The organism is Caulobacter sp. GW821-FHT10F06 (assembly GCF_058809215.1).
On record NZ_JBXASK010000007.1, the window covers coordinates 55,934 to 111,214 of the forward strand.

The 55,281-nt window shown below is 68.4% G+C and carries 56 protein-coding genes and 2 tRNA genes (2 of these 58 only partly in view); 37 read left to right on the top strand and 21 right to left on the bottom strand.

All coding sequences use genetic code 11. The features are described 5' to 3' along the window. On the bottom strand, positions 1-69 hold the start of the coding sequence (locus tag AC1RUS_RS16275) for a DUF1491 family protein (RefSeq protein ID WP_492917631.1). The gene continues 261 nt to the left of window position 1, outside the view; 69 of the gene's 330 nt are visible here — the first part of the coding sequence; it begins with the start codon at positions 67-69; its stop codon lies beyond the left edge, outside the window. A gap of 71 nt (positions 70-140) precedes the next feature. On the opposite strand from AC1RUS_RS16275, the gene AC1RUS_RS16280 reads away from it, so the two are divergent. Beyond that, positions 141-1,025: a hypothetical protein gene (locus AC1RUS_RS16280; protein WP_492917632.1), complete on the top strand. Its 885-nt coding sequence runs from the start codon at positions 141-143 to the stop codon at positions 1,023-1,025. A gap of 9 nt (positions 1,026-1,034) precedes the next feature. On the opposite strand, the gene AC1RUS_RS16285 is transcribed toward AC1RUS_RS16280, so the two are convergent. After that, the gene (locus AC1RUS_RS16285; protein ID WP_492917633.1) at positions 1,035-2,531 is read right to left on the bottom strand and encodes an alpha/beta hydrolase; all 1,497 of its coding nucleotides are present in this window, start codon (positions 2,529-2,531) and stop codon (positions 1,035-1,037) included. Between the two features lie 77 nt (positions 2,532-2,608). On the opposite strand from AC1RUS_RS16285, the gene AC1RUS_RS16290 reads away from it, so the two are divergent. Beyond that, on the top strand, positions 2,609-4,045 hold the full coding sequence (locus tag AC1RUS_RS16290; protein WP_492917634.1) for a LytR/AlgR family response regulator transcription factor: 1,437 nt from the start codon (positions 2,609-2,611) through the stop codon (positions 4,043-4,045). Here the strand turns inward: AC1RUS_RS16290 and AC1RUS_RS16295 are convergent. Beyond that, positions 4,042-5,811: a sensor histidine kinase gene (locus AC1RUS_RS16295; RefSeq protein WP_492917635.1), complete on the bottom strand. Its 1,770-nt coding sequence runs from the start codon at positions 5,809-5,811 to the stop codon at positions 4,042-4,044. The two genes, AC1RUS_RS16290 and AC1RUS_RS16295, sit on opposite strands and share 4 nt — an antisense overlap. Positions 5,812-6,014: 203 nt before the next feature. On the opposite strand from AC1RUS_RS16295, the gene AC1RUS_RS16300 reads away from it, so the two are divergent. Both AC1RUS_RS16300 and AC1RUS_RS16305 read left to right on the top strand, forming a co-directional pair. Then, positions 6,015-6,800, top strand: a complete 786-nt coding sequence (locus AC1RUS_RS16300) for a sensor histidine kinase (RefSeq protein ID WP_492917636.1) — start codon at positions 6,015-6,017, stop codon at positions 6,798-6,800. Positions 6,801-6,840: 40 nt separating this feature from the next. Then, positions 6,841-7,272: a SufE family protein gene (locus tag AC1RUS_RS16305; protein WP_492917637.1), complete on the top strand. Its 432-nt coding sequence runs from the start codon at positions 6,841-6,843 to the stop codon at positions 7,270-7,272. Between the two features lie 138 nt (positions 7,273-7,410). Here AC1RUS_RS16305 and AC1RUS_RS16310 read toward each other — a convergent pair whose 3' ends face one another. Next, complete coding sequence (locus AC1RUS_RS16310) at positions 7,411-7,572, bottom strand: hypothetical protein (RefSeq protein ID WP_492917638.1); 162 nt, start codon at positions 7,570-7,572, stop codon at positions 7,411-7,413. Positions 7,573-7,650: 78 nt separating this feature from the next. On the opposite strand from AC1RUS_RS16310, the gene trhO reads away from it, so the two are divergent. The 3 genes from trhO to AC1RUS_RS16325 all read left to right on the top strand — a co-directional run bounded on the left by trhO (position 7,651) and on the right by AC1RUS_RS16325 (position 9,505). Beyond that, positions 7,651-8,616, top strand: coding sequence for an oxygen-dependent tRNA uridine(34) hydroxylase TrhO (gene trhO / locus AC1RUS_RS16315; RefSeq protein WP_492917639.1), 966 nt, complete (start codon positions 7,651-7,653; stop codon positions 8,614-8,616). 66 nt (positions 8,617-8,682) lie between these two features. Continuing rightward, on the top strand, positions 8,683-8,997 hold the full coding sequence (locus tag AC1RUS_RS16320; RefSeq protein WP_492917640.1) for a hypothetical protein: 315 nt from the start codon (positions 8,683-8,685) through the stop codon (positions 8,995-8,997). A 55-nt stretch (positions 8,998-9,052) separates the two neighbouring features. Continuing rightward, complete coding sequence (locus tag AC1RUS_RS16325; RefSeq protein ID WP_492917641.1) at positions 9,053-9,505, top strand: PA2169 family four-helix-bundle protein; 453 nt, start codon at positions 9,053-9,055, stop codon at positions 9,503-9,505. A 150-nt stretch (positions 9,506-9,655) separates the two neighbouring features. Here AC1RUS_RS16325 and AC1RUS_RS16330 read toward each other — a convergent pair whose 3' ends face one another. The 7 genes from AC1RUS_RS16330 to AC1RUS_RS16360 form a co-directional block, all read right to left on the bottom strand. Further along, complete coding sequence (locus AC1RUS_RS16330; protein ID WP_492917642.1) at positions 9,656-10,390, bottom strand: DUF6456 domain-containing protein; 735 nt, start codon at positions 10,388-10,390, stop codon at positions 9,656-9,658. Then, complete coding sequence (locus tag AC1RUS_RS16335) at positions 10,387-10,758, bottom strand: helix-turn-helix domain-containing protein (protein ID WP_492917643.1); 372 nt, start codon at positions 10,756-10,758, stop codon at positions 10,387-10,389. Before AC1RUS_RS16335 ends, AC1RUS_RS16330 begins: the two co-directional genes overlap by 4 nt. Positions 10,759-10,881: 123 nt before the next feature. Then, entirely contained in the window at positions 10,882-11,748 is an 867-nt protein-coding gene (locus tag AC1RUS_RS16340; protein ID WP_492917644.1) for a hypothetical protein, read from the bottom strand. 86 nt (positions 11,749-11,834) lie between these two features. Continuing rightward, complete coding sequence (locus AC1RUS_RS16345) at positions 11,835-12,764, bottom strand: sugar kinase (protein ID WP_492917645.1); 930 nt, start codon at positions 12,762-12,764, stop codon at positions 11,835-11,837. Between the two features lie 190 nt (positions 12,765-12,954). Beyond that, positions 12,955-14,718 (bottom strand): DUF885 domain-containing protein, encoded by a 1,764-nt coding sequence (locus tag AC1RUS_RS16350; RefSeq protein WP_492917646.1) that lies wholly within the window; start codon positions 14,716-14,718, stop codon positions 12,955-12,957. A gap of 120 nt (positions 14,719-14,838) precedes the next feature. After that, a tRNA-Gly gene (locus AC1RUS_RS16355) sits at positions 14,839-14,913 on the bottom strand. 46 nt (positions 14,914-14,959) lie between these two features. After that, positions 14,960-15,034 (bottom strand) — tRNA-Gly (locus AC1RUS_RS16360). 149 nt (positions 15,035-15,183) lie between these two features. Between AC1RUS_RS16360 and AC1RUS_RS16365 the strand changes: the two genes are divergently transcribed. After that, positions 15,184-16,044, top strand: a complete 861-nt coding sequence (locus tag AC1RUS_RS16365; protein WP_492917647.1) for an SDR family oxidoreductase — start codon at positions 15,184-15,186, stop codon at positions 16,042-16,044. Positions 16,045-16,172: 128 nt separating this feature from the next. Here the strand turns inward: AC1RUS_RS16365 and AC1RUS_RS16370 are convergent, their stop codons facing one another. Further along, positions 16,173-17,042, bottom strand: coding sequence for an alpha/beta fold hydrolase (locus AC1RUS_RS16370; RefSeq protein ID WP_492917648.1), 870 nt, complete (start codon positions 17,040-17,042; stop codon positions 16,173-16,175). Positions 17,043-17,096: 54 nt separating this feature from the next. Between AC1RUS_RS16370 and AC1RUS_RS16375 the strand changes: the two genes are divergently transcribed. From AC1RUS_RS16375 to AC1RUS_RS16385, 3 genes are all read left to right on the top strand, one after another. Continuing rightward, on the top strand, positions 17,097-18,278 hold the full coding sequence (locus AC1RUS_RS16375; RefSeq protein WP_492917649.1) for a glycosyltransferase family 4 protein: 1,182 nt from the start codon (positions 17,097-17,099) through the stop codon (positions 18,276-18,278). Continuing rightward, positions 18,275-19,246 carry a glycosyltransferase family 9 protein gene (locus tag AC1RUS_RS16380; RefSeq protein ID WP_492917650.1) on the top strand — a complete coding sequence of 324 codons (972 nt, stop codon included), beginning with the start codon at positions 18,275-18,277 and terminating at the stop codon, positions 19,244-19,246. Before AC1RUS_RS16375 ends, AC1RUS_RS16380 begins: the two co-directional genes overlap by 4 nt. A 115-nt stretch (positions 19,247-19,361) precedes the next feature. Then, positions 19,362-19,751, top strand: a complete 390-nt coding sequence (locus AC1RUS_RS16385) for a GIY-YIG nuclease family protein (RefSeq protein WP_492917651.1) — start codon at positions 19,362-19,364, stop codon at positions 19,749-19,751. Between the two features lie 2 nt (positions 19,752-19,753). On the opposite strand, the gene AC1RUS_RS16390 is transcribed toward AC1RUS_RS16385, so the two are convergent. Further along, a complete protein-coding gene (locus AC1RUS_RS16390; protein ID WP_492917652.1) occupies positions 19,754-20,353 on the bottom strand; it encodes a YitT family protein in 600 nt (199 codons plus the stop codon). Between the two features lie 224 nt (positions 20,354-20,577). Between AC1RUS_RS16390 and infC the strand changes: the two genes are divergently transcribed. From infC to AC1RUS_RS16470, 16 genes are all read left to right on the top strand, one after another. After that, complete coding sequence (gene infC / locus AC1RUS_RS16395) at positions 20,578-21,099, top strand: translation initiation factor IF-3 (RefSeq protein ID WP_492917653.1); 522 nt, start codon at positions 20,578-20,580, stop codon at positions 21,097-21,099. Between the two features lie 237 nt (positions 21,100-21,336). After that, a complete protein-coding gene (gene rpmI, locus AC1RUS_RS16400) occupies positions 21,337-21,537 on the top strand; it encodes a 50S ribosomal protein L35 (protein ID WP_007672148.1) in 201 nt (66 codons plus the stop codon). 13 nt (positions 21,538-21,550) lie between these two features. Further along, a complete protein-coding gene (gene rplT / locus AC1RUS_RS16405) occupies positions 21,551-21,910 on the top strand; it encodes a 50S ribosomal protein L20 (protein WP_492917654.1) in 360 nt (119 codons plus the stop codon). A gap of 230 nt (positions 21,911-22,140) precedes the next feature. After that, positions 22,141-23,214, top strand: a complete 1,074-nt coding sequence (pheS, locus tag AC1RUS_RS16410; protein WP_492917655.1) for a phenylalanine--tRNA ligase subunit alpha — start codon at positions 22,141-22,143, stop codon at positions 23,212-23,214. Beyond that, a complete protein-coding gene (locus tag AC1RUS_RS16415; protein ID WP_492917656.1) occupies positions 23,214-23,618 on the top strand; it encodes a hypothetical protein in 405 nt (134 codons plus the stop codon). Before pheS ends, AC1RUS_RS16415 begins: the two co-directional genes overlap by 1 nt. After that, positions 23,615-26,089 (top strand): phenylalanine--tRNA ligase subunit beta, encoded by a 2,475-nt coding sequence (gene pheT, locus AC1RUS_RS16420; protein WP_492917657.1) that lies wholly within the window; start codon positions 23,615-23,617, stop codon positions 26,087-26,089. The genes AC1RUS_RS16415 and pheT overlap by 4 nt, the downstream gene beginning before the upstream one ends. 478 nt (positions 26,090-26,567) lie before the next feature. Then, positions 26,568-26,864, top strand: a complete 297-nt coding sequence (locus tag AC1RUS_RS16425; RefSeq protein WP_492917659.1) for a hypothetical protein — start codon at positions 26,568-26,570, stop codon at positions 26,862-26,864. Further along, positions 26,861-27,124, top strand: a complete 264-nt coding sequence (locus AC1RUS_RS16430; protein WP_492917660.1) for a hypothetical protein — start codon at positions 26,861-26,863, stop codon at positions 27,122-27,124. The genes AC1RUS_RS16425 and AC1RUS_RS16430 overlap by 4 nt, the downstream gene beginning before the upstream one ends. A 66-nt stretch (positions 27,125-27,190) precedes the next feature. After that, positions 27,191-27,787 carry a peptide-methionine (S)-S-oxide reductase MsrA gene (msrA, locus tag AC1RUS_RS16435; protein ID WP_492917661.1) on the top strand — a complete coding sequence of 199 codons (597 nt, stop codon included), beginning with the start codon at positions 27,191-27,193 and terminating at the stop codon, positions 27,785-27,787. Positions 27,788-27,894: 107 nt separating this feature from the next. Continuing rightward, complete coding sequence (locus AC1RUS_RS16440; protein ID WP_492917662.1) at positions 27,895-28,422, top strand: hypothetical protein; 528 nt, start codon at positions 27,895-27,897, stop codon at positions 28,420-28,422. Beyond that, positions 28,397-29,044 carry a hypothetical protein gene (locus AC1RUS_RS16445; RefSeq protein ID WP_492917663.1) on the top strand — a complete coding sequence of 216 codons (648 nt, stop codon included), beginning with the start codon at positions 28,397-28,399 and terminating at the stop codon, positions 29,042-29,044. The genes AC1RUS_RS16440 and AC1RUS_RS16445 overlap by 26 nt, the downstream gene beginning before the upstream one ends. Then, a complete protein-coding gene (locus AC1RUS_RS16450; protein ID WP_492917664.1) occupies positions 29,041-29,454 on the top strand; it encodes a hypothetical protein in 414 nt (137 codons plus the stop codon). Before AC1RUS_RS16445 ends, AC1RUS_RS16450 begins: the two co-directional genes overlap by 4 nt. A gap of 64 nt (positions 29,455-29,518) precedes the next feature. Continuing rightward, the gene (locus AC1RUS_RS16455) at positions 29,519-30,892 is read left to right on the top strand and encodes a DUF4139 domain-containing protein (protein ID WP_492917665.1); all 1,374 of its coding nucleotides are present in this window, start codon (positions 29,519-29,521) and stop codon (positions 30,890-30,892) included. A 71-nt stretch (positions 30,893-30,963) separates the two neighbouring features. Then, entirely contained in the window at positions 30,964-32,571 is a 1,608-nt protein-coding gene (locus tag AC1RUS_RS16460) for a DUF4139 domain-containing protein (protein WP_492917666.1), read from the top strand. A 23-nt stretch (positions 32,572-32,594) separates the two neighbouring features. Next, positions 32,595-33,122, top strand: a complete 528-nt coding sequence (locus AC1RUS_RS16465; protein ID WP_492917667.1) for a TIGR00645 family protein — start codon at positions 32,595-32,597, stop codon at positions 33,120-33,122. Positions 33,123-33,194: 72 nt separating this feature from the next. Next, positions 33,195-34,001: a transglutaminase-like domain-containing protein gene (locus AC1RUS_RS16470; RefSeq protein WP_492917668.1), complete on the top strand. Its 807-nt coding sequence runs from the start codon at positions 33,195-33,197 to the stop codon at positions 33,999-34,001. A 256-nt stretch (positions 34,002-34,257) separates the two neighbouring features. Here AC1RUS_RS16470 and AC1RUS_RS16475 read toward each other — a convergent pair whose 3' ends face one another. After that, the gene (locus tag AC1RUS_RS16475) at positions 34,258-34,875 is read right to left on the bottom strand and encodes a DUF1134 domain-containing protein (RefSeq protein ID WP_492917669.1); all 618 of its coding nucleotides are present in this window, start codon (positions 34,873-34,875) and stop codon (positions 34,258-34,260) included. Between the two features lie 157 nt (positions 34,876-35,032). Between AC1RUS_RS16475 and lepA the strand changes: the two genes are divergently transcribed. Then, a complete protein-coding gene (gene lepA, locus AC1RUS_RS16480; protein WP_492917670.1) occupies positions 35,033-36,841 on the top strand; it encodes a translation elongation factor 4 in 1,809 nt (602 codons plus the stop codon). An 86-nt stretch (positions 36,842-36,927) separates the two neighbouring features. Here the strand turns inward: lepA and AC1RUS_RS16485 are convergent, their stop codons facing one another. Further along, entirely contained in the window at positions 36,928-38,055 is a 1,128-nt protein-coding gene (locus tag AC1RUS_RS16485; protein WP_492917671.1) for a glycosyltransferase family 61 protein, read from the bottom strand. Positions 38,056-38,171: 116 nt separating this feature from the next. Here AC1RUS_RS16485 and AC1RUS_RS16490 point away from each other — a divergent pair, with 116 nt between their 5' ends. After that, positions 38,172-38,459: a hypothetical protein gene (locus AC1RUS_RS16490; protein ID WP_492917672.1), complete on the top strand. Its 288-nt coding sequence runs from the start codon at positions 38,172-38,174 to the stop codon at positions 38,457-38,459. A gap of 286 nt (positions 38,460-38,745) precedes the next feature. Next, entirely contained in the window at positions 38,746-40,341 is a 1,596-nt protein-coding gene (locus AC1RUS_RS16495; RefSeq protein WP_492917673.1) for an amidohydrolase, read from the top strand. Positions 40,342-40,447: 106 nt separating this feature from the next. Here AC1RUS_RS16495 and AC1RUS_RS16500 read toward each other — a convergent pair whose 3' ends face one another. After that, complete coding sequence (locus AC1RUS_RS16500; RefSeq protein ID WP_492917674.1) at positions 40,448-40,960, bottom strand: Lrp/AsnC family transcriptional regulator; 513 nt, start codon at positions 40,958-40,960, stop codon at positions 40,448-40,450. Between the two features lie 457 nt (positions 40,961-41,417). On the opposite strand from AC1RUS_RS16500, the gene AC1RUS_RS16505 reads away from it, so the two are divergent. Continuing rightward, entirely contained in the window at positions 41,418-44,258 is a 2,841-nt protein-coding gene (locus tag AC1RUS_RS16505; RefSeq protein ID WP_492917675.1) for a TonB-dependent receptor plug domain-containing protein, read from the top strand. Positions 44,259-44,647: 389 nt separating this feature from the next. After that, entirely contained in the window at positions 44,648-47,320 is a 2,673-nt protein-coding gene (locus tag AC1RUS_RS16510; RefSeq protein WP_492917676.1) for a TonB-dependent receptor plug domain-containing protein, read from the top strand. Between the two features lie 94 nt (positions 47,321-47,414). On the opposite strand, the gene AC1RUS_RS16515 is transcribed toward AC1RUS_RS16510, so the two are convergent. Then, a complete protein-coding gene (locus tag AC1RUS_RS16515) occupies positions 47,415-48,260 on the bottom strand; it encodes a protein NO VEIN domain-containing protein (RefSeq protein ID WP_492917677.1) in 846 nt (281 codons plus the stop codon). Positions 48,261-48,317: 57 nt separating this feature from the next. Then, positions 48,318-48,881, bottom strand: a complete 564-nt coding sequence (locus AC1RUS_RS16520) for a hypothetical protein (protein ID WP_492917678.1) — start codon at positions 48,879-48,881, stop codon at positions 48,318-48,320. Between the two features lie 93 nt (positions 48,882-48,974). On the opposite strand from AC1RUS_RS16520, the gene AC1RUS_RS16525 reads away from it, so the two are divergent. Together AC1RUS_RS16525 and AC1RUS_RS16530 are read left to right on the top strand one after the other, a co-directional pair. Beyond that, positions 48,975-49,142, top strand: a complete 168-nt coding sequence (locus AC1RUS_RS16525) for a hypothetical protein (RefSeq protein WP_492917679.1) — start codon at positions 48,975-48,977, stop codon at positions 49,140-49,142. A 4-nt stretch (positions 49,143-49,146) separates the two neighbouring features. Then, entirely contained in the window at positions 49,147-49,770 is a 624-nt protein-coding gene (locus AC1RUS_RS16530; RefSeq protein WP_492917680.1) for a glutathione S-transferase family protein, read from the top strand. On the opposite strand, the gene AC1RUS_RS16535 is transcribed toward AC1RUS_RS16530, so the two are convergent. Next, positions 49,767-50,525 carry a class I SAM-dependent methyltransferase gene (locus AC1RUS_RS16535; RefSeq protein WP_492917681.1) on the bottom strand — a complete coding sequence of 253 codons (759 nt, stop codon included), beginning with the start codon at positions 50,523-50,525 and terminating at the stop codon, positions 49,767-49,769. The genes AC1RUS_RS16530 and AC1RUS_RS16535 overlap by 4 nt on opposite strands. A gap of 75 nt (positions 50,526-50,600) precedes the next feature. Then, a complete protein-coding gene (locus tag AC1RUS_RS16540) occupies positions 50,601-51,491 on the bottom strand; it encodes an alpha/beta hydrolase (protein ID WP_492917682.1) in 891 nt (296 codons plus the stop codon). Between the two features lie 284 nt (positions 51,492-51,775). On the opposite strand from AC1RUS_RS16540, the gene AC1RUS_RS16545 reads away from it, so the two are divergent. Beyond that, positions 51,776-53,887: an acylase gene (locus tag AC1RUS_RS16545; protein ID WP_492917683.1), complete on the top strand. Its 2,112-nt coding sequence runs from the start codon at positions 51,776-51,778 to the stop codon at positions 53,885-53,887. 75 nt (positions 53,888-53,962) lie between these two features. Here AC1RUS_RS16545 and AC1RUS_RS16550 read toward each other — a convergent pair whose 3' ends face one another. Beyond that, positions 53,963-54,274, bottom strand: a complete 312-nt coding sequence (locus AC1RUS_RS16550) for a hypothetical protein (protein WP_492917684.1) — start codon at positions 54,272-54,274, stop codon at positions 53,963-53,965. Positions 54,275-54,502: 228 nt separating this feature from the next. On the opposite strand from AC1RUS_RS16550, the gene AC1RUS_RS16555 reads away from it, so the two are divergent. Both AC1RUS_RS16555 and AC1RUS_RS16560 read left to right on the top strand, forming a co-directional pair. Beyond that, the gene (locus tag AC1RUS_RS16555) at positions 54,503-55,096 is read left to right on the top strand and encodes a beta/gamma-crystallin (RefSeq protein WP_492917685.1); all 594 of its coding nucleotides are present in this window, start codon (positions 54,503-54,505) and stop codon (positions 55,094-55,096) included. A gap of 78 nt (positions 55,097-55,174) precedes the next feature. Continuing rightward, positions 55,175-55,281, top strand: partial view of an entericidin A/B family lipoprotein gene (locus AC1RUS_RS16560; RefSeq protein WP_492917686.1) — the 5' portion only. 31 nt of this gene lie beyond the right edge of the window; the window shows 107 of its 138 coding nt (coding positions 1-107); its start codon is at positions 55,175-55,177; the stop codon falls past the right edge of the window.

Genomic DNA, 55,281 nt, shown 5'->3' on the forward strand with positions numbered 1-55,281 from the left:
GGCGAAGGCGCCCGCCAGTTCGGCCCGGCGGATCAGCGCCCCCACCCAGATGTCCGTCGACAGAAGCATGCTAACCGAACCGCAACCCCGGGGCCGTAAGGTGGCCCCTTCAAGTCTCGACCATACGAGAAACGCAGCTGATGACGTACCCCAAAGGTCGCGCGGCGCGATGGATGGGGTTCCTGGTCGGCGCGGCGTCCGTGATGGCGCCGGGCGTCCTGTTCGCCGCCACCGCCGCCGACCAGCTTTACGAGCGCACCCTGATGACGGCGGCCGACAGCCGCTGCCGCCTCTTCGCGCCCGCCATCGGCTCGGCCCTCGACGCCGCCCGCGCCCAGGCGCGCGGCGCGACCCTGCGCTCGGGCGCCACCCAGCAGCAGGTCGAGGCCGTCGAACAGCGCGCGCGGGCCAAGGCCGCCGGCGCGGCCTGCAATTCCAAGGACCTGACCACCGCCGCCGATCGCGTGCGCTCGGCGTTCGACGCCTATAAGAGCCTGCAGCGCATCACCTATCCGGGCGACGTCGCCGCCTGGCAGGCCGAACGGGCCAGCTCGGCGACCATCCCGGTCTGGCGTCTGTCGCAGCCGGCGACCTTCGGCGGCGACCGGTTGATCTTCGGCCTGGCGGGCCGCGCCAACGCCGTCATCGCCACGGCCACCTTCAACAACGGCGAGCGCCCCTACGCCGCCCGCATCCTGGTGCGCGACACCGCGCGCACGCTCGGTCCCTATATCGACACGCGCGGGGGCAAGGCCCTGTCGTCCAAGGTCTCGCCCCGCTCGGCCAGCCTGGTCTTCAACGCCGAGGCCCAGCAGGAAGCGCCGCTGACGCTGCTGCCGCCGGGGGCCAAGACCGGGATGAGCTTCCGCTTCCCCGTCGGCGCGGCCGACGCGATCTCGCTTCTGGACCCGCGCGAGGCGGTGACCATCGAGTTCAGCTTCGCCGGCCGCGGCGGCGCGGACCCGGTTCGCAAGGCCTATGTCGAGGTCGGCGACTTCGCCGCCGGGCGGGCGTTCCTGCGATAGGCCTGGCGATCAGGCCAGCTTGAACGTCGGCGGCGGCAGGCTCAGCCGGGTGTCGGCCACGGCCTCGCCGCGGAAGAACCGCACCAGCAGGCCCTGCACGTCGGGATGAGCCTCGAAGACGTTGTGGCCGGCGTTCTCTACGATCACCCGCGCCTTGCGCCGGAACTGGGCCGCCACCTCGTCCTGCTCGGACATCGGGGTGCGGCCGTCCAGCGTGCCGGCCACCAGCAGGGCGGGATGGTCGATGCGCAGCGGCGCGCGGAAGCCTTCGCCCAAATCGACGCCCGGGACCGTCCCCAGCAGCTGCGGCATCGGGAAGTTCAGCGCCTCGCCCAGCACGGCGGTCCTGGCCTCGCGCCGCACCAGGGCCAATCGCGCGGGTGAGATCCCCGAGGCCAGGTCCATGGCCTCGGGCATGCCGGCGATGCCCAGCGTGCTCGCGAATTCGTTGGCGAAGGGCTTCAGCACCTCCGCCTTGCCGGCGTCGAGCGCCAGATAAAGGCCCGGCAGCAGGGCCAGGGTCTGTGGATTGGCGATCAGCCCGCCCGCCATCAGCTGGATGGCGAAGCCGCCGATCCGCAGCTCGACCAGCGCGCCGTTCAGCGTGGCGGCCAAGGTCACCGGCGCCGCCTCCAACCTGGCGTGGACCCGCCGCATCAGGGCCGGCAGGTCGGGGATCGCCGCGCGGACGGCGGGGTCGGCGGCCAGCAGGCCGTCCACCTGGCGCAGCAGGGCGTCGACCGCCGAGGGCCGCTTCACCGTCTGGTCCTGGCCCTCGAGGCTGGCCAGGGCGACGCGATTGACCCGGTCGCCGTGCCGCCTGAGCACGCTCAGCGCCAGGTGTGAGCCGTAGCTGATGCCCCAGAGGTCGATCTTCTCCGCGCCCAGGCAGCGGCGCAGATCATCGATGTCGTCGGCGTTCTGCTCGGTGTTGTAGCCGGTCATGGCCACGCCGGCCTTGGTCCAGTCGGCCCAGGCGTCCTGGAAGTCCTCGCGGAAATAGGCGGTCAGTCCGGCCTGGGTGAACGCGGGAACCGGGCGCGTCGAGGCCGGCCGCTCGGGGATGTGGTTGGAAAGGCCCGTGCCGCGCTGGTCGAAGGCGATGACGTCGGCGACCTCGCGCAGCGCCATCATCATCGGAAAGCGCGGTCCGGCCAACGCGCGCGTGGCCGTGCCGCCCGGCCCGCCGGCCAGGTAGACGATCGGCGGGCCCGGCCGGGCCGCCGTCGAGGCAAAGCGGACATAGCTCAGCCGGATCTTCCGCGACCTGGGATCGCGGCGGTCCTCAGGCACCTCGAAGAAGCCGCGCTCGGCGTCGGTGTCCTGGCCCTTCCAACCCTTGAAGCGGAAAGGGCCGGCCTGGGCCGGGGACGGAGCCTGGGACGCGACGGCCTGGGCGAAGGCCAGGGTCGGGAGGGCGAGGCCGGCGGCGGCGAGCAGGGCGCGGCGATGAAGCGATGCGTGGGTCATGCCGACAGCTGAGCCGCCGGCGGCGTCGTCCGCCATGCCGGTTCGGTCAATGGCGCCGTTTGATCGGCGAATGGCGGGGCGTCTCGGCGAGCGGCGCCCTATAGGGTGAGGCCATGTGGCGAACCCTGCTCCTTGGCCTGCTTCTGGCCGGCTTCACGACCCTGGCCCGCGCGCAGGAGACGCCGTGGCAGGCCTGCCAGCGCGCGGTCGGACCGGCCGGTCCTGTGTTGAGCGACTGCCGCCCGATCCAGGGCGTCGTCGATCCGCAGGGCCGCGAGCTGTGGATCCGCTCGACGATCGCCGCTCCGAACGACACCCGGCCCCGCGCCCTCTACCTGGCGGGCGTGGCCTCGTCCGAGGCCTGGCTCAACGACCGCCCCCTGGGCGTCAACGGCCGTCCGGGCGCCACGGCGAAGGACGAGATCCCGGGGCGCTACCAGGCGGTCTTTCCGATCCGCGAAAGCGCCTGGCGGCCCGGCGCGAACCTCCTCGTTTTGCGCCTGTCGTCGTTCCACGGCGGCCTGCGCTTCGACGGGCCGATGAGCGCGATGGTCGTCCTGCCCTACCCCTATCCGCAGCGCACCGCGCTGCTGGCCGTCACCTTCGTGGCGGCGGGCGCCCTTCTGGCGGCGGCGTTCGGGTTCGGTGTCATCCACGCCATGCGCCGCACGGGGTCCAGCCTGGTGCTGGCCGCCATGGCCGGGGTCGCGGCCCTGCAGGCCATCGTCGAGAGCCTGCGGCCGCTGTTCGCCTATCCCTATCCGCTGCACGCCTGGCGGATGAGCGCCATCTGGCTGCTGGCGGCCGCCTTCTCGGTCCTGCTGGTCAGCTATGTGGCCGCCCGGTTCATGCCCAGGGCGCGCCCTCTGATGATCGGCCTGGCCCTGGGCGTGATCAGCGCCACCGCCCTGCTGCCGGGCTTCGACCTGAAGACGGTGTGCGCGCTGATCGTCGGGGTGGCGCTGGCCGTCCCGCCGGCCGCGGTCGGCGTGCGCGCCAAGCGGCCGGGCGCGTGGCTGACCCTGGCCTATCTGGCGCTGTTCCTGGCCCTGGCCATCGGCTTCCCCGAATGGCTGGCCGACCTCTCCTACTTCCTGCTCGCCGCCGCCCTGGTGCTGCCGCTGCTGGTGGTCGAGGTGGTCCGGCTGGGCCGCGACGACCGCGGCCGCGAGGCCGCCCTGACCCGCGCCGCCAGTCGGCCCGATCGCCTGACCGTGGCCTCGGCGCGCGGCGTCGAGCTGGTCCCCATCGCCGAGATCCTGGCCGTGGTCGGGGCCGACGACTACGTCGAGCTGCGGCTGGTCGGCGGCCGCAGCCTGCTGCACGCCGCCCGCCTGGACGGCCTGACAACCCAGCTGCCGGAGCGCTTTCAGCGCGTCCATCGGTCGGCGATCGCCAATCTGGACCACGTCCAGCGCCTGGAGCGCGACGGCGACCGCTGGCGGCTGCATCTGAGCGAGGGCGCGCCCCTGCCCGTCAGCCGCTCGCGCCAGCCGGCCTTGCGAGAAGCTCTGGATGTCGCGTCCCTCGTGGAGAAGGCGTCGGCCTAGCGCGGCGCGAAGGCGATGACGTTGTCGCCGAGGCTGGCCGGCGGTTCGGGCTCTTCGGGCTGGGCCGGCGCTTCCGGGGCCGGGGCCGGTTCGACCGGCGGGACCGTCTCGGCCGCCGCCTTCAGCGGGCCCAGCAGCACCGGCAGGCGCACCGACACGCTGGTGCCTGCGCCCAGGCGGCTTTCGATATGCATCTCGCCGCCGTGCAGCTTGGCGAAGGCGCGCACCAGCGACAGGCCCAGGCCCGTGCCCTTGGCGCGCTGGTCGGCGCCTCCGGCCTGCTCGTAGGGACGACCCAGGCGTTCGAGATCCTCGGGGCTGATGCCGACGCCGGTGTCGGCGACGACGATCTCCAGCACGCCGTCATAGCCGTCGGCGGTGACCGTCACCTGGCCGCCGCGCGGGGTGAACTTCAGAGCGTTGGAGATCAGGTTCAGCACGATCTGCTTGAGCGCCCGGCGGTCGGCGTCGACCTCCAGATCGTTCGGCGGCAGCACGCCGCGCAGCTGCACGCCGGCCCCGTCGGCCTGGACGCGCATCAGCCGCATGGCCGCCGTCATCGCCTCGCGGGCGTCGAACACCCCGCGCGACAGCTCGAAGCGCTCGGCCTCGATCTTGGACATGTCCAGCACGTCGTTGATCAGGTCCAGCAGGTGGCCGCCGCTCTCGTGGATCAGCTCGGCGTATTCGCCGTAGCGGTCGGTCAGGGGGCCGAACATCCGCGAGCGCATGATGTCGGAGAAGCCCATGATGGCGTTCAGCGGCGTGCGCAGCTCGTGGCTCATATTGGCCAGGAAGCGGGCGCGGCCGGCGGCCAGGGCCTCGGCGTCGGCGCGGGCGCGGTCCAGCGAGGTCTCGCGGGTGCGCTCGGCGGTGACGTCGCGCAGCACGCCGACCAGCAGGACGGGCGAGACCCGCTGCAGGTCCAGCGCCACGATGCGCTCGATGCCGTGGACGGGATTGAAGGTCAGGCTGACCTGGCCTTCGCGGAAGGCCTGGGTGACGGCGGCGCTGACCCGCGCGCGGTCGTTCGGGGCGGCGGCGGCGCCCAGGCCGCGATTGACGATGTCGACCACCGCGACCCCAGGCGGCGGCGCGCCGCGCACGGCGGTGATCAGGCCCTTCAGCGCAACCGCGACCGTCAGGTGCGGCAGGCCGTCCAGCAGGGTCTCCAGCGACTGGACCTCGGCGCTGTAGCGGACGTCGCGCTCGCCGCTGCGGCGGTTGGCCAGCAACAGGCCCGAGGCCAGGCCAAGGCCCGTGGTCACCAGGGCCAGGAAGCCCAGGATGAAGGCCAGGGCTCCGGTCGGCGCGGTGGGGGCCAGGCCCGAAAGCTGGGTCAGGGCCGCCACGCAGCCGCCGATCAGCGACAGGGCCGCGCCCTCGGCCAGGCGGCGGGACTGGGTCAGGGTCGAGGCTGCGGCCACGGGGGCGAGGCACCAGGCGGCCATGGCGCCCGACACGCCGCCGGTCAGGATGGCGGCGGTCGCCCCGCCGACGGCCCAGAACACCAGCAGCAGCGACTGCACGCGCTCGTCGGCGTTGAAGCGCGACGTCGACAGCGGCAGGGACACCAGGGCCGGCGCGGCACCGGCGATCAGGGCGATCCAGGTCGGCCAGCCGATGGTCTGGGGCAGGAAGGCGGTCGCGCCGGCGCCCAGGCAGATCGCCGCCAGCCATCCCAGACGCCACACGCGCGCGGCCTCGAAGCCTCGCGCCGGTAGCGCGGACCGTCTGAACGGCTCCGGTGGCAGCTGCGGTTCCAAGACCAGGCGACGTCCTTCTGATCCGGCGCCCACGCGCGCCGTCGTCAAACCTTAACGCGGCAGAGCCCGTCTCTCCAGACCGCACAATCAACGAGCGATCATTCGCTGGTGGAGGGCCTGTGGACGGAAACGGAATCGTAAGCGCAATCGGCCAAGGTGCAAGTCGCGCCAATGCGGACAGAACGTCCGGGAGCCATATCGCAATGTCTGAACTCGCGTCCCTGGACGCATTGCCCTCTTTCGACGCATCGGCCGCGCGGCGCGCGGCGGTCCACGCGCGTCGTCGGGCCGCGCTGGACGACCGCAAGCGTTCGTTCCTGCGCATGGTCAGCCATGAACTGCGCACGCCGCTCAACGCGGTCATCGGATTTTCGGAGATCCTGTCGCGCGAACTCTACGGTCCGTTGGGCTCGCCCCAGTACAAGGAATACGCCGGCATCGTCCACGACAGCGGCCTGAAGCTGCTGAAGCTGGTCAACCAGATCGTCGAGATCGCCCGGCTGGAAGGCCATGTCACCGACCTGGACGTCGCGCCCGAGGCGCTGGACGACGCGGTCGACAACACGCTGGAACTGCTGAAGTCCGAGATCGCCCAGCGACAGATCAAGGTCACCGTCCATGACGCCGGCGCCCTGCCCTCGGTGCTGGCCGACAGCCGGGGTCTGCAGACCATGCTGACCAACCTGCTACAGAACGCGATCACCCACTCGCCGGTCGGGGGCGAGATCGTCGTCGTGGCGCGTCCCATCCTGGGCGGCGCGGTCGAGGTGATGATCGCCGACCAGGGTCCCGGGGTCGAACCCGAGGAGCTGCCGCGACTGCTTCGGCCGTTCGAACAGGGCGGATCGACCCTGACCCGCTCCAGCGAGGGGGCCGGTCTTGGCCTGCCGATCGTCGATCTTCTGGCTCGGGCGATGAACGGATCGCTGCGCCTGACCTCGCGCCCTGGCGCGGGCCTCCACGCCCTTGTGACCCTGCCCCAGGCCTGACCGCTTGCCAGCGGTCTGCTGCGCCCCTAAAGGGCGCGCCATGACACGCCCCATCGACGCCGCCCTCGCTGAACTCGCCGACGAGTTCGAACTGCTGGGAGACTGGGAAGAGCGCTATCGCTACGTGATCGAGCTGGGCAACGGCCTCGAGCCGCTCAGCGAGGCCGAGCGGTCCGAAGACAACAAGGTGCGGGGCTGCGCCAGCCAGGTCTGGCTGGTGACCGAGCCGCAGGCCGACGGAACCATCAAGTTCCGCGGCGACAGCGACGCCCACATCGTCAGCGGCCTCATCGCCATCCAGCTGCGGCTCTATTCGGGCCAGCCGGCGGCCGATATCGCCGCGTTCGACGCCAAGGCGGCCATGGAGACTCTGGGCCTGTCGGAGGCCCTGTCCTCACAGCGCTCGAACGGTCTGAAGGCCATGGTCGCCCGCATTCAGCGGGACGCCCAGGCTGTGCTCGACCAGGCCTAGACGGATCACGCAGCGCGGAAGCCTCGTCCTTCGACAAGCTCAGGATGAGGTTTCCGACTGCCGAGGCCTGCGCAATGGTCCTCATCCTGAGCTTGTCGAAGGACGGGGACCACGCACAAAACCGGACGCCGCTAGCGTCTAGAAGAAGCCCGCGCGATTGCCGATGAACAGGATCGCGATGACCACCAGGATCAACTGGATCATCCAGTTGACGGGTGACGGGATCGGCGACCTCTGAACGATGTAGAGGGCGAGTCCGAGAAGGACCAGGGCGATAAGGATGACGATCAGGATGCTCATGCCGGCTTAACCGCCAGCATGGGCGATTGGTTCCGCTAGCGCTTGAGACCCGCGCCGCAAGCGCCTATGGGCTCGCCCGTGACGACCGATGTTCCAGCCTTCCGCGTGGCCGCCCTTTACCGGTTCACGCGCTTCGACGATCCGGCGGCCCTGCAAGGCCCGCTGGCCAAGGCGTGCTGCGCCAACGGCGTGAAGGGCACGCTGCTTCTGGCCCGCGAAGGGGTCAACGGCACCATCGCCGGGACCGACGCGGCCATCGAGACGGTGCTGGACCACATCCGCGCCCTGCCCGGCTGCGCCGACCTCGCGCCCAAGACCGCCTGGGCCGACGTCATGCCCTTCCATCGCATGAAGGTGCGGCTGAAGAAGGAGATCGTCACCCTGGGCCTGCCCGACCTGGACCCCGCGTCGAACGCCGGGACCTATGTCGCGCCGGCCGACTGGAACGCCCTGATCGCCGATCCCGACGTCGTGGTGATCGACACCCGCAACGACTACGAGGTGGCCATCGGCGCCTTCGAGCGGGCGGTCGATCCTCGGACCCGCAGCTTCTCGGCCTTTCCAGACTGGTTTCGCGACTATCGCGCCGGGCTGGAAAGCCAGCGCGGCCCCGACGCCCCGCCGTTGAAAGTGGCCATGTACTGCACCGGCGGCATCCGCTGCGAGAAGTCGACGGCCTTCCTGAAGTCGGAGGGGATCGAGGACGTCTTCCACCTGAAGGGCGGCATCCTTGACTATCTGGAACAGGTGCCGGAGCCGCAGAGCCTGTGGCGCGGCGAATGCTTCGTGTTCGACGAGCGGGTGGCCGTCGGCCATGGCCTGCAGCCCGGGACCCACGCCCTGTGCCGAGGCTGCCGCCGTCCGGTCAGTCCCGAGCAACGCGCATCGCCGCTCTACGAGGAGGGCGTCGCCTGCCCGGCCTGCCACGACCAGCGCGACGCGGCCAGCAGGGCCCGCTACGCCGAGCGCCACAGGCAGGTGGCCCGCGCGCGGGAGCTGGGCATCGCCCACGTGGGGGCGACGATGGAAACCGACGAAGACTGAAGGCGAGCACGGATCGTCCGGCGGTCCGTCGCGTTATCCGAGGCAACCCCACCAAGGAGCCTCCCCATGGTCGCCTACGACTCCGCCTATGGCGCGACGCCGGCCCCCGCCAAGCGTTCGGCCGCCGACAAGCTTTCCAGCCTGCTGGGCCGCAACAAGACCGCCGACGCGGGTCTCGATCCCGTCGCCCCGATCCCGGACTATGCGCTGACGCCCGACGAGCACGGCAAGATCACCCTGGCGGGCCACAAGGTCCCCGTCGCCCTGGCCCTGGTCGGCGCCGCCGTGCTGGGCGCGCTGCTGATCAACAAGCGCACGCGCGGCCCGGTGATCACCGCGGCCACCACCGCCTGGGGCTTCATGGGCAAGAAGGCGCTTTAAGCGCAACTCGCCCGCCTCCGCCGCGTTAGCTGATCCCCTTCAAAGGAGCCTCCCCATGCCCCACACCAACGAAGATCACATCCACCTGGTCAACGGCCTGGTCGAAACCACCATCGACAGCGCCGACGGCTATGCCGAAGCCGCCAAGGACGCCGACAGCGCCGGCTACAAGGACCTGTTCGAGAAGCGCGCCCAGGAGCGCCGCTCGGTCGCTTCGGAACTGCAGGACGAAGTCCGTCGCCTCGGCGGCGATCCCAAGGACGACGGCACCATCCTCGCCGCCGCCCACCGCGTGTTCGTCAATCTCCGCGACAGCCTCTCCAAGGGCGACGAAGCGGTGATCAACGAGGTCGAGTCCGGCGAGGACTTCATCAAGGGCAAGTACGAGAAGGCCCTGGCCGACACCGACGTCGACGCCCAGACCCGCGCCGCGATCGAAAAGGCCTGGACCTCGGTGAAGTCGGGCCACGACCAGATGCGCGACATCAAGAACGCGCTGAAGCACTAGCGTCCGCGCGGTGCGTGGCCCTCGTCCTTCGACAAGCTCAGGATGAGGACCATTCCACCGCCGCCGCAATCGAGACCTCATCCTGAGCCTGTCGAAGGACGAGGGTCTCGTGAACAAGGGCGGGATCGAAAGGTCCCGCCCTTTTCGCGTTCAGGCCATGCGGTAATGCGCCACCAGCCGCTGCAGGGCCAGTTTCAGCACGGTCTTGCCCGCGCGGCGCGGCAGGCCCAGCGAACGCTCGGCGGCCTCCAGCGCGGTGCCGGCCAGGCAGACATGCTCCAGGATCTCACGCAGGCCGGGGCCCGCCGCCTCCAGCGCCTTGGCGATCCGATCCTTGGCCGACCGCGCGCGCTCTGCGGGCTCGAGGCTGGGGCCCCGACCGCCATCGACGCGCGGCGCGCCGTCCCAGCTCATCGTCAGGCGACCGACCGTGCCGGCGCGCTGGAAGTCGTCCCGCAGGCGCTCGCCGGCGGCCGCCTCGACGGGAGTCAGCCAAGGCCGCCCCTTGCCGTCGCGCCGCCGCGCCAGCCAGGCCAGCGGCGACTCGCCGAGGTTGGCCTTGAACACCACCCGGCCGACGCCGGGCTCCTCGATCACCGTCTCGCCGTCGATCACGCCGGGCCGTCCGGGCGGCGGCGGCGCGGCGGCCGGCGACGATACGGAGAGGGTCCAGCCGCCCTGCCGGCGCGGCTTCAGCGTCTGGCTTCGCACCAGGGCCTGGAAGGCGGCTTCGTCGATGACCAGCATAGCGCGGTTGCGTCGGTTGGGTCCGAACCGCACCGCGTAGCCCGTGGCCGCCGCCTCGATCACCGCGCCGGGCCGGGACAGCAGCCGCGCGGCGCGGGCCGCCAGGTGCTCGGCCTCCAGATCGCCGTCGACGCTCATCGCACGACCCCTGCCACCAGTTGCGGCGCCTGGCGCAGGCAGCCTTCCAGCGCGGCGAGATGGGCGTCGAACGTCCGATCCTCGCGCAGGTCCTCGACCTTGTGGCAGGCGTGGCTGCAGGTCGTGCGGTCGCGCCCGAAGGCGAAGGCCACCCGGGCCAACGGCCAGTGGAAGGTGACGTGGGTCAGGTAGATGGCGATCTGCCGGGCCCGGGTGGCGGCGATCGAATTGCGTTTCTTGTCGGCGATGTCGCCGGGCGAGACATCCGTCGCCATCGCGACCAGATGGGTGACGAAGGCGACCGTCAGACGATCGCGGCGCGGCGTGGGCGTGACGGCCCAGACATCCTCGGCGGCTTGAACCAGCATGGCGTCCTCTAATCCGGGCCGTGAACCTCGCGACCCCTGATTTCCAATCTAGGCTTATTTTCTAGATGTGAGGATAACTTTCCTATCGTGACGCTTCAATAGGAATATAAGCCTTTGAAAATCCTACGACCGAATCTGTCCTATCCCCGCGCGAGAACGGGCATATCCGATCTCCAGGGTGCGCATGAGCTCGGCGGATCGGGCCGCCCGCCAGTCCGCGCTGGCCGCCGATCCGAGCTCGCGCGCCTGTCGGCAGGCCAGCAGTGCGACGTCCAGACCCGTGACCGGATTGGCCTCCAGCAGCTCGGCGGGACAGTTGGCGCGGATCGCCTGGACCACTGCGGCGGGCGGCGGCAGGCCGGTCTCCAGCCAGCGCTGCGACAGGGCGAAATCGTCGGCGCGGAAGAGGTCGACGATCTGCTGGCCCTCGCAATGCAGGCGGGCGTAGCCGTGTCTGTCGACGCCGATGATCGGGAACAGCGGGGCCAGCGAGGGGACGGCGTGGTTGGCGTAGAAGGTCGCGCCCCAATAGCGCTCGCCGATGCGGACATAGTGCTCGGCGTCGCGGATGGTCTCGAAGCCGGACAGATCCATCGGCAGAATCTCGACCTTGGGCTTGGTGACGTCGACGGTGTCGTTGGACACGTCGATGTAGAGCCCGCCCATCTTCAGGGCGTTCTGGAAGAAGCGATCGCGCAACGCGCCCCAGATCCGGCCCGCCGAGCCGCCCCGGTCGAGATAGGCCTTGATCGCCCGCTCGCCGGGATGGCTGGGCCGCGCGATCCGCGCGTTCAGCCGCAGCGCCACGTCGCGGGTGATCTCCCGGCAATAGCCGTAGGGATAGGGCTTGCCGTACCGCGCCGGCGCTCCCTGGCCCAGCGCCTGGTCGGTCTCGGCCCGCAGCGACAGGAACAGGTCTTCCAGGATCGGCGTCACGGGCGTCAGGAACCGCGCGGTCAAGGCGGCCTCGAGCCGATTGTTGGCGGCCATACGCTTACTCCAGTCCTCGACGCGCCCACGTCACGACTCGGCGCGAGGCAGCGGCTTAACTAGCCTGGTCGGGCGTCGGATCGCCATCAGGCGTCCAGTCGCAGGTCCTCACCATGGGGAACGATCGCGCCCCGGCACGACACCACGATGGCCGCCAGCCTGTGGGCGCGCGCGACCGCCGTCTCGATCGGCAGGCCGGCCATGCGCGCCGACAGGTAGGCGGCGTTGAAGCTGTCGCCCGCGCCGGTGGTGTCGACGGCCTTCACGCGGCTCGGCGCCGGGGTGGCGGTGCGGCCGTCCGGGCGATGGACGTTGACCGCGTGGCTCTCGTCCCGCGCCACCACCTCCGCGCCGGCGGCGGCCCACTCGGCGGCCAGGTCCTCGGCTTCGCGGCCATACAGGGGACGCGAGTCCTCGCTGCTCAGCGAGATGTAGCGGCAGGACGGCACGACGCCGTCCAGGGCGTTGCGGGCGGCTTCGGCGCTGGGCCACAGGGCGGGCCGGTAGTTGAAGTCCAGCGCCACGGCGACGCCCAGCGAATGGACATAGGCCAGGATGTCCTTCAGCCGCGCCCGGCCGATGTCGCCGATCACCGCCAGGGTGACGCCCGACAGATAGACCAGGTCGCTGGCCTTGGCGGCCTCGATCAACTGGTCGGCGGTGTGTTCGGAGAACAGGTCGCGGATCGGGGCCCGCTCGCGCCAGTAGAAGAACTTCCGCTCGCCGCTGTCGTCCAGCACGATGGCGTAGAGGCCCGGCAGGCGGTTGCTGGCCTCGCGCACCAGGCGGGTGTCCAGGCCCTCGCGGCGCATGGCCGCCAGCACGCCCTCGCTGAAGGGATCGCCGTGGCCCAAGGCCGTGCAGTAGGCCACCGCGTCGCCCAGGCGCGACATGTAGACGGCGGTGTTGAAGGTGTCGCCCGCAAAGCCCATCCGGTAACGCGGCGCGCCGTCGTCCGAATGGCCATCGGGCGACATCTCGACCATGCATTCGCCCAGCACGGTGATCCTGGCCATGACGCTTTCCCCTTCGCGTTGCGCGGCGGTGATAGGCGGTTTTGGTGTGGAGCGCGAGATTTCAAACGCTCGTGAGGACCCCCTCCGGCCCTCCGGGCCACCTCCCCCAAAGGGGGAGGATCTACGCCCAGCAGATGCTCCCCCTTTGGGGGAGCTGTCGCGGAGCGACTGAGGGGGTCCTCAACGGCGCCTACTTCTTCTGCTCAGCAATCCACCCATCGATCCGCTGCTCCAGCACCGCCATCGGCAGCGAGCCCTGCAGCAGCACCGCGTCGTGGAACTTGCGCTCGTCGAACCTGTCGCCCAGCGCCGCCTCGGCGCGGTGGCGCAGCTCCAGGATCTTCAGCTCGCCGACCTTGTAGGCCAGGGCCTGACCCGGCCACGACACGTAGCGGGCCAGCTCGACCTCGATGTTCGTCGACGACAGGGCGGTGTTGTCGGTGAAGCAGGCGCGGGCCTGTTCCAGGCTCCAGTGCTTCCAGTGCATGCCGGTGTCGGCCACCAGCCGGCAGGCGCGCCACATCTCGTAGGAGAGGCGGCCGAACAGTTCATAGGGGTCGCGATAGATCCCCATCTCCTCGCCCAGCCATTCCGAATAGAGGCCCCAGCCCTCGCCGAAGGCGTTGAAATAGAGCCCCTTGCGGAACTCCGGCGCATTGGTCTGCTCCTGGGCCAGCGAGGTCTGGATGTGGTGGCCCGGCGCGCCCTCGTGCAGCACCAGGGCCGGCAGCTCGTAGAGCGCCCGCTGGTCCAGTTCCGAGGTGTTGATCATCAGCCCGCCGGCCCGGCCGGTCTTGGGATCGCCGCCGAAATAGCGGCCGGTCGTGTAGCCCTTCTCGATGCTGGCCGGCACGGGACGCACGCCGTAGGTCAGACGCGGCAGGGTTCCGAAGTGGGCCGGCAGCTGGTCGTCCGAGCGCTTGGCGATCTCGCTGGCCTTCTCCAGCAGTTGCTGGCGGCTGGTGGCGTAGAACTTCGGGTCCTTGCGCAGATAGGCGATGAACTCGGGCAGCGTGCCCTTGAAGCCGGTCTGCTCCATCACGGTCTGCATGCGGGCCCGGATGCGCTTGACCTCGCTCTGACCCAGGTCGTGGATCTGGTCGGGGGTCATGTTCGTGGTCGTGTGTCGACGGACCAGGAAAGAGTAGTAGCGCTGTCCGTCGGGCAGGTCGGCGGCGGCCAGGCTCTTGGCGGCCTTGGGCAGGTATTCGGTCTGCATGAAGGTCACGAAGCCAGCGCGGGCCGGGGCGATCTTCTCGGCCAGGATCTTCTCGCCCTCGGCGATCAGGGCGGTCTTGCGGTCGGCGGGGACGCTGGCCGGCAAAGCGCGCAGCGGGGCCAGCAGCGGTTCCTCGGCCACCGGCGTGGCGGCGGTGCGCCTGGCGCGGTCCAGCACCGACTCGGCGGTCGGCACGGCCTGCACGAAGCCGCCGGCGATCCCGCGACGAGCGTTGGCCAGGTTGGCGGCGTACCAGTCCGGCGTCCTGGCGATCAGGTCCAGCCACTTGCGGGCCTCGGCCTCGTTCTTCAGCCGCATGCCGTTGGCGCGATAGAGCAAGGCGACGTCGAAGCCGCCGTCGCTGCTGAACGGCATGCGCGACTCGTCGAACGACAGGCCCTCGATCCGGTCGTCCAGCGAGTACTTCAGGATCTGGGCGGTCAGGCGCTCGTCGGCGCTCAGGCCTGCGGTGTCGACGGCTTCCAGCAGCTTGCGCGACTCGACCAGCTTGGCCTTGCGGGCGGCGTCGGCCTTGGGACCCACGGTCGGCAGCTTCCAGCGGGCGGCGTCCTGGCCGCCGCCGTCGTCATCGTCGCCGCCGGCGTTGGCGGTCTCGTAGGCCTTCACCGCCTGGGTCAGCTTGTCGCCGGCCGGCGAGGCCAGCGCCGTGCTGGTCATCAAGGCGACGGCCAGCAGGCCGGAAACGGCCCAGCGGGCATGACGACGATCGAACATCTGAACTTCCCCGAAAAATACGCCGGGGAGTTAGATCAGGAATCACGGCGACGCCAAAGCCCGCCCGAACCTGTCAGGCGGCGGAGCCGAAATCTGCTTTTCAGGAGGCTGTCGAGAAATTGGAGCGGGCGAAGAGATTCGAACTCTCGACCCCAACCTTGGCAAGGTTGTGCTCTACCACTGAGCTACGCCCGCATCCGGATTTCTCGGGTCTCGTTCCACCCTCCAAGATGCTGGAGAATGGAGCGGGCGAAGAGATTCGAACTCTCGACCCCAACCTTGGCAAGGTTGTGCTCTACCACTGAGCTACGCCCGCATCGTGGAAGCGAAAGAACCGCCCCGCGACGAGGAGGCGGCTTATGGCAGAGCGATCCGGCCTTGGCAAGCGCCCTTTGAGGGGTTGCCGAGCGCGTTTTTTCGGGGGCTCATTCGGCCCCTCTTTTTCGGGGTGGCGGAGTTTCGATCTTGCGTCTGTTCGTGTTCGGCCTGGGCTATGTCGGCGAAGCTTTCGCCCAGGCCCTGCGGGCTCGCGGCTGGGATATCGCCGCCTCGGCGCGCTCGCCCGAGCAAGCCGAGGCCCTGCGCGCGGCCGGGATCACGCCGGCCGATCCCAACGACAGGGACGCGATGGCGGCCGCCCTGACGGGGGTCAACGCCGTGCTGATCACCTCCCCGCCGGGCGAGGACGGCTGCGCGGCGCTGGAATCGGTGATTCCCGCCCTCGCCCAGGCCCAGGCCTTTCCCGACTGGATCGGCTATCTCTCGACCACCGGCGTCTATGGCGACTTCGAGGGCCGCTGGGTGTTCGAGACCAGCCCGCTAAAGGCCCAGTCGATCGAGGGCGCCCGCCGGGTCGGGGCCGAGCGCGACTGGCGCCAGGTGGGGCGCGGCATGGGCCTGACGGTCGCCACCTTCCGCCTGCCCGGCATCTACGGCCCCGGCCGCAGCGCCCTGGACCGCCTGCGCGCCGGCGAAGGCCGCCGCATCGTCAAGCCGGGCCAGGTGTTCAGCCGCATCCACCTGGACGACATCGTCTCGGGCCTGCTGGCCTCGCTGGACCAGCCCCGGGCGGGCGGAATCTACAATCTGTGCGACGACGAGCCGGCCCCGCCGCAGGACGTCATGGAATACGCCGCCGGCCTGCTGGGCGTTCCGGTCCCGCCGGACCTGCCGTTCAACGCCCTGGGCATGTCGCCCGCCACGCGGCGGTTCTACGCCGAGAACAAGCGCGTCTCGAACGCGCGGGCCAAGGCAGAGCTGGGGTGGCGGCTGAAGTATCCGACATATCGGGAAGGGTTGGCGGCGATCCTAGCGGGCGGGGGCTAGCTCAAACGCCGTGCGTCCTTCGAGGCCCGCTGCGCGGGCGCCTCAGGATGAGGAGTTGTTTGCTGTCTTCCTCATCCTGAGGTGCGCGCTCCTGAGCGCGCCTCGAAGGACGCAGAGCGCTTACCGCCCTACTCCTCGTCCGGGCCGATGTCCGCCGCAGCCCAGGCCGCAGCCGACGCCAGGCTCGAACCCCGCGCCCGCGCCGCCCGCGCCAATCGCCGCGCCACCGGGTCGTCGTCGATCTCGACCAGCGAGCGGGCCTCGACCACCGCCGCGACCAGGCGCTCCAGGTCCTGGGGCCGCGACAGGCGATGGTCGCCGTCCTTGATCAGGGAGAAGACGACGTCGTCGCTCTTGAGGCTGTTGGCCAGCTCCAGGGCGTGGGTCCAGGGCACGTCGGCATCGGCGCCGCCCTGCAGCACTCGCACTGGGACGTCGATCGGCACGTCGCCCTGCAGGATCGACCAGCGCGCGCCGTCTTCCAGCAGGTCGCGGGTGATGGCGTAGCCGCCGTCGTCATAGTCCGAGGGCCGGATCCAGAAGCCGTCCTTGGCGATGGCGGCCTTGGCCTCGTCCGACAGTTCCGGCGCCATCAGCTTCTCGGTGAAGTCCGGGGCCGGGGCGATCAGCACCATGGCCTTGACCCGCTCGGGCCGGGCGATGGCCGCCAGGCACGACAACCAGCCGCCCATCGACGAGCCCACCAGCACCAGCGGCCCCTCGGTCAGCTCGTCGATCACCGCCAGAGCGTCCTCGCGCCAACGGGTGATCGTGCCGTCGCGGAACTGGCCGTCCGACTGGCCGTGGCCGAAATAGTCGAAGCGCAGATAGGCCCCGCCAGTCGCCTGGGCCTGGTCGGCCAGCACCTGGGCCTTGGTCCCGGTCATGTCGGAATGGAACCCGCCCAGCCACACGACGGTTGGCCCTTCTCCGGCCACCCGACGGTAGGCGATGCGATTGCCGTCGGCGCGAGCCAGGAACTCCAGGGATTCGGTCATGGCGCGGCCTTGATCCTTTCGCTAACTAAACCAGTCATCTCAGACGAGAGTCGCGTGCCCGACCTACCCGCCGATTTCACACTGCTGCAGGTAACGCCCGAACTCGAGACGGGCGGCGCTGAACAGACGACGATAGATGTCGCCCACGCTGTCGTGGCGCAAGGTGGCAAGGCGTTGGTCGCCACCAAGGGCGGACGCATGGCCTCGCGGCTCGAGGCCGACGGCGGCCGGCTGGCCCACATGCCGGCCCAGTCGAAGAACCCGCTGGTCATGCTGGGCAACGCCGCGCGGCTGATCGACCTCATCCGGCGCGAGAAGGTCAGCCTGGTCCACGCCCGCTCGCGAGCCCCGGCCTTCAGCGCCCTGTGGGCGGCGCAGGCGACCAAGATCCCGTTCGTGGCCACCTATCACGGCGTCTACAACGCCAAGTCCAACCTCAAGCGCTGGTACAACGCGGTGATGACCAAGGGCGACCTGGTGATCGCCAATTCGGAATACACCCGCCAGCACGTCATCAAGGAGCATGGCGTCGATCCGGCCAAGGTTGTCGCCATCCCCCGCGGCGTCGACCTGTCGCGCTTCGAGCCCGGCCTGGTCAGCGCCGAGCGGGTCGAGGCCCTGCGCAAGGCGTGGGGCGTGGCTGCGGACGAGCGCCGGCTGAAGGTGCTGCTGGCCGGCCGCCTCACCCGCTGGAAGGGCCAGGCCCTGCTGATCGAGGCGATGGCCCGGCTGAAGGGCGCCGGCGATCCGCGCATCCTGCTGCTGCTGGTCGGCGACGACCAGGGCCGCAAGGCCTATCGCGCCGAGCTGGAGGCCCAGATCGCCGCCGCCGGCCTGGAGGACGACGTCCGCATCGTCGGCCATTGCGACGACATGCCGGCCGCCTATCTGGTCGCCGACCTTGCCATTGCGCCCTCACTGGAGCCCGAAGCCTTCGGCCGCACCGCCGTCGAGCCGCAGGTGATGGGCAGGCCGGTGCTGGCCTCCGACCACGGGGCGGCGCGCGAGACCGTGCTGCCCGGCGAAACCGGCTGGCTGGTCGCCCCCGGCGACGCCGAGGCCTGGGCCGAAGCTCTGGTCTTGGCCCGCGACGCGGGAGCCGCGATGCGTCAAACCCTTGGACAAACGGCGCGGGCCCGCGCTCGACGGTTGTATTCGGTGGACGCCATGTGCGAAGCCACACTTGAAGTCTATGCGCGCGTGCTGGAAGCCAGAGTTTTGGAGCGGAGACCTTGAGCAAGGAGATCAAGAAGGTCCTGGTGATCAAGCTGGGAGCCCTTGGCGATTTCGTTCTGGCGCTGGCGGCGATGAAGAAGATCCGTGAGGCCCATCCGAAGGCCAAGATCACGCTGCTCACCACGCCGCCCTTCGAGGCGCTGGCCAAGCTCAGCCCGTACTTCAACAGCGTCGAGACCGATGGCCGTCCCGACGACTTCGGCGACCTGACCCAGATGCTGGGGCGCCTGCGCAAGGCGCGCTACGACCGGGTCTACGACCTGCAGACCAACAGCCGCACCAACTGGTACTTCCAGGCCTTGCGCCCGTTCCCGCCGCAATGGAACGGCATCGCGGCCGGCTGCTCGCTGCCCCAGAAGGGCAAGGCCCGCCTGCACATGCACACCCTGGAGCGCCAGGCCGACCAGCTGAAGGCCGCCGGCATCTGGCCGGACGCCCCGACCGAGCCGGGCAGCGCCCCGCCGCCGGACCTGTCGTGGATCCTGCGCCGCACGAAGGAGCCGCGCCCCGTGGCCGGCGCCGCCGCGCCGCGTCCCTATGTGCTGTTCGTGCCGGGCGGCTCGGCCCATCGGCTCGAGAAGCGCTGGCCGGTCGAGGCCTTCGCCCAGTTGGGCTCGCTGCTGAAGGCCCGGGGCCTGGACATCGTCATCATCGGCGGTCCGCAGGAAAGCGCCATGGCCCGCCAGATCCAGAAGGCCGTGGGCCAGGCCCGCGACCTGACCGGCCGCACCGACTTCGCGCAACTGGCCGTGCTGGGCGCCAAGGCGGCGCTGGTGGTCGGCAACGACACCGGCCCGACTCACCTGCTGGCCGCCTGCGGGGCGCCGACCATCGCCCTGTTCTCGGACGCCTCGAACCCGGACCTCTGCGGCCCGCGCGGCCACGTGGCGGTGATCAAGTCCCCCGACCTGAAGGCCCTGCCCGTCTCGACCGTGGCCAGCGCCGCGATGAGCCTGTTGCCGCATTAGAGTCGCAAGAGCGGCGAGCGCCCTAAAAACCTTGTCATCCCGGGCGAAGCGAAGCGCAGACCCGGGACCGCCCAACCCACTATTCTTTTGCGAGATATGACGACATACTCTCGCTATGCGAGAGTACTCCTACGCCGTCTATCTGATGACCAATACGCGTCGTGGCGTGCTGTACTGCGGCGTCACATCAGATCTGATTTCCCGCGCCATCCAGCATCGTGAGGGTGCGATGGAAGGCTTTACGCGCAAATACGGATGCAAAAACCTCGTCTGGTTCGAGATTCACACAGACATCGAAGAAGCCATCCGTCGCGAAAAGCTCATCAAGCGCTGGCATCGCCCCTGGAAATTTCAGTTGGTCGAGAACCGCAATCCCGAGTGGGTTGATCTCTTGCCAGCCTTGCTCGGCGAAACCGAGTTCCCCTGGTACGAACCTGCCGCCGTTCCGGGGTTTGATGGTCCCGGGTCTTCGCTACGCTTCGCCCGGGATGACAATCTGGTTTAGCTTCAATACCCCGCGTACCGCCCAGGCCGGTGATTGGCGATGATCACCATGCTCAGCGCCACGGCCGACAGGATCGACAGCAGCAGCTTGTCCCAGCGGATCACCGCGAAGGCGGCGATCACCACCAGGCAGTCGGCGATCATCTGCACCTTGCCGGCGCTGATCCCGCGCTTTTCCTGCAGGTAGAGCGCCAGCACCCCCACCCCGCCGACGCTGGAGCGGTGGCGGGCCAAAGCCAGGATGCCCATGCCGATGATCGTGCCGCCGAACACGGCCGCGAAGATCGGATCCACGCCCGTCACCTTCAGCCAGTGGGGCATGCCGAAGGCCAGGCCCGCCAGCAGCAGGTTGGTCGCCAGGGTCTTGCCGGTGAACGCCCAGCCCAGGGCCCGCTGCGCCAGGATGTAGAACGGGATGTTCAGCACCAGGAACACCGTCCCGACCGGCCAGTTGGTCAGGTACGAGATGATCAGGGCCACGCCGGCGACGCCGCCGGTGACCAGGCCGGCGGTCTTCAGAAGGGTCAGGCCCACGGCGATGAAGCTGGAGCCGATCAACAGCGCGTGGACGTCCTCGATCGGGGTGTGGCGATGGGGATTCATGGCGGGGCCGGCGACTATCCGAGAACGAAGAACGAGGTTCCCGCCCGACCGTTTCCCGCCCCTTCGCCGCCTTGGGCCCGAAAGGATCGGCGCCGTAGGCGTGTCTTTGGCTTGCGCCGCTTGATACAGGGCGCCCGGCAGGTCATATATCATTTCCTCGCAGCGCGTCTCCGCGCAGCGCGATTACCTTCAACTGTACCGGAGCCGCCCCTATTCGCCGTCCTATGCAAACGCCGCCCGTCAAAGACGGACCGCGTATCAACGATGAAATCCGTGTCCCGCGCGTCCTGCTGATCGACCAAAACGGCGAGAAGCAAGGCGAGATGCCGACCGCCTCCGCTCTTGAAGCGGCCGAGGAGGCAGGCCTGGACCTGGTGGAAATCGTTCCGAACGCCAATCCTCCCGTCTGCAAGATCTTGGACTACGGAAAGTTCAAGTTCCAGGAGCAGAAGAAGAAGAACGAGGCGCGCAAGCGGCAGAAGGTCGTCGAGCTCAAGGAAATCAAGCTCCGCCCGAACATCGACATCCACGATTACGAGGTGAAGGCCAAGGCCATGCACCGGTTCTTCGAGGAGGGCGACAAGGTCAAGGTGACCCTGCGTTTCCGCGGCCGTGAAATGGCTCACCCGGAACTGGGCATGAAGCTGCTCATCAAGGTCAAGACCGACTTCGAGGAAGTCGCCAAGGTCGAGTACGAGCCACGCATGGAAGGCCGGCAGATGATCATGATCCTGGCGCCGCGCTAAACCGCGCCGTCTGGTTCTTCCGAAAGCGCCCTGGCGGTCTCGCCGGGGCGTTTTTCGTTTTGGGCTCCGATGGGCCGCGCCAGGTCTTCCGGATGCGTCCGCCCGGGACCTAATCGCTTGCCATCCCCGACTCTTTCCCGTAGTAACCCCGCCTTTCCGGAACCGCCTGGCCGATTGGCATGCCATGGCGGTTCGTCATGCTATCTCTAGAGGACGGGGCGAAAGCTCCGACGCGAAATGCCTAAGTTGAAGACGAAATCGGGCGCCAAGAAGCGCTTCAAGATCACGGCCACGGGCCTGCTGAAAGCCGGCGTCGCCGGCAAGCGTCACCGTCTGATCGGCCACAACGGCAAGTACATCCGCCAAAACCGCGGCACGAAGGTCATGAGCGAATCCGACGCCAAGACCATCCGTTCGTACCTGCCCTACGGCCTTTAAGGAGCGCTGACACATGGCTCGCGTCAAACGGGGCGTTACCGCCCACGCCAAGCACAAGAAGGTTCTTGAACAGGCCAAGGGTTTCTACGGCCGCCGCAAGAACACCATCCGCACCGCCAAGGCCGCCGTCGATAAGGCCGGTCAATACGCGTACCGTGACCGCAAGGTGCGCAAGCGCGCCTTCCGCTCGCTGTGGATCCAACGCATCAACGCCGGCGCTCGCACCGAGGGCTTCACCTACTCGCAATTTATCCACGGCCTGGACGTGGCGGGTATCGTGATCGACCGTAAGGTCCTCGCCGATATCGCGGGCGCCGACCCGGTCGCGTTCAAGGCCATTGCTGACAAGGTCCGCACCGCCCTGGCCGCCTAAGGTCTTTTTCGGGTTCGTCCCGATTGCGATCTAGAAAAGCCCTCCGGTGCGAACCGGAGGGCTTTTTGCTGTTCCGAACACACTGTCATCCCGGCCAAGCGCGAAGCGCGCCGAGCCGGGACCGCCGGAAACGCATGAGCTTGCCGTGGTCCCGGGTCTTCGCTGCGCTACGCCCGGGATGACAATCGAAGTTCCAACCCAACCCGAAACCGCCTAGACGGATGCCCGTCATGACAGATCTCAAAACTCTCGAATCCGACGTGCTGGCGCAAGTCGCCGCCGCCTCGGACCTCGCCGCCCTCGACGCCGTGCGGGTCGCCGCTCTTGGCAAGACCGGCTCGATCTCCGGCCTGCTGAAAACCCTGGGCGCGATGAGCCCCGAGGAGCGCAAGGATCGCGGCGCCGCGATCAACGCCCTGCGCGACGTCGCCCAGACCGCCATCGCGCAGAAAAAGGCCGCCCTCGAGGCCGCCGAGCTCGACGCGCGCCTGGCCAGCGAGACCCTGGACCTCTCCCTGCCGGCGCCCTACCGCCGCAAGGGCAGTGTCCACCCGACCATGCAGACCCTGGACGAGATGGTCGCCATCTTCGCCGAGATGGGCTTCGCGGTCGCCGAAGGCCCGGACATCGAAGACGACTTCCACAACTTCACGGCCCTGAACTTCCCGCCCAAGCACCCGGCGCGGGAGATGCACGACACCTTCTTCTTCAATGAGAAGGGGAACGGCGAGAAGATGCTGCTGCGCACCCACACCAGCCCCGTGCAGGTGCGGACCATGGTGTCGCAACAGCCGCCGATCCGCATCATCGCGCCTGGCCGCACCTATCGCGTCGACAACGACGCCACCCACACGCCGGTGTTCCACCAGGTCGAAGGCCTGGTGATCGACAAGGGCATCCACATGGGCCACCTGAAGTGGACCCTGGAAACCTTCCTGGCGCGGTTCTTCGAGACCGACGCGGTGACCACCCAGTTCCGGCCGCACCACTTCCCGTTCACCGAGCCTTCGGCCGAGATGGACGTGCAGTGCGACCGCTCGGGCGGCGAGATCAAGATCGGCCAGGGCACGTCGTGGCTGGAGATCCTGGGCTGCGGGATGGTGCACCCCAACGTGCTGCGCGCCTGCGGCATCGATCCGGACGTCTATCAGGGCTTCGCCTTCGGCATGGGCGTCGATCGCCTGGGCATGCTGAAGTACGGCATGCCCGACCTGCGCGACATGTGGGCCTCCGACAGTCGCTGGCTTTCGCACTATGGGTTCAGCGCCTTCGCCGCGCCGAACGCCGCTTCGGGACTGAGCTGATGACCGACCAGAAGAGCTTCCAACCGGGCGGCCGCCCCGGCCGTATCCCCACCGACGCCTCGGCCAAGGTGTTTGAGAACCTCGACATCTCGCTGTTCGATCTCTATCGCGCCAACTTCTGGAAAGAAGAACAGATCCTCACGGGCCGTACGTTCCGCAACTGCCAGATCGAGGGACCGGGCGTGATGCTGGTGCTGCCGGGCACGACGTTCGACACCACCGATTTTGGCCAGACCGGCGGCGACATCCGCAACCTCGTCCTGCGCCCCGCCGGGCCGCAGAAGGTCATCGGGACCATTCCCGTTCAAGATTGCGCCTTCATCGGCTGCGTGTTCCACGGCGTCGGCTTCACCGGCCCCGAGGCCTTCCTGCAGCAGATCCTGGCGCTGGAAACACCGAAATGAAGTTCACCCTGTCCTGGCTCAAGGACCATCTTGAGACCACCGCCACCGCCCCCGAGATCGTCGCCGCCATGACCATGGCCGGCCTCGAGGTCGAGCACGTCACCGATCCGGCCACCAAGCTGGCCGCCTTTACGGTCGCCAAGATCGTCGAGGCCGTGCAGCACCCCAACGCCGACCGTCTCCGCGTCTGCCAGGTCGACACCGTCGACGGCCGCAAGGAGATCGTCTGCGGCGCGCCGAACGCCCGCGCGGGCCTGACCACCATCTACGCCCCGATCGGCGCCTATGTGCCCGGCCTGGGCGTGACCCTGGTCGAGAAGCCCGTCCGCGGCGTCGTCTCCAACGGCATGCTGTGCTCGGCTGCCGAGCTGGAAGCCGCCAGCGAGAGCGACGGCATCATGGAGCTGCCGGACGACCTGGCCGTCGGAACCCCCGCCGCCACGGCGCTGGGGATGGAAGCCGTCATCGACTTCGAGGTCACCCCCAACCGTCCCGACTGGCTGGGCGTCGCCGGCATCGCCCGCGACCTGGCGGCCGCCGGCGTCGGCAAGCTGAAGGACCTGTCGATCGCGTCCGTGCCCGGGACCTTCCCCTGCCCGATCGCGATCAAGGTCGACGGCGAGGCCTGCCCGGTGTTCGCCGGCCGCCTGATCAAGGGCGTCAAGAACGGCCCGTCGCCCAAGTGGCTGCAGGACCGCCTGCTGGCCATTGGCCTGCGTCCGATCAGCGCCCTGGTGGATATCACCAACCTGATCTCGTACGACCGCGCCCGCCCGCTGCACGTCTATGACGCCGCCAAGCTGGTCGGCTCGACCATCGAGGCCCGGCTGGGCCGCGGCAAGGCCGAGGCCACGCCCGGCGACCAACCCTCGCCGGCCGAGCATCACGACGAGCAGCTGATCGCCCTGGACGGCAAGACCTATGACATCACGCCCGAGATGTGCGTGATCGCCGACGCCGAGGGCAATCGCCCGATCGGCCTGGGCGGCGTCATGGGCGGCGAGAGCACCGGCTGCTCGGACGAGACGGTCGACGTCTTCGTCGAGTGCGCCTGGTTCGAGCCGATCCGCATCGCCCAGACCGGCCGGTCGACCGGCATCGCCAGCGACGCCCAGTACCGCTTCGCTCGCACGGTCGACACCGGCTCGGTGGTCCCAGGCCTGGAACTGGCCACCAAGCTGATCCTCGAGCTCTGCGGCGGCGAGCCGTCGGAGATCGTCGTGGCCGGCGAGGCTCCGGCCGCGCCGGGGCCGTTCCTGTTCGACCCGGCCTATGTCGAGACCCTGTCAGGCCTGTCGATCGCGCCCGAGAAGAGCCTGGACATCCTCAAGGCCCTGGGCTTCTCGATCGCCGCGCCCAAGGACGTGTCGGCGACCACCTTCGCCACCCATGCCGACAGCGAAGTCTGCGTCACCCCGCCGACCTTCCGCCGCGACGTCGAAGGCAAGGCCGACCTGGTCGAGGAAGTCGCCCGCATCGCCGGCTACGGCGCCCTGCCCTCGACGCCCCTGCCCGAGGTCCCCCGCGCCGTCGGCGGTGTCCTGACGCCCAAGCAGGCCCGCGTCCGCGTGGCGCGTCGCGCCCTGGCGGCCGCCGGCTACGCCGAGGCCCTGACCTACAGCTTCACCAACCAGAAGACCGCGGCCCTGTTCGGCGGCGGCGCTCCGGAACTGGTGCTGGCCAATCCGATCGCCTCGGAACTGGACTGCATGCGCCCGTCGCTGCTGCCCAACCTGATCGAGGCCGCCGGCCGCAACGCCCGTCGCGGCTTCCCCGACGTGGCGCTGTTCGAGGTGGGCCCCACCTTCCACGGCGACCGTCCGCAGGACCAGAGCACCATGGTCGCCGGCATCATCGCGCCGAAAGCCCCGCGCGGCTGGGACAAGGCCGCGCAGGACGACGTCTTCACGGTCAAGGCCGACCTGCTGGCCCTGCTGGAAGAGCTGGGCGCGCCGGTCGACAAGCTGCAGACCTCGCAAGGCTCGGCCTCGTCCTGGTGGCACCCGGGCCGTTCGGCGCGCCTGCAGCTGGGCCCCAAGGCGGTGATGGCCGAGTTCGGCGAGATCCACCCGGCCGTGCTGAAGACGCTGGACGTCGCCGGCCCGGTCTATGGCTTCGAGATCACCCTGGAAGCGATCCCCGAGCCGAAGAAGAAGGCCACCAAGGGTCGCCCGGCGTTCTCGCCCTCGACCCTGATGCCGCTGACCCGGGACTTCGCCTTCCTGGTCGAGAAGGCCAAGCCGGCCGGCGACCTGGTCAAGGCCGCCGTCGGCGCCGACAAGGCGCTGATCACGGCCGCCCGGGTGTTCGACGTCTATGAAGGCGCCGGCGTGCCGGACGGCTTCAAGTCGATCGCCTTGGAGGTGGTCGTCCAGCCGCGCGAGGCCACGCTCACCGACGTCGAGATCGAGGCCCTGTCGGCCAAGGTCGTGGCGGCGGCCGAGAAGGCTGGCGGCAAGCTGCGGGGGTAGTTCGAGACTCGCCCCCTCCTGACCGCTTCGCGGTCGTCCTCCCCCATAGGGGGAAGAGCGCCGAAGGCGCGGAGGGGGCAAGTGTTCAAGCTTGAGGCGCCCGCGCCCATCGTTCGAACAAATTGTCCGCCCCCGCGACCGATCGCCTCTTCTGGAGGCAAGGTCTTGCGCGTTGTCCACACCCACGCTACCTGTATCCAGCACGCACGGAGTCACTGCTTCCACATGCTCTCGCAATTCGCCCTCAACATCGCGCTCGTGACCGGCTTTACCGCCGTCGCTGCGATGTCGTGCGCCGCGACCATGATGTGGAACCAGATTAAAACCGTTCCGGTACGGACGGGGCAACGGCGCGCGATATAACCGAAACGCAGCCGACGGATCGCAAGATCTCCAAAAGCCCCGCTTCCGAAAGGAGCGGGGTTTTTTGTTGCGCGTTTCGTCGGTCCTTCACCACCCAACGGGGGACAAGAGACCAATGAGCTACCTGCCTTCACCACCCGCCTTCCACAGCGACGCCGACGGCGTCACCGTTCACCAGCTGCTGCTGGCCGCCGACGACGCCCACAGCGCGCTGGACGCCGTTCGCCAGGGCCTGGCCGACAGCGGCGCCGAACTGTGCAACCTGACCCTCAAGCCCGTGGGCCAGATCGTCGAGGCCAGCTTGCGCGTTCGCCACCTGGGCGACCAGGCCGCCCGCCTCCTCGCCCGCGACCTGGCCGCCTGGCCCGGCGTCAGCTCGGCCAGCGTCGAGCATCAGTGGGTGCGCCCGTGACCGTCCCCAAACCGGACGAGGACAAACGAAGACTGTTTCTCGTCACCGCCGAGGACACGCCGGACGCGCTGATGCGCGTTCTCGGCGTGGCCAGCGTGCAGCAGACCCGCCTGCGCGCCCTGACCGCCGCCCCCGACGGCCAGACCCTGGCCATTCGCATGGAGATCGAGGACCAGGGCGACCAGCGCGCCGAAGCCCTGGCCTCGCGGCTCGCCGCTTGTCCGTCGGTGCGCGGCGTCGGTTTCGGCTGGCGGGCGTAACCAAAGCGCGGTCTCGTACGTATCTGAGATGAGCCCGCCTTCAGGGCCGTCCGAGGATCCCGTTCGATGCGCCGCCTGCTTGCTCTTATCGTCACCGTCGTCACGCTGGCCGGCCTGCCCGCCCTGGCCGCCAAACCCGCCGCCAAGACCGCCACCGCCGTGTTCGCCGGCGGATGCTTCTGGTGCATGGAGCACGACATGCAGGGCGTGCCCGGCGTGATCAAGGTCGAGAGCGGCTACACCGGCGGCCACGTCAACAACCCCAGCTATCGCGACGTCACCAGCGAGACCAGCGGCCACTACGAGTCGGTGCGCGTCACCTACGACACCTCCAAGCTGGACTACGGCTTCCTGCTCTATCGCTACTGGAAGCTGGTCGACCCCACCGACGACGGCGGCCAGTTCTGCGATCGCGGCCCGTCCTATCGCCCCGCCGTCTTCGTCAACGGCCCCGAGCAACGCGCCATCGCCGAGAAATCCCGCGCCGAGGCCGCCAAGCGCCTGAAGAGCGGCAAGATGGTCACCCAGATCCTCGACCTGAAGACCTTCTGGCCGGCCGAGGAATATCATCGCGACTACGCCAAGCGGAACAAGCTGAACTACTTCGCCTACCGCACCGGCTGCGGCCGCGATGCGCGGCTCAAGCAGGTCTGGGGCGGCTGATCCCGTCAAGCTTGGGACTCGACAACCTCAAAGCAAGGTGACAGCTTAGTTTCGCATAAGGTGTATTGGGCGCGTACGGTTGGGCGGGGGCGCGTATGATCACTCTGTTGCGTAAGCTTGCCATCGTCAGTCTGTGCGCGACGCTGTCAGTCGCCGCGACGCCAGTGGTCGCGCAGGACGCTGCGCCCGCATCAGTCGCCGAGACGGCCGCGCCGCCGGCGTCCGAGAGCGAGGCGGCCAGCACGCCCTCGACCGCCGAACCGGCCAGCCAAGCGGCGGCCGAGGACTTGGCGCCCTACAATCCGCTCGACACCTATTCCTTCTACCTGACGGCGCTGTTCATCGCCTTCGGCCTGGGCGTGATCCTGCTGCAGCTGTCGGCGATGCGCCGGATCAAGGACGTCACGGCCGACGAGATCGCCCGCAACTGCGCCATCACCCTGGTCGTGGTCGCCTCGGTCGCCCTGCTGGTCTCGGGCTACAGCAGTCAGCAGGTGGCCCCGGCCTTCGGCCTGTTCGGCACCATCATCGGCTACCTGCTAGGCAAGGCCGGAGCCAAGGAAGCCGACAAGAGCCCCGAACCGCAACCGCCATCGACGGGAGGGACCGATGCCGACCCTGTCCAGAAGAGCTGAGGCGGTCCTGCTCCTGGCGGGCCTGGCCTGGATCGTCCCGGCCGTCGGCCACGGCCGGCAAGCGGCCGCGCAAACACCACCTCCGGCGTCACCCACTGCACCTCCCTACTATGCGGCGCCACCTACAGATTTCCCCGCTCCACCCGTTTCTCCCGCTCCGCCGCCGCTGTCGGCCGAGGACCGACAGAGCATCCTCAATACGCTGGCTCCGATGGTCTCGGCGGACGAGTTGGCGGAATTGAAGGCTGACGACGGCCGGCTGCGCCGATTTTGGGAGGCCCTAGCCGCCTCCAGCCGTGTCGTAGCGGCGGCTGCGCCAGGAAGCCGCCCCTGGGTTCCGCCGCCGCCGCAGCTATCGAACAAGGTCACGGTCGCGATCATGAACCCGTCGCCGCAGGCCCAGACGCTGCGGCTGGCCTACAACAACGTGTTCTGTCGGGACAAAACCTTGACCATTCCGCCGGGCAAGTCGGCGTCGCACGACATGTGCCTGAAGCGGGCTTCCGTGCGGATCGACGGCAATCCGGCCGACCTCAAGCCCGCGCAGATCGGCCTGCTGCGATGCTATGCGATCCGCCGGTTCGAGAACCCGTCGCGCTGGGCCCTGGACGTCTGTCCGTGACGGCTCCGCCGCCCCCCGCTTCGCCCCATCCCGACACCCTGGATCGGCGGGTGACGCTGGGCGTGTCGATCGGCGCGGCGCTGGTGGTGCTGGCCGTGGCCGTGGCCACGACGCCGCCCAAGCGCGTGGCGGCCATCCGCGGCAATGGCGGCTATGTGCTGGTCGACAACCGCACGCGCCAGGCCGTGACGGTCTCGACCGGGACCTCCGACGGCGTGGTCTGCGGGCAGAAGTACGTCAGCGCCGGCAACCGCGCGCGGGTGCGGGCGTGCGGCGCCTGGAGCCGGATGGCCGTGCGCAACGGCCGCGCGGGCGAAGAAGGCTATGCCAGCCTGCTGGCCGCCCAGGGCCAAGTCTATCAGGTGCGCTGGCGCGGCCGACTGACCGCCGAGCGGCACGAACCCTACTGACGGACGCGCCTCGACTCCGCCCCAATCCCATGTAGTTTTAAATCTGTAAAATGGGAGGACGTCGATGAACCGTCGCGCGCTTTTGGCGACCGCCGCGCTTGTGCTGGCTGCAGGCTCCGCACACGCCGCCCCGTCCACGCCCGACCTGTCGGTGACCATCTACAATTCCGACCTCGCCTTGGTCGAGGACGCCCGCGACCTGGACCTGAAGGCCGGCCGCCAGCGGCTGGAGTTCAAGGACGTCTCGGCCACCATCCGTCCCGAGACGGTCAGTCTGTCGGCCTCGGGCGTGACCATCATTGAGCAGAACTTCGACTACGACCTGCTGACGCCCGACAAGCTGATGGAGAAGGCGGTCGGCCAGCAGGTGAAGATCGTCCGCACCAATCCGGGCGACGGCAAGGAGACCATCGAGACCGCCACGGTGCTGGCCGCCAACGAAGGCGTAGTGCTGAAGATCGGCGACCGCATCGAGGTGCTGCGCGACGACGGCGCGCCCACCCGCGTGATCTTCGACAAGGTGCCCGAGACCCTGCGCGCCCGCCCGACCCTGTCGGTCACCATCGACGCCGACCGCGCCGGCCCGCGCCCCGCCAAGCTCAGCTACCTGACCTCGGGCCTGGGCTGGAAGGCCGACTACGTCGCCCTATTCGACGAGAAGAAGGGGACGCTGGACCTGCAGGGCTGGATCACCCTGACCAACAATTCCGGCACGGCCTTCGAGAGCGCCCGCACCCAGCTTGTGGCCGGCGAGGTCAACCAACTGAACAACGGCGGCTATCGGCGGCCCAACCGGTCGATGCAGGCGGCCGGGACCGAGAGCGGCGACGCCGAGCGCCTGGCCGACTACTACGTCTATCCCCTGCCCCAGCGCACCACGATCGCGGCCAATCAGAACAAGCAGGTCGGTTTCCTCAGCGCCCAGGGCGTGGCCGCCAGGAAGGTCTACGAGGTTCGCGAGGGCGGCTTCAGCACCGACCAGAACCCGGTCTCGGCCAGCGTCGCCCTGCAGTTCAGCAACGCCAAGCTGGCGGGTCTGGGCAGCCAGCTGCCGGCCGGCACGATGCGCGTCTACATGCGCGATCAGGCTGGCGATCCCAAATTCGTCGGCGAGAACGCCATCGACCACACGCCCGCCGGGTCGGAACTGTCGATCAAGACCGGCGACGCCTTCGACGTCACCAGCCAGGCCGTGCTGGTCAGCCAGGAGAAGGTGTCCAAGACCCGCTCGCGCTACGCCATGCGCTACGTGCTGCGCAACGCCCGGCCCGAGGCGGTGACGGTGGAGCTGCGCCAGGGCGGCCTGTGGCGCGACGGCGAGGTCAAGGCCGAAAGCCTCAAGAGCCGCCGGATCGACGCGCGGACCCTGGGCTGGAGCGTGCCCGTGCCAGCCAACGGCGAGACGGTGCTAACTTTCACGGTCGAGAACGGCTGGTGAGGAGCTTCTCCTCACCCGTGAAACGGGGGAGGTGGCACGCCGCGACTACGCGGCGTGACGGAGGTGGCGCCGTGCAGTGGCCGCGCGCCCTCCCCCGTTTCACGGGGGAGGAGATAGCGGCCGCGCTCGCTCTGCTCCTGCTCGCCACCCCCGCCCTGGCCGACACCATCGCCTCGCCGAAAGCCGACACCACGGCGGTGACGCTGTACCGCGGCGACTCCCGCGCCTTCCAGACCCTGCAGCCTTGGCAGCGCGAACAGGCCCTGAGGAAGGGCCTGATCCTGGTCACCGAGACCCGGACCGTCACCCTGCCCGCAGGCCGCCACACGCTTCGCTTCGACGCGGTCGCCGACGGCCTGATCCCGCAGAGCGCGGCGGTCGAAGGACTGCCCGGCGGCATGGTCGAGCGCAATTACGACTACGCCCTGCTCAGCCCTGGAACCCTGCTGGAGCGGTCGCTGAACCAGTCGGTCGGCATTGTCCGCACCAACGCCAAAACGGGCCGCCAGACCGCCGAGCACGCCATCGTCCGCCAGGGGCCCGACGGCGTCGTCCTGCAGACCGCGACCGGCGTCGAGGCCCTGGGTTGCTCCGGGGGCGCCGAGCGACTGGTGTTCGATCACGTGCCCGACGGGCTTTCGGACAAACCGGCCCTCTCGACCATCGTCGACGTGCCCGTGGCCACCACCGCCAAGCTGACCCTGTCGTATCTCGCCATCGGCGTGAACTGGCAGGCCGACTATGTCGCCCGCATCCGCCCCGACGGGAAGACCCTGGACCTCACCGGCTGGCTGACCCTGGTCAACAGCGGCGCGACCAGCTTCGTCGACGCCCCGACCCAGGCCGTGGCCGGCAAGCTGTCGCGGGTCGAGATCAATATCCCGCAAGCGGAGACCAAGCCGATCCAGCGCGCCTGCTGGCCGATGGACACCACGACCCACGGGCGTCCTCCGCCGCCGCCTCCCGCGCCGCCGCCGCCCCCGATGGCCATGGCCGCGCCGATGATGATGGCCCGGGGCGGCGTCGAGGAGATCGCCGTGACCGCCAGCCGCGCCAAGATGGCCGAGCAGTCGGAGCTGGGCGACTACAAGCTCTACACTCTGCCCGAGCCCGTCACCGTCGCCGCGCGCCAGACCAAGCAGGTGGCGTTCCTCGACCAGAAGGACGTGGCCTTTCAGCGCCTCTACCTGTTCACGATCGATCCCTGGAGCGACTACGACGACGGCGGCGACATCCCGGCGGCCACCGTGCTGCTGCGGCTGGAGAACAGGGAGGACCAGGGCCTGGGCAAGCCCCTGCCCTCCGGCGCCCTGGCGGTGATGGAGGTGGCCGACGGCCGCCCCGCCTTCGCCGGCGAGCAGGCGATGCGCGACGTTCCTGTCGGCCAGCCCTTCGACCTGGCGATCGGCCAGGCCATGGACGTCTGGGTCACGCCCCGCCTCGTCGCCGAGGAAAAGGCCGGCAAGGGCCGTGTCCGGCGCACCTACGAGGTCGACCTGGCCAACGCCAAGAGCGCGCCGATCGTCGTCGAGCTGCGTCATCCGCAAGGCCGGCAGGGTCTGAAGGTGATCCGCGAACCGCACCGCCACGATCTTCGCGACGGCGCCATCGCCTGGCGCATCCCGCTGTCGTCCAACGGTCGCGAGACCGTGCGCTATGTGGTGGAATACGACGGCTGACCGCCGCAAGGATTCGCCCGCCGATGATCAAGCCCCGCCTGGAAACCCTGCTGGAACGCGGCCTCTTCGCCTCGCGCTGGCTGATGGCGCCGTTCTATGTCGGCCTGGTGATCGCCCTGGCCGCGCTGATGGTGGTGTTCTTCCAGGAGCTGTTCCACGAACTCTCGCACCTGCTGTCGATGAAGCCCGAGGACGCCATCCTGATGGCGCTGTCGTTGATCGACCTGTCGCTGGCCGCCAACCTCTTGGTGATCGTCACCCTGTCCGGCTACGAGAACTTCGTCTCCAAGATCGACACCGCCGCCCATGAGGACCGTCCCGAATGGATGGGCACGGTCGACTTCTCGGGCCTGAAGATGAAGCTGATCGCCTCCATCGTGGCGATCTCGGCCATCGCCCTGCTGAAGGCCTTCCTGACGCTCAGCGAACCGGGCACGCCGCTCGACGAGCCGCGCCTGCTGTGGCTGGTGGTGGTGCACCTGTCGTTCGTGGTGTCGGGCGTTCTGCTGGCGGTGATGGACTGGCTGAACAGCAAAGTGGCCCCGCACTGAACGAAATCGCCCGCGGGGCTGAACCAAGGCTTCGCCGAGCCGTTGCGGTGGCGGGTTTCAACAGGAGCGGCCATGCGTCTGCATGTCGATGCACGGCTGAACTACGACTTTCCCCGCGACGCCGAAGCCCTGCTGCACATCGAGGCGGCGCGCGGCCCCAACCAGACCGTGATCGAGGAGACCCTCGAATTCGATCCGCCCATCCCCTGGACCCGACTGGACGACGCGGCGACCGGCGAGCGGCGGATCGTCTTTCGCCACCAGGGGCCGCTGAACATCGTCTATCTGGCGACGGTGGACGTGACGCCCGGCGACAACGTGCTGGCCGGCGCGGCCCAGCACTCCATCGCGGCCCTGCCCATCGACGTCCTGCCGTTCCTGCGCGCCAGCCGCTTCGTGGAGTCCGATCGCTTCGAGCCCAAGGCCGAGCAGGACTTCGGCTGCACGACCGGCGGCGACCGGGTCGAGGCGATCATCGCCTGGCTGCGCGGCCATCTGGACTACCGCTCGGGGTTCAGCGACTCCACCACCACCGCCAGCGACGCCTACATGACCCGCAAGGGCGTCTGCCGCGACTACGCCCATCTGGCGGCCGCCCTGTGCCGGGCCAGCGACATCCCGGCCCGCCTGGTCAGCGCCTATGCGCTGGACCTGGAGCCGCAGGACTTCCACGCCGTGATCGAGGCCTTTGTCGGCGGCAAGTGGCGGCTGGCCGACCCCACGGGCCTGGTCTCGCCCTCTGGCCTGGTCCGCATCGGCCAGGGCCGCGACGCGGCCGACATCCCGTTCCTCACCATCTTCGGCGAGGCGATGATGGTGGCGCAGTCGGTCCACGTCTGGCGGGAGTCCGAGGAACCCGCCGAGCCGGCGGCGGCCTAGCGGGCCGGACGTTCGAGTGCGAAGGCCAGCGCCAACGCCTCTGTATTTCAATTAATCCCGTCATTCCGGGCCTTGTGCCCGGAACCCCTCTGTCCGCCGCACGTGCGACAGGGGCGAGACGCGTGGCGACTCGCTGGCGCTTCACGTGCAAGCTGAACCAGGGGTTCCGGGCACAAGGCCCGGAATGACGGATGTTGTCAGGGTAGGCGCCTAGATTTCAAAGGCCCCTGGCAGGCGGTTCGCGGAAGCGACCGTCCTAAAACGGCATGACCCGGCGTTTGCGGCTGTAGCCGAGGTAGCCGATGTTGGCCCCAAGGCGCAGGCCCACGCCGGCGCGGATCGGGGCCACGGTGATGTCGTCGGCCTTCTGGTAGTTCACGCCCAGGCCGCCGATCAGATAGGCGCTGCCCTCCACGCCCGGGAAGCGGCGGAAGATGGCGTCGGGATATTGCAGGTTATAGCAAAGGGTGAAGACCCGGCTGGCGTTGCCGCCCCAGTCCCAGCCCACCGACGGGCCCTGCCAGAACACTTCCAGCGTCGGGCGGCCCTTCATGTAGAGCAGGCCCCGGCCATAGCGCAGGCCCACGGCGAAGGCGCCCGAGCCCTCCTCGCCGGCGATGTAGCCGGTGGGCTGGCCCTTGTCGCGGAACACCTTCTCGATCGCCGCGCCGGCGCTCTCGGCCGTGACGCCCAGAAAGTCGGACGTGGCGCGGATCATCTCGTCGGCCGAATAGGTCTGGGCGCGGCCGGTGTCATAGGCCGGGGTGGTCGAGCCGTTGGAGGTGACGCCCTGCTCCTGGCCGAACGCGCTGGACGTCGCCGACGCGGCGCCGGCGGCGGCCATGCCCGAGATGATCAGCTTGCGACGGTCCATGTTTGGCCTTTCGGAGATATCGTTGCGCCACTGTCGCAGCCCATTGGGACCGGTTTGGGGCGCGTCGCGCTAAGGTTTGGTTAAGCATGAGGAAACCGGCGGGCGTCCGCCGCATCACCCCCTCGCGAACCGGGCCAAATGTGCTAGACGCGGGCGCATGACTTCTACGCCTCTCGACAAGATCCGTAATTTTTCCATCGTGGCCCACATTGACCACGGCAAGAGCACCCTGTCCGATCGCCTGATCCAGGAGACGGGCGGCCTGACCGCGCGCGAGATGAGCGCCCAGGTGCTCGACAACATGGACATCGAGAAGGAGCGCGGCATCACCATCAAGGCGCAGACCGTGCGCCTGAAATACAAGGCCGACGATGGCGAGGACTATGTCCTCAACCTGATGGACACCCCCGGCCACGTCGACTTTGCCTATGAGGTCTCGCGCTCGCTGGCCGCGTGCGAAGGCTCGATCCTGGTCGTCGACGCCTCGCAAGGCGTGGAGGCCCAGACCCTGGCCAACGTCTATTCGGCCATCGACAACAACCACGAGATCGTCCCGGTTCTCAACAAGATCGACCTGCCGGCTGCCGAGCCCGAGCGCGTGCGCGCCCAGATCGAGGACCTGATCGGCCTGGACGCCAGCGACGCCGTCCTGGCCAGCGCCAAGTCGGGCCTGGGCATCCACGAGGTGCTGGAAGCCATCGTCACCCGCCTGCCCGCCCCCAAGGGCGAGCGCGACGCGCCGCTGAAGGCCCTGCTGGTCGACGCCTGGTACGACGCCTATCTGGGCGTGGTCGTGCTGGTGCGGATCTTCGACGGCACGCTGAAGGCCGGCCAGCAGGTCCGCATGATGCAGACCGGCGCCACCCACCGCATCGACAAGGTCGGCGTGTTCACGCCCAAGGCCACCGACGTGGCCGAGCTGGGCCCTGGCGAGGTCGGCTTCTTCACCGCCTCGATCAAGGAAGTGGCCGACGCCGCCGTCGGCGACACCATCACCGACGAAAAGAAGCAGACCGCCCAGGCCCTGCCGGGCTTCAAGGAAGTCCAGCCGGTGGTGTTCTGCGGCCTCTTCCCGGTCGACGCCGCCGACTTCGAGGACCTGCGCGCCGCCGTCGGCAAGCTGCGTCTGAACGACGGCAGCTTCACCTACGAGATGGAAAGCAGCGCCGCGCTGGGCTTCGGCTTCCGCTGCGGCTTCCTGGGCCTCCTGCACCTGGAGATCATCCAGGAACGCCTGTCCCGCGAGTTCGACCTCGACCTGATCGCGACCGCTCCCTCGGTGGTCTACAAGATCCACATGCGCGACGGGACGGAGATGGAGCTCCACAACCCCGCCGACCTGCCCGACGTGATGCAGATCGAGAGCATCAGCGAGCCCTGGATCAAGGCCACCATCTTCACCCCCGACGAATATCTCGGCGGCGTGATCAAGCTGTGCCAGGACCGCCGCGGCATGCAGCGCGAGCTCTCCTATGTCGGCAGCCGCGCCATGGTGGTCTACGACCTGCCGCTAAACGAGGTGGTGTTCGACTTCTACGATCGCCTGAAGTCGATCTCGAAGGGCTACGCCAGCTTCGACTACCAGGTCGAGGACTACCGCCCCGGCGACCTCGTCAAGATGTCGATCCTTGTCAACGCCGAGCCCGTCGACGCCCTCTCCATGCTGGTCCACCGCGACCGCGCCGAGAGCCGCGGCCGGGGCATGTGCGAGAAGATGAAGGAGCTCATCCCCCAGCACATGTTCGTCATCCCCATCCAGGCGGCCATCGGCGGCCGGATCATCGCCCGCGAAACCGTGCGCGCCCTGCGCAAGGACGTCACAGCCAAGTGCTACGGTGGCGACGCCTCGCGTAAGCGCAAGCTGCTGGACAAGCAAAAGGCCGGCAAGAAGCGCATGCGCCAGTTCGGCAAGGTCGAGATCCCGCAGGAAGCCTTCATCGCCGCGCTGAAGATGGACGAGGATTGATCGACCGACGCTGAGCGCCAACCGGTCAGAGCATTATGGACGCCCTCGTCAGCGGAAGCTGGCGGGGGCGTTTTCATGCTCGCTCTTCACCCCAACTCCCCCACCAACGGCCCCACACGCGCCTCGAACGCCGTCAGGTCGATGCTGTAGGTCTGCGGGGCTTCCCAGTTGTTCTCGAACTTTCGCGGGGCGCCGTCGGGGTCGAGGAGGATGCCGATGTCCTGGCCGAAGCTGTTGGCGATGCGGCTCTGCACGTCGGTGACGACGTTGAGGCACACCACCTTGGCGCCGCGCGGGGCGAAGATGGCGTTGTGCAGGCCAGAGCCGAATTCTCCGACGATCAGCCGGGCCGAGGCGAAGAGCCGGACCTGCTCGGTCCAGGGCAGCTCTTCGGGACGGATGACGGCCAGGCCCAGGCGGGCGGCGGCCTCGTCGAGGGCCTGGGCGTTGTCGAGCTGGCGGAACTTGCCCTCCAGGCCGGTGCGGCTGACGAAGATGGCCGGCGGGCCGGGATCGGCGCGGTATGGGGCCAGGAAGCGCTCCAGGGCCGCGTGGAAGGCGCCGTTGAAGACGTAGTCGGCCTGCATCATCCCCGGCAGGATGGCGCGGCGCAGGCGCACGGCCTCGACGATCCAGTCATAGGTCAGGATCGGGCATTGCGGGACGATCAGGCCGATGGTCTGGGTGACCAGGTCCGGCATCCACGAGGGCACGACGATCGGCGCGACCACGCCCTGGCGCGCGAGATCGGCGATCGAGAACAGCTTGGGCAGGATCTCCAGCAGCCAGTGGCCGTAGATCGGGTTGAAGTGGGTGATGACGAAGGCCGGGTCGACGATCTCGGTGATGGTCTTGGGCTCGACCACCCAGTGGGTGCGGGAGATGTCGGCGTCGATCCACTTGGCGACATAGGGCGGGTAGCTGTCGTCGTTGACGATGTAGCGGCCGTCCTTCAGCAGGTGGCCGCCATAGCCGCCGACCAGCACGTCGCGCACCACGTGGACATGGACCTCGGGGGTGACCAGCGGCGGGCGCGCCGGGTCGTGCTGCTCGGTGATCTCGGGCAGGTCCAGGGTGGCGGGCCACAGCATCGGGCGGCGCGAAATCGCCTCGCCGCCGGGGAACTGCAGCACCCGGCAATAGGGTTCGGCCGAGACCAGGGCCCTGCGCAGCGACGTGAGCGAGGACCGGGTCACGTCCAGGGTCGTCGCCATCTCACGCCCACTCAACCTCGGGCCGCACTCGCCCGATGGCCTCTTCCCTAGGCTGGGATCGGCGGCCTGTCGAGATTGATGTCGACGCGCCCGCCCGGCGCGTCGGATAAGGGGGCATGTCGATGGGGATCGTTTCGGAGCCGGTGTGCCGGGTGTGCGGCGGGGCGGAGTTCAGGCTCGTTCCCGTCCAGGCGGGAACCTGCGCGATCCGGTGCTCGGCCTGCGGGCTGGACGCCGAGACCCTGCGCCATAGGACTTGGCCGGCGGGGCTGGAAGCCTTGGCCGACGGGACCGACGTCGCCGTTCGCAAGGTTCGCCTGGCGTTCGACCGCCGCCTGCTGGCGCTGAAGATCCATATCAAGTTCAAGTGGCTGGCGCCGCTGCGCAAGGCCCTGCGCCGCTAGGCCGCCGCCCGCCCCGCGATCAGCAAAGCGGCGCCTGGGCGCCGGGCGATGGCGGAATCGCATCCAGATTGCTCATTTCGCGCCTTCAGCCGATTTTCGACGCAACTTCGGTTATCGGCGGAGAATGTCTCTGCAACCCTAATTCACGGCGCACATAATCGTCGCCATACGTGATTTATACGCCCGAAAACGGCGCACTTATGTCGCCATTTTCGGGACTTGGCGATGCAGATCGCCAGACAGGCGGCCGAGGGGGCCGTCGGGTTCAAAAACCGTGGGGACTGGAATGAAGACGATCGTGAAATCGAAGACCCTGGCGGCGATGCTGCTGGCTTCGGCGCTCAGCCTGCCCGCCGTCGCGGCTCACGCCGAAGCGACCCCGGAGATGAAGGCCGCCGCCGCCGCCGGCGTCGATGCGCGCGCCAAGCTGATCCAGCAGATGATCGACCAGGTGTTCAGCTACGCCGAGCCCGGCTTCCAGGAGTTCCGCACCTCCGAATACCTGACCGGCATCCTCGAGAAGAACGGTTTCAAGATCACGCGCGGCGTGGCCGGCATCCCGACGGCCTGGACGGCGACCTGGGGCGCGGGCGGCCCGCTGATCGCCCTGGGCAGCGACATCGACAACCTGCTGGGCCTGTCGCAGTACCCCGGCGTGGCCGAGATCAAGCCGATGGTCGAGGGCGCGCCGGGTCATGGCGAGGGTCACAATTCGGGCTTGCCGATGATGATCGCCGCGGCCCTGTCGGCCAAGGACGTCATGGAGAAGAACAAGATCCCGGGCCGCATCATGCTGTGGCCGGGCGTCGCCGAGGAGCTCTTGGCGACCAAGGCCTACTATGTCCGCGCGGGCATGTTCAACGGCGTCGACGCCTCGATCTTCGCCCACGTCAGCAAGGACTTCTCGACCGGCTGGGGCCCCGGCGGCAACAACGGCATGGTCTCGGTGGAGTACACCTTCCACGGCAAGACCGCCCACGCGGCCGGCCAGCCCTGGGACGGTCTGTCGGCGCTGGACGGCGTCGAGGTCATGGACATGGCCTGGAACATGCGCCGCGAGCACCTGCCTCTGACCCAGCGCTCGCACTATGTGATCACCAACGGCGGCGGCCAGCCCAACATCGTGCCCGGCGTGGCGACGGTCTGGTACTATTTCCGCGAGAACAGCTTCGACTCGATCCGCAATCTCTACGAGCTGGGCAACACCATCTCTGAGGCCGCGGCCAAGGCGACCGGCACCACCGTTGAGCACCGCGTGCTGGGTTACGCCGCCCCCAACTACAGCAACAAGCCGCTGGCCGAGGCCGCCTACGCCAACATCCAGGCGGTCGGCATGCCCAAGTGGAGCGAGGACGACCAGGCCTTCGCCAAGTCGGTGCAGGTGGCCCAGAAGTTCAAGCTGCAGCCGCTGGCCACCGAGGTCGCCCCGCTGTCCACCCCCGACAGCCGCGGCGTGTCGATGGGCGGCGGCTCGGACGACATCGGCGACGTGATGTGGACGGTGCCGACCATCACCATCCGCTACCCCTCCAACATCCCCGGCGCGATCGGCCACAACGTGACCTCGGCCATGGCGATGGCCACCCCGATCGCCCACAAGGGCGCGGAGGTCGGCGCCAAGGCGGTGGCCATGACCGTGCTGGATCTGGTCACGACGCCGAAGATCATCGCCGACGCCAAGGATTACTTCCAGAACGTGCAGCTGAAGGACACGAAGTACGATCCGGTGCTGACCAAGGACGACAAGCCGGCGATCTGGCTGAACGAGGACATCATGTCCAAGATGCGTCCGAAGATGGAGCCGTTCTATTACGACTCCAAGAAGTACAAGACCTATCTGGACCAGCTGGGCGTCAAGTATCCGACCGGCCTGGCCAAGTAGGAGGTCGGCGTTCCCGACATTCCAAACCTGTCGACTGAAGACATCGGGGAGGCGCCCAGCGCCTCCCCGATCGCGTTTTGGGCCGCGCGCGAGACTGAAGGCTCCCCTAGTCTTCGCGGCGCGCCTTGGCTTTTTCCTGGAAGACGATCGGCGGCGTGCCGCGCCGGGCGACCTCGCGCATGACGAAGCTGCTGCGGATCTTGGCCACGTGCGGCAAGGTGGAAAGCTCGCGTCGATACACGCGATCGTAGTCTTCGAAAGACTCCACGTTCAGCATGATCAGAAAGTCGGTGTCGCCCGAAACGAATCCGCAGTAGGACACCGACGGACACTTGACCACTTCGCGCTCGAATTCATTCAGCGCGCGCTCGGCCTGCGAGCTCAACTCGATGGCCACGAACACCACCACGCTGTAACCCAGCATCGGCATGTTCAAATTTGCTGAATAGCTCAGCACCGCCTGACGCTCTTCCAGGCTCTTGCGCCGACGGGCCACGGCGGTGCTGGAGAGGTTGATTTGTTCGCCCAGCGAGACATCCGAGGCGCGCCCATCGACGCAAAGCTCCTTCAGGATCTGATAATCGACGCTATCGAGGTCCAGATGGTCGGATTTCGACATTGAATTCGCAACTCCGTGCATAAACCAGCAGCAGAAATACAGTTTCGACGCTCAAAAGCGACTTTAGGAAAGTAATCTGTCAAGCCTCAGATAAATTGATCTCGGCCGCAACTTGCGAGCGGCGAGTCTTCCCGCCGCGGCGTCTCCCGACGTCGCGCGCGCGGATCATCAAACTGCACTACGCCGCCCTCAATGGGCGGTCCAGGGGACGGAAACAAGCAGAAAACTCGCCTCGACAGCTTCGCTGCGCGGCGAGCACGGGCGTAACCGAGACGGTCGTTTCGACCGACACGGGCCAGAACAGATCGGCCTGAATGTCTTCAAATTCAGAGAGTGCTTTCGCGCGCCTGCGTTTCGGCGCGCACAGCAAAGTCGTGCCTTGTCGTCTTCGATCATCATCGGAAGTGCTTCGGTGGATATCGCGTTGATTGATTATCAAACTTTCAAGGGGGATAGAATGAAGCTCGGGAACAGCAAATATTCAGCCGTCGGCGCCCGCCGCTATGCTTTGGCGACCGCGAGCCTCGTGGCCCTGCTGGCGTCGGGCCAGACGGCCCTGGCCCAGACGGCCGCCGCCACCGCCGAGACGGCGGCTCCGGCGTCCGAAGTGGTCGAGGCAGTGATCGTCACCGGATCGCGCGTGGCGCGCGACGGCTTCGACTCGCCCACGCCCGTCAACGTCCTGGGCCTGGAGGAGATCAAGGCCTCCGCCCCCGCCAACATCGCCGACTTCGTCAACACCATGCCCTCCGTGGCCGGCAGCTCGACGGCCGCCAACTCGTCCGGCGCGCTCAGCAACGGCGCGGCCGGCATCAGCGCGCTGAACCTGCGCTCGCTGGGCACCGGCCGCACCCTGGTGCTGTTCGACGGCCAGCGCTCGGTGGTCTCGGCCTCGACCGGCCAGGTCGACACCAACACCTTCCCCCAATCGCTGATCTCGCGCGTCGAGGTGGTGACCGGCGGCGCCTCCTCGGCCTATGGCTCGGACGCCATCGGCGGGGTGGTCAACTTCATCCTCGACAAGGAATACACCGGCATCAAGTCGTCCGTGGAATACGGCGAGACGACCTATGGCGACGGCGAGAACTGGAAGTACAACCTGACCGCCGGCGGCGGCTTCGCCAACGGCAAGGGCCACGTGCTGGCCAGCGCCGAGTGGTTCCACCAGGAAGGCGTCCACACGATCGACCGCGACTGGAACCGGACCGGCTATTTCGCCATCCGCAATCCCGACACCTCGGCCAGCGCACCCTACTATATCGTCGCCAACCACGTCGGCATCTCGACCTACACGCCCGGCGGCCTGATCACGGCCGGACCGCTGAAGGGCACCTATTTCGGCGTCAACGGCGCGGTCAACCAGCTGGCCTATGGCGCGGTGTCGGGCCAGTGGATGGTCGGCGGCGACTGGGACTATTCGTCCTCGGGCATGGTGGGCACCAACACCCTGATCCCGGACGAGGACCGCAGCAGCTATTTCAGCCGCGTCTCGTATGAGCTGACCCCGAACATCGAGGTCTTCGGCCAGGCGTCCTACGCCAAGTACGAAGGGCTCAGCTACTACATCTCGCCCACCCAGACCGGCATCACGATCCGCTCGGACAACGCCTTCCTGCCGGCGTCGGTGAAGAGCCAGATGACCAGCCTGGGCCTGACCTCGTTCACCATGGGCACCAGCAACATCGACATGCCCGCCTCGGGCAGCGCCATGGAGCGCGAGACCGAGCGCTACGTGGTGGGCGGCAAGGGCGACTTCTCGGCCTTCGGCCTGGGGATCGACTGGGACGCCTATTACCAGCACGGCAAGACCAAGACCCACGAGCAGCTGACCCCGACCTGGAACACCGCCCGCCTGACCCTGGCCACCGACGCGGTGCTCTATAACGGCCAGATCGTCTGTCGCTCCACCATCACCGACCCGACCAACGGCTGCGTGCCGCTGAACCGCTTCGGCCAGGGCGTGGCCAGCAAGGCGGCGCTGGCCTATGTGCTGGGCACGCCCTATCGCGACCAGCACTTCACCCAGGACGTCGCGGCCTTCAACTTCCGCACCAACGACATCCAAGGCTGGGCGGGGCCGATCTCGCTGGCCACCGGCGCCGAGTATCGCAAGGAGGAGATGGGCGGCTACGTCGAGGCGCAGTATCAAAGCAGCGGCTGGAAATACGGCAACTTCCGCGCCACCAGCGGCAAGTACGACGTCGCCGAGGCCTATGCCGAAGCCGTGGTCCCGCTGTTCAAGGGCGCGGACTTCAACGGCGCCTTCCGCGTCACCGACTACAGCACCTCGGGCACGGTCAAGACCTGGAAGGCCGGCGTGACCTACGCGCCGATCGCGGACATCAAGTTCCGGGGTTCGGCCTCGCGCGACATCCGGGCCGCCAACATGAGCGAGCTCTACGACGCCGGCACCGCCCGCTCCAACTCGGTGAACATCAACGGCGTCTCCACCGCCTTCGTCCAGAACCTGCAGGGCAATCCGAGCGCCAAGCCCGAAGTGGCCGACGGCTTCGGCGTGGGCGTGGTGGTCTCGCCGCGCTTCCTGCCGGGCGTGCAGGCCTCGGTCGACTATTACGACATCTCGGTCAAAGGGGTGATCAGCTTCGTCACCGCCCAGCAGGTGGCCGACTACTGCTACATCCAGAAGGTCACGTCGTACTGCAGCAACCTGAAGTTCGTCGGCGGCGTGCTCAACACGATCGATCTCTACTACGCCAACCTCAACAAGATGACCGCCAAGGGCCTGGACGTCGAAGTCTCGTACCGCACCAGCATGAGCGACCTGGTGTCGTGGGGCGCGGGCGAGCTGGCCCTGCGCGGCATGTTCACCCACTATATCGAGAACGTCACCGACGACGGCGTGACCCACATCGACCTGGCCGGCGCCAACACCGGCAGCACCCCCGACTGGGTCTACCGCCTGACGGCCAACTACAATCTCGACAACTGGGCCTTCAACCTGACGGCCCGCGGCGTCAGCGACGGCGTGGTCAGCAACGCCTACACCGAATGCCAGAGCGCCTGCCCGGCCAGCGTCGCGCCCTACTACACGATCAACGACAACAGCGTGAAGGGCGCGCTCTATGTCGACACCTCGGCGACCTTCAAGTTCGAGGTGGCCGAGAAGTCGGGCGAGGCCTTCATCTCGGTGAAGAACCTCTTCAACAAGGACCCGGTCCTGGTCGCCAACCCCGGCAACCTGGGGGCCGAGAACACGGTCGGCTATCCGCAGACCAACCGCAGCCTCTACGACACCAACGGCCGCACCTTCCGCGTCGGCCTGCGCATGGACTTCTAGTCCGAAGCCTCGATCGCGGCGCGCTTCGCCCGGCGTCCCCCGACGCCGGGCGAAGTTGTTTTTGGGCGCCCGGACTCACCCAAACGTCCGGCACGTTTTTGACGCTCAGGGCGCGACCTCACGAAAAATCGCGGCGCCGCGATTATGATCGCGACCTGCACAAAACGACATGGCGGGCGCCGTGCAATGGTGCAGCCAGCGCCTCAAAGACCGCCGTTACCTTCCCGTGACGGTTGCGCCTATTGCGGATATTTCGCCCCTGACGAACTGTTTCGGTCGCGCAACTCTCGTGAGTTGCGCCTGTATTCGCGCATCAAAACAAGAAAACGCGTCGCCGGGAACGTCACTTAGCAACAACAAACGCGCGCCTAGCGCTACGAGGGGTATGTATGACTAAGTTGTCGCGGACTATTCTGCTTTCGGGAATTTCGACTCTTTCGATCGCCTTGGCCTATACCAGCCTGGCCAGCGCCGCCGACCTGCCGGCCGAGCCGGCAGACAAGGCCGCGGTCTCGACCGAGGTCGACACCCTCATCGTCGTCGGCACGCGCAGAACCGACCGCTCGGTCGTGGATTCGCCGTCGCCGATCGACGTCTTCGGCGGCGAGGAACTGAGCCGCCAGCCGGCCGCCGACATGCTGGACGTGGTCAAGAACCTCGTCCCGTCGTTCTACGTGCCGCAGAACACCATCTCCGACGCCTCCACCTTCGTGCGCGCGCCGTCGCTGCGCGGTCTGGGCGCCGACCAGGTGCTCGTGATGATCAACGGCAAGCGGTACAACCGCTCGGCCCTGGTTCAGGTGGTCACGGGCGGCGACACCGCCCTGTCGCTGGGCGCGCAAGCCGTCGACCTGTCGATGATCCCGTCGATCGCCGTCAAGAACCTGCAGATCCTGCGTGACGGCGCGACCGCCCAATACGGTTCCGACGCCATCGGCGGCGTCATCAACTACGGCCTGCGCGACAGCGACAGCGGCTTCGAAGCCCAGGCGCGCTATGGCCAGACCTATGCCGGCGACGGCAAGAGCTATCAGTTCGCCGTCAACGCCGGCTTCAAGCTGTTCGACGCGGGCTTCGTCAACGTGTCGGGCGAGTATTTCGACGACGGCCAAACCAGCCGCGGCGCCACCCGCCCCATCGCGGCCGTCTTCGCGGCCAACAACCCCGGCCTCGCGGGGCAACTGCCCAACTATCCCGGCCCGGCCCAGATCTGGGGCTCGTCGCCGACCAACGGCTACAAGCTGTTCCTCAACTCGGGCTACGACGTCGGTGCGAACGCCACCATCTATCTGACGGCCAATATCGGGCACCGCGAAGCCGATCAGAGCTTCAACTATCGCTCGCCGATCTCGGCGCCGACGCCGCTGGCGACCAACAACGGCACCGGTACGCCGTCCACGGGCTCGCCGGGCCGCAACGGCTCCTTCGCCCCGATCTATCTGACGCCGTGCCCGACCGGCAACGCCACCTGCCCCACCGGCGGCTTCGTCAAGGACGGCAACACCTTCAGCTTCACGTCCGTCTATCCGGCCGGCTTCACGCCGCGCTTCCAGGGCGTGGTCGAACAGTTCTACGGCACGTCGGGCGTCCGAGGTAAGGCCGACAACGGCCTGACCTACGACCTCTCGGCCACCGTGGCCAAGAACTCGCTCGACCTGGCCATGACCAACTCGCTCAACGCCTCCTTCGGCCCGACCAGCCAGAAGGAGTTCAAGTTCGGCAAGCTGATCCAGCGCGAAACCAACCTGAACCTCGACCTGACCTATCCGATCGAGGTCGGCTTCGCGAGCCCGATCACCCTGTCGGGCGGCGCCGAGTATCGTCACGAAGAGTATGAAGCCACGGCCGGCGACCTGCAGTCTTACGCCGCGGGCCCCTACGCCGTGCAACCGCTGTACGTGCAGGTCACGCCGGGCGTCTACACCCGCTCGATCGTGAACGGCTCGCCCGAGACGGCCTCGCAGTCGCCCGGAGCCAGCGGCTACGGCGGCACCAGCCCGGCGTCGGCCAAGACCTCGACCCAGAGCAACTACGGCGTCTATCTCGGCGCGGAAACCGACATCACCGAGGCCTTCACGGTCGGCGTCGCCGGTCGCTACGAGGACTACGACACCTTCGGCGACACCGTGGTGGGCAAGGCCAACGCCCTCTATCGCGTGTCCGACATGTTCTCGGTGCGCGGCACCGTGGGCACCGGCTTCCACGCCCCGTCGCCCGGCCAAAGCAACACCGAGATCCTGACGACCGCCTTCGCGCCGGGCGGCGAGCAGGTTCAGACCGGCACCTATCCGGTGACCAGCGCCATCGCCAAGTACTTCGGCGCGAAGACCCTGACGCCTGAAAAGTCCACCAACTACGGCGTCGGGTTCATCTTCAACCCGCTCAGCAACCTGACCCTCACCGTCGACGGCTATCTGATCAAGGTGAAGGACCGCATCAGCATCACCAGCACGTTCGACGTCGTCGCCGCCGACATCGTCGCCCAGCCCGCGCTCGCCGCGGTCGGCGTCGGCGGCGCGGTGGCCTACTTCACCAATGGCTTCGACACCGAGACCAAGGGCATCGACGCCGTCGCCACCTATCGCACCGAGCTGCTGGAAAACCCGCTGAGCTTCACGCTGGCCTACAGCTACAACAAGAGCGAGGTGACCAAGTCCGACCCGGTGGCCATCGGCGCCGACCGGATCTACGACATCGAGAACATCACGCCCAAGCACCGCGCCAACGTCTCGGCCAGCTACGAGGTCGGCGGCTTCCTGATCAACGCCCGCGGCAACTACTACAGCAGCTGGAGCACCAATCAGGACTATCCGGGCCAGAAGTTTGGCTCGAAGGTCACCGCCGACCTCGACCTGAGCTACACGGTCGCGGAAAAGTACACGGTGACCATCGGCGCCAATAACCTGTTCGACGAATATCCTGACAAGCTCAAGCCGACCACGGCCAACCCGATCTACGCCCTGACCGGCAGCACCGCCGACGGTCAGATCTATCCGCGCTCGGGCGGTCCGTTCGGCATGAACGGCGGCTTCTGGTACGCCCGCCTGAAGGTGAAGTACTAGGGCTCTTCGGACCGCTTAGCGGTCTCAGGGTTCGACATGAACGCCGTCCGGCTCATCGCCGGGCGGCGTTTTCGTGTGAGGTGCGACCGCCGCTCTAGCCGACGCTCGCGGCGTCCGCCTGCGCCGCCGCTTCCGACGCGGGCGCGACGGCATCACAGGTTGGACGCAGCTTGTAGAACCGCAGGTCCCGGCCCAGGTCGTGGAGGCGGTAGATCCGACAGGCCGCCGGCTGCGCGCGCCAGAGGGCGTCCTCGGCGTCGGTCAGGGCGAAGGGCGTGGCCACACCGCCGGTGGTGGTCTTGACGATGATCCGCCGCGCCTCGCCCGTCAGGCCGAAGCCGAGCACGTCGTGGCCTTCGTCCGACGCGCCGGCCAGGCGCACCTGCTCGGCCAGGTCCGAACGGCCGCGCTCGGTCAGGCGGCGGCGCTCGAACGCGACGACGGCGGCGCGGCCAGTCTCGGTCAGCAGGCGGTCGGCCTGGTCGCGGGCGGCGGGATCGAACTTGGCGACCAAGGCGGCGGCGCGCTGCGGCGGCGCGACCTGGACGGGGTCGAAGCCGGGCGACGCGCCCTCCATCAGGGTCGGCGGCTGGACGGCGGTGAACAGCGAGACGGGCCGCATCATGGCGGTGATCAGGGCGGGCTTGGCGGTCAGATGCCGGTCGACCGCGTCCAGCAGGTCGTCGGCCAAATTCCAGCGCGGCTGGAAGTCCCGCAGGATCGGCAGGCCGATCAAGGTCAGGGCGGCGGAGACGTCGCACTGCTTCCATTCGATGGCCGCGCCGGACCGTCCGCTGACGAATCGAAGGGCGCGCTGGTGAGCTGCGCGATCAGCGATCTTGCCGGCCAACTCCTTGCCCAGCATGACGAAATAGTCGCCCACGACGAGGTCCAGGTCGGCCCCGCTCCAGTCGCGCGTCGTGTTGCTGTCCTCGCTCACGCCGGGACGATGCCCCAGCCGGAGCGCGCGCGCCACTAAAGCTTCAGCTTGGACGCCCTAGCGGCTGGCGGTCAGGTTCGACGGCGCGACGGCGCGGGACGGATCGTCCTCGATCGGCGTCTCGTCGGCCTTCAGCCCCGCCGCCGCCATGGCGCGCGGCACGGTGGTGACCAGATCGCCCTTCACCACCTGGAAGGTCAGGACATGGCTCTCGGCCGGGTTCTCGGCCTGGTTGGCGAAGCCGCCCGGCCGCTGGGCGTTGAGGACCACCTTGTAGGTCTTGCCCGAGGTCACCCGGCACAGCAGCACGAAGGTCTTCTCGTCCTTCAGCAGCCGGGGCGTGACGACGCATTCAGGCTGCTCGCCGTCGGGCGCGGCGGCGTAGTTGAAGCCCCTGGGCGTCATCTTCTGGTCGAAGGTCACCTTCAGCACCAGCACGCCGGGCGCGATGGACTGGCCCTCGGCGGGATAGCTGTCGACCACCTTGGGCGGCGCCGTCGGCGGCATCACCGTCACCGGCGAGACGGCGTTGGGCTCCTCGCTCGCCCGCACCTGGGCCTGCGCAACGCCGGTCAAGGCGCAGGCGGCGAGAACGGTCAGGGCGAGGCTGGGCCGGGTCATGGCTGGACCTTGACCGGCAACGGCGGCCATCTCAAGGCAAGATCGCGCGGGCGGATGCGTGCCTCGCAGCCCCGCCTCTGCTATAGCCGCGCCATGACCGATACGCCCGACGCTCCCGAAGAGACCCCGATCCAGCGCGCCCTGCGCCTGAAGAACGCCGCCCTGGCCGCCAAGCCCAAGCCGCCGCGCGGAGGCAAGTTCCAGCGCGAGCAGGCCGCCGGCGTGCAGGCCGGCAAGTCCAAGCCCTGGATGACCCGCTAGCTCGATGCTGAAGATCCTGGGCCGCACCTCGTCCCTGAACGTCCGCAAGGTGCTGTGGACGCTGGACGAGCTGGGCCTGGCCTATGATCGCGAGGACTGGGGGACGGGGTACACGCCCACCGACCGCCCCGAGTTCCTGGCCCTCAATCCCAACGGCCTGGTGCCGGTGCTGATCGACGAGCACGGCCCGCTGTGGGAGAGCAACACCATCTGCCGGTATCTGGCTCAGCGTCATGGCGACGGGGCGCTGCTGCCGACCGATCCGCGCGGCCGGGCCGGGGTCGAGCAATGGATGGACTGGCAGTCCACCGAGCTCAACGAGTCCTGGCGCTACGCCTTCATGGCCCTGGCCCGCAAGACGCCGGGCTATGACGATCCCGCGCGGATCGCCGCCAGCACCAAGGCCTGGGACGCCCAGATGACCCTGCTGGCCCGCCAGCTGGAGACCACCGGCGCCTATGCGGCAGGACCGGACTTCACCCTGGCCGACGTCGTCATCGGCGTGTCGACGCACCGCTGGATCACCACGCCGTTCGAGCGCGCCGACCTGCCGGTCGTCACCGCCTATTATCAGCGCCTGCGCGAGCGCGCGGCGTTCCCGCCGCACGCCCGCCCGGACGTGCCTTAGCCCGGCTTGCGGAACTTCAGCACGAACTGATCGGTCTTCCCGCGGATGGACGGATCGAAGACGCTGGCCGTGTGCGGGTCGGCGGCGTCGCGCAGCAGCGGGCTTTCGGCCTCAAGCTTGAAGCCGGCGGCCTCGACCTCGGCGCGGACGGCGGCGACGTCGATGCGGTGCAGGCTGTCGGCGGCCGTGATCCCCGAGCCCGCGGCGGCCGCGTGGTCGACGATCACGAAGACGCCGCCCGGCTTCAGCGACTTGAACACCTCGGCGTTGACGTTGGCGGCCGTGGTGGTCGGGAAGGGCTTCAGGTGCAGGTCATGATAGTTCTGCACGGTGAAGACCACGTCCAGATTGTCGGGCAGGTCCAGCGCGATGACGCTGCCGTCCAGCGGCTTGCTGTTGGGCAGGGCCGCCGTGACGGCCTTGAGGTTCTCGCCGTACTTGGCCTGAAACTTGATGAACTCGGCCGGCTGGTAGGCGTAGACCACGCCCTTGGGACCGACCACGCCCGACAGGATGCGGGTGAAATAGCCGCCGCCGATGATGAAATCGACCACCGTGTCGCCCGGCTTCACGCCCGCGAAGGCCAGCAGCTCGCCAGGATGGCGCGCCGCGTCGCGGGCGGTGTCTTCGGCCGGACGCGCCGGACTGGCGATCGCCGCCGTGATGCTGGCCGGAACCTGGGCGGACGCCATGCCGCCGAACGAAGCACCGACGGCCAGAGCCGCCAAGACCGAGACCATGTGTGAGCGAGCCATGCGCGCCTCCCTGATTTTCGATCTTGGTAGCAGCTTCAGCGCACGCCGGCGAACGACGTTATCATTACAAGTCCGTCAGGATTTCAACGCCCTGACCCAGGCCAGGAACTGCCCCGGCCACACCGCCGCCGGCGCGCCGGGCGGCGAGGTCAGGGCGAAACCGTGACCTCCCGTGGCGTATTCGTGCTCTTCGGCCGTTCCGCCGGTCTTGCGGATGTCGATGACGGCCTGGCGGCTGTTCTCAACCGGCACCCGCATGTCGTCGACGGCGTGGAACAGGAAGGCCCTGGTCGGCCTGGTGAAGCCCCGGAACGGCAGGAACTCCGGCCGCGCCGGCTTGGGCAGGGTCAGATAAGCGTAACCCAGGCCGACGAAGTCGGGCGTCGCCGAGGTCGCATCCAGCGCGTCGACCGCGGGATAGATCTTCTCGTCGCCGCGCGAGGCCAGGGCCGCCGCGATCGTGCCGCCGGCCGAGAAGCCCAGGGCCCCGACCATCGTCGCGCCGGACCTGGCCCGCAGCAGCCGCATGGCCCGCTGGGCGTCCTGCAGGGTAACGTCGGCCCGCGCGGTCCAGCCGTCGCCGGGCAGGCGGTAGACCAGCACCCCGGCGGTGATCCCCTCCCCGGCCAGCCATCGGGCGATGGCGTGGCCCTCCTTGTCAGCCACCACCTTGTTGAAGCCGCCGCCGGGAATGACCAGCACGGCGACCTTGGCCGCACTGGCTCCAACGCCGGGATAGATCGCGACGGTGGGACGGGTGACGCCGGCGACGCTGTTGTCGATCGTGCCGTCGGGCATGGTGTAGGGCAGCAGGGTCTGGACCGCCTTGACCCTTTCGCCGCCGGGCGCCGCGCCGGGCCACAGGGCGATGGGCTCGGGCTTGCCGTCGTCGGCGCGCGCGGACGAGGCCCACAGCGCCAGGCCGCTGGCGGCCAGCAGGCGTCGACGGTTCCAGATCAGGACCATGCGTTTCTTCCCAGGCTGTCGCGCGCCCTGTGACCGGGCGCTGGCGGCGAGCTTACGAACAGACTGACACCGGTGACAACAGGTGACCAAAGCTAGCTCAAACGGCGCGATTGAGTTGACCGTAGACGCCTACCGCCAAAATTCTTGTCATCCCGGACAGCGCTGCGGCCGGGATGACAACGGAAAATCATCGCGCTTTGGAAGCCCTTCCCCAGCGTCGCCCTTCCCCTGCCCCGCCGCTTGCGCCCATGATCGCGGCAACGAGAAAAGCCGGGGAGGCTGGAATGCGGTGGATCCTGCGCGGGATCGGCGGACTGTTGGCGCTTGGCGTACTGGCGGTCCTGGCCCTGATCGTCATCGACCGGGCCAGCCTGCCCGAGGCCCCCGACCGCGCCCAGCTGATCGCCGCCGGCGGGCGCTACGACGTCCGCATCCGCCGCGACGAGTGGGGCGTGCCGCACATCCTGGGCAAGACCGACGCGGACGCGGCCTATGGCCTGGGCTTCGCCCAGAGCGAGGACGACTTCGCGACCCTGCGCGACGTCACCCTGGCCACGCGCGGCGTGCTGGCCCGCACCAAGGGCGCCAGCGCCGCGCCGACCGACTACGTGGTCTCGCTGCTGAACGTCTGGCCGACGGTGAACGCCAATTACGACAAGCTGCCGGCCGACGTGCGGGCGGTGCTGCAGGCGTATGCCGACGGGGTGAACCACTATGGCGCCCTGCATCCCGAAGCGACGGTTCCGGGCCTGCTGCCGGTCACCGGCAAGGACATCGAGGCCGGCTTCGTCTTCAAGCAGCCGTTCTTCTATGGCCTGGACACCGAGCTGAAGGCGATCACCGCGCCGGGCGGCCCGCCTCCGCCGCCCAAGGGCTCGAACGGACTGGCCATCGCCCCCTCGCGCAACGCCGACGGCGCCACGCGGCTGCTGGTCAATTCGCACCAGCCCTATACCGGCCCGGTCGCCTGGTACGAGGCCGTGGTCGAGAGCGGCCAGGGCTGGCATGTGGCCGGCGGCTTCTTCCCCGGCTCGCCGTTCATGCTGCACGGCCACAACGCCACGCTGGGCTGGGCCAACACCGTCTCCAAGCCGGACCTGGTCGACGTCTACCGGTTGACGATCAATCCGCAGAACAGGAACCAGTACCGTCTCGACGGCGCCTGGCGCGACTTCGAACGGACCACCGCCACCCTGCGCGTCAAGCTGTGGGGGCCGATCGTCCTGCCGGTGCGCAAGGCGGTGCTGCGCTCGGCGCACGGCCCGGTGCTGGAGACCAAGTCCGGCGTCTTCGCCGTCCGCTACGCCGGCATGGGCGAATACCGCCAGCCGGTGCAGTACTGGAAGCTCGACAAGGCCCGCAACGTCGAGGACTGGCGCGCGGCCATCGCCGTCCACGCCCTGCCCAGCCTGAACTACGTCTATGGCGACGCGGCCGGGAACATTGGCTTCGTCCACAACGGCCAGTACCCCAACCGCACCGTCGCGGCCAACTGGGCCCACGTGCTGCCCGGCGACCGCTCGGACCTGATCTGGCAGGGCTACTTGCCGGTCGAGAAGAGCCCGCAGCTGTGGAATCCAAAGTCGGGCTTCGTGTTCAACTCCAACAACACGCCGTTCCACGCCAGCGATCCGACCGATGACCTCAAGCCCGCCGACTTCCCGGCCTCGATGGGCCTGCAGACCAACATGACCAACCGCGCCCTGCGCATGCAGGAGACGGTCGGCGTCGACCCTGCGATCACCGACGAGAGCTTCCGCCGCTACAAGTACGACCTGGTCTCGAGCCCGCGCTCGGGCCTGGAGGAGCTGATCGCCAAGCTGACCGCGATCGACCCGAAGGGCGACAAGGATCTGGCCGCCGCCCAGGCGATCCTGAAGGGCTGGGACCGCAAGGCCGACATCCACAATCGGGGAACGGCCCTGGTCGCCCTGACGAGCCAGCCCATCCTGTTCGCCCGCACCAGCGGCGAGCCGGAGCTGGATCCGCGCGACACGCTGAAGACCGCGATCACGACGCTGAAGACCCATTTCGGCCGCCTCGATCCCGAGTGGGGCCAGGTCAATCGCATCCGCCGGGGCAAGGTCGACCTGCCCATCGACGGCATGGCCGACACCTATCGCTCGGTCTGGGGCCAGCCGCAGAAGGACGGCACGCTGACCGCCGACGGCGGCGACACGTTCATCATGTTCGTGACCTGGGATCGGAACGGGACGCTGCGCTCGGACAGCATTCACCAGTTCGGCTCGGCGACGCTGGACAGCGGCTCGCCCCACTATGCCGACCAGACCCCGCTGTTCGTGGCCATGAAGACCAAGCCGGTGCTGTTCACCGAGGACCAGCTGAAAGGCCATGTCCGCGAGGACTATCGGCCCGGCGCGCGCAAGGCGCGGTAACCTTGGCCCCAAACGAAAATCGCCCCCGTCGACGGATCGACGGGGGCGATGTTTTCAGGCGCTAGGCGCTTAGGCTCACGCGCCGCCCGGGAAGCGGAAGGGAACCTTCACCGAACCGGACTTCGAGCCCATCGGCAGCTTTTCGGCGATGCACATGGCGGCCTTGTCGAAGCCCTTGCCGGCGGCCGAGTTCTCGACAACCTTGCAGTCGCCCAGCTTGCCAGCGTCGGCGGTGCACTCGAGCATCACCTGAGCGGCGTCACGGGTGTTGGCGTACTGCTGCAGGCAGCGGCCCATTTGGTCTTCGAAACCACCGGCGGCCGAAGCGGCCTGAGCGACGAAGAGCGCGCCGGCGAAACCAGCGACGATGGCGATCGGATATTTCATGGCTCAATCCCCTGCGAGCAACAACTGATGACGCGAGTTGTCGCAGCTAGGCCCTAAGGAATGGCCAAAGCTTGAGGTTAATCATTTCCGAAAATGGTGAATCCGTCGCGACGGGATGAGAGGCCGCCGCCAGGGCTTGGCATGGCGGCCGATGTTCAGCCCGCGTTCAGGGTCGCAAGGCCTAGCTTTGCGCGATAGAGTTGCAAAGTTCAGTGGGGACCCAAGACCATGCGCAAGACCCTCAGCCTCATAACGTTCGCCGCCGCGTCGCTGGCCGCCGTCGCCGCCCTGGCCCAGGCGCCGAACTGGAACGGGCCATATCAGGAGCCGCCGCGCGGTTCGTACTTCCAGTCCTGCCGCGAGATCACGGCCTTCAACGGCGAAGTCCATGCGCGCTGCAAGACCAGCCGCGGCGGTTGGGCCTGGGTCAGCGCCTATGTGCGCGATTGCAACAGCCAGGGCATGGCCAATGGCGACGGCAAGCTGATCTGCCAGAGCCTGGCCGGCAACGGCGGCGGCTGGAACGGCGGCGGTCCGGGCGGCGGCGGTCGTCCGAACGGCGGCTGGCGCGGCGACATCGTGCTGTTCGAGGACAAGGGCTACGAAGGCGCCGCCTATGAGGTGATCGGCGACATCCCCGATCTGGGCGCGGTCAAGTTCAACGACCGGGCCTCCTCGATCAAGATCGTCCGCGACGCCAGCCGGTGGGAGATCTGCGAGCACGTCAACTACCAGGGCCGCTGCAGCAAGCTGGACGCCGACCAGTTCGTGCTGCCCCGCGAGTGGAACGACCAGATCAGCTCGATCCGCCGGGCGCGCTAGGCCTTGAGGGCCGGCGCGCCCTTGAAGCGCGCCGGTCGCCACGGTTAAGTTCCCGCGCCATTTCGCTGGAGCTTCACTATGCGCAAGATCACCGTCCTGGTCGCCGCGGCGGCCGCCCTGCTGGTTTCGGCCTGCAACACCATCGAAGGCGTGGGCCGCGACGTCTCGGCCGCCGGCCGCGCGGT

Coding starts and splice junctions, on each gene's coding strand:
- AC1RUS_RS16470 (WP_492917668.1), top strand. CDS start 33,195: ATGCGTCTGCATGTCGATGCACGGCTGAACTACGACTTTCCCCGCGAC.
- AC1RUS_RS16520 (WP_492917678.1), bottom strand. CDS start 48,881: ATGACCCGGCCCAGCCTCGCCCTGACCGTTCTCGCCGCCTGCGCCTTG.
- AC1RUS_RS16290 (WP_492917634.1), top strand. CDS start 2,609: ATGTGGCGAACCCTGCTCCTTGGCCTGCTTCTGGCCGGCTTCACGACC.
- AC1RUS_RS16340 (WP_492917644.1), bottom strand. CDS start 11,748: ATGGCCGCCAACAATCGGCTCGAGGCCGCCTTGACCGCGCGGTTCCTG.
- AC1RUS_RS16300 (WP_492917636.1), top strand. CDS start 6,015: ATGTCTGAACTCGCGTCCCTGGACGCATTGCCCTCTTTCGACGCATCG.
- AC1RUS_RS16415 (WP_492917656.1), top strand. CDS start 23,214: ATGACCGACCAGAAGAGCTTCCAACCGGGCGGCCGCCCCGGCCGTATC.
- AC1RUS_RS16475 (WP_492917669.1), bottom strand. CDS start 34,875: ATGGACCGTCGCAAGCTGATCATCTCGGGCATGGCCGCCGCCGGCGCC.
- AC1RUS_RS16345 (WP_492917645.1), bottom strand. CDS start 12,764: ATGGCCAGGATCACCGTGCTGGGCGAATGCATGGTCGAGATGTCGCCC.
- pheS (WP_492917655.1), top strand. CDS start 22,141: ATGACAGATCTCAAAACTCTCGAATCCGACGTGCTGGCGCAAGTCGCC.
- AC1RUS_RS16305 (WP_492917637.1), top strand. CDS start 6,841: ATGACACGCCCCATCGACGCCGCCCTCGCTGAACTCGCCGACGAGTTC.
- AC1RUS_RS16510 (WP_492917676.1), top strand. CDS start 44,648: ATGACTAAGTTGTCGCGGACTATTCTGCTTTCGGGAATTTCGACTCTT.
- AC1RUS_RS16525 (WP_492917679.1), top strand. CDS start 48,975: ATGACCGATACGCCCGACGCTCCCGAAGAGACCCCGATCCAGCGCGCC.
- AC1RUS_RS16390 (WP_492917652.1), bottom strand. CDS start 20,353: ATGAATCCCCATCGCCACACCCCGATCGAGGACGTCCACGCGCTGTTG.
- AC1RUS_RS16495 (WP_492917673.1), top strand. CDS start 38,746: ATGAAGACGATCGTGAAATCGAAGACCCTGGCGGCGATGCTGCTGGCT.
- AC1RUS_RS16490 (WP_492917672.1), top strand. CDS start 38,172: ATGTCGATGGGGATCGTTTCGGAGCCGGTGTGCCGGGTGTGCGGCGGG.
- AC1RUS_RS16550 (WP_492917684.1), bottom strand. CDS start 54,274: ATGAAATATCCGATCGCCATCGTCGCTGGTTTCGCCGGCGCGCTCTTC.
- AC1RUS_RS16500 (WP_492917674.1), bottom strand. CDS start 40,960: ATGTCGAAATCCGACCATCTGGACCTCGATAGCGTCGATTATCAGATC.
- AC1RUS_RS16285 (WP_492917633.1), bottom strand. CDS start 2,531: ATGGCGGACGACGCCGCCGGCGGCTCAGCTGTCGGCATGACCCACGCA.
- rplT (WP_492917654.1), top strand. CDS start 21,551: ATGGCTCGCGTCAAACGGGGCGTTACCGCCCACGCCAAGCACAAGAAG.
- AC1RUS_RS16535 (WP_492917681.1), bottom strand. CDS start 50,525: ATGGCTCGCTCACACATGGTCTCGGTCTTGGCGGCTCTGGCCGTCGGT.
- AC1RUS_RS16320 (WP_492917640.1), top strand. CDS start 8,683: ATGGTCGCCTACGACTCCGCCTATGGCGCGACGCCGGCCCCCGCCAAG.
- AC1RUS_RS16385 (WP_492917651.1), top strand. CDS start 19,362: ATGCGAGAGTACTCCTACGCCGTCTATCTGATGACCAATACGCGTCGT.
- AC1RUS_RS16310 (WP_492917638.1), bottom strand. CDS start 7,572: ATGAGCATCCTGATCGTCATCCTTATCGCCCTGGTCCTTCTCGGACTC.
- AC1RUS_RS16465 (WP_492917667.1), top strand. CDS start 32,595: ATGATCAAGCCCCGCCTGGAAACCCTGCTGGAACGCGGCCTCTTCGCC.
- AC1RUS_RS16545 (WP_492917683.1), top strand. CDS start 51,776: ATGCGGTGGATCCTGCGCGGGATCGGCGGACTGTTGGCGCTTGGCGTA.
- AC1RUS_RS16425 (WP_492917659.1), top strand. CDS start 26,568: ATGAGCTACCTGCCTTCACCACCCGCCTTCCACAGCGACGCCGACGGC.
- AC1RUS_RS16555 (WP_492917685.1), top strand. CDS start 54,503: ATGCGCAAGACCCTCAGCCTCATAACGTTCGCCGCCGCGTCGCTGGCC.
- msrA (WP_492917661.1), top strand. CDS start 27,191: ATGCGCCGCCTGCTTGCTCTTATCGTCACCGTCGTCACGCTGGCCGGC.
- AC1RUS_RS16530 (WP_492917680.1), top strand. CDS start 49,147: ATGCTGAAGATCCTGGGCCGCACCTCGTCCCTGAACGTCCGCAAGGTG.
- AC1RUS_RS16330 (WP_492917642.1), bottom strand. CDS start 10,390: ATGAGCGTCGACGGCGATCTGGAGGCCGAGCACCTGGCGGCCCGCGCC.
- AC1RUS_RS16485 (WP_492917671.1), bottom strand. CDS start 38,055: ATGGCGACGACCCTGGACGTGACCCGGTCCTCGCTCACGTCGCTGCGC.
- lepA (WP_492917670.1), top strand. CDS start 35,033: ATGACTTCTACGCCTCTCGACAAGATCCGTAATTTTTCCATCGTGGCC.
- AC1RUS_RS16280 (WP_492917632.1), top strand. CDS start 141: ATGACGTACCCCAAAGGTCGCGCGGCGCGATGGATGGGGTTCCTGGTC.
- AC1RUS_RS16455 (WP_492917665.1), top strand. CDS start 29,519: ATGAACCGTCGCGCGCTTTTGGCGACCGCCGCGCTTGTGCTGGCTGCA.
- AC1RUS_RS16445 (WP_492917663.1), top strand. CDS start 28,397: ATGCCGACCCTGTCCAGAAGAGCTGAGGCGGTCCTGCTCCTGGCGGGC.
- AC1RUS_RS16505 (WP_492917675.1), top strand. CDS start 41,418: ATGAAGCTCGGGAACAGCAAATATTCAGCCGTCGGCGCCCGCCGCTAT.
- AC1RUS_RS16325 (WP_492917641.1), top strand. CDS start 9,053: ATGCCCCACACCAACGAAGATCACATCCACCTGGTCAACGGCCTGGTC.
- infC (WP_492917653.1), top strand. CDS start 20,578: ATGCAAACGCCGCCCGTCAAAGACGGACCGCGTATCAACGATGAAATC.
- AC1RUS_RS16540 (WP_492917682.1), bottom strand. CDS start 51,491: ATGGTCCTGATCTGGAACCGTCGACGCCTGCTGGCCGCCAGCGGCCTG.
- pheT (WP_492917657.1), top strand. CDS start 23,615: ATGAAGTTCACCCTGTCCTGGCTCAAGGACCATCTTGAGACCACCGCC.
- AC1RUS_RS16370 (WP_492917648.1), bottom strand. CDS start 17,042: ATGACCGAATCCCTGGAGTTCCTGGCTCGCGCCGACGGCAATCGCATC.
- rpmI (WP_007672148.1), top strand. CDS start 21,337: ATGCCTAAGTTGAAGACGAAATCGGGCGCCAAGAAGCGCTTCAAGATC.
- AC1RUS_RS16335 (WP_492917643.1), bottom strand. CDS start 10,758: ATGCTGGTTCAAGCCGCCGAGGATGTCTGGGCCGTCACGCCCACGCCG.
- AC1RUS_RS16350 (WP_492917646.1), bottom strand. CDS start 14,718: ATGTTCGATCGTCGTCATGCCCGCTGGGCCGTTTCCGGCCTGCTGGCC.